This is a genomic window from Pseudomonas sp. 44 R 15 (genome assembly GCF_900004965.1).
GTDB lineage: Bacteria > Pseudomonadota > Gammaproteobacteria > Pseudomonadales > Pseudomonadaceae > Aquipseudomonas > Aquipseudomonas orientalis_A.
Genome location: NZ_CVTU01000088.1, coordinates 43,478 through 101,148, shown reverse-complemented (window position 1 = coordinate 101,148; position 57,671 = coordinate 43,478). Strand labels below are relative to the sequence as shown.

At 61.5% G+C, this 57,671-nt stretch carries 45 protein-coding genes (1 of these 45 cut by a window edge); 26 read left to right on the top strand and 19 right to left on the bottom strand.

Annotated elements, in window-relative coordinates:
* Together BFP93_RS27420 and BFP93_RS11700 are read left to right on the top strand one after the other, a co-directional pair.
* Positions 1-92, top strand: partial view of a hypothetical protein gene (locus BFP93_RS27420; RefSeq protein WP_240998974.1) — the final stretch only. The gene continues 403 nt to the left of window position 1, outside the view; only the last 92 of its 495 coding nucleotides appear in the window; its start codon lies off the left edge, out of view; the stop codon is at positions 90-92.
* A 68-nt stretch (positions 93-160) separates the two neighbouring features.
* Positions 161-976 carry a hypothetical protein gene (locus BFP93_RS11700; RefSeq protein ID WP_065893228.1) on the top strand — a complete coding sequence of 272 codons (816 nt, stop codon included), beginning with the start codon at positions 161-163 and terminating at the stop codon, positions 974-976.
* An 82-nt stretch (positions 977-1,058) separates the two neighbouring features.
* On the opposite strand, the gene BFP93_RS11695 is transcribed toward BFP93_RS11700, so the two are convergent.
* Together BFP93_RS11695 and BFP93_RS11690 are read right to left on the bottom strand one after the other, a co-directional pair.
* The gene (locus tag BFP93_RS11695) at positions 1,059-1,607 is read right to left on the bottom strand and encodes a hypothetical protein (protein ID WP_065893226.1); all 549 of its coding nucleotides are present in this window, start codon (positions 1,605-1,607) and stop codon (positions 1,059-1,061) included.
* A gap of 149 nt (positions 1,608-1,756) precedes the next feature.
* Complete coding sequence (locus BFP93_RS11690; RefSeq protein WP_065893224.1) at positions 1,757-2,650, bottom strand: LysR family transcriptional regulator; 894 nt, start codon at positions 2,648-2,650, stop codon at positions 1,757-1,759.
* A 94-nt stretch (positions 2,651-2,744) separates the two neighbouring features.
* On the opposite strand from BFP93_RS11690, the gene BFP93_RS11685 reads away from it, so the two are divergent.
* The 5 genes from BFP93_RS11685 to BFP93_RS11665 all read left to right on the top strand — a co-directional run bounded on the left by BFP93_RS11685 (position 2,745) and on the right by BFP93_RS11665 (position 7,729).
* Positions 2,745-3,950 (top strand): MFS transporter, encoded by a 1,206-nt coding sequence (locus BFP93_RS11685; protein WP_065887285.1) that lies wholly within the window; start codon positions 2,745-2,747, stop codon positions 3,948-3,950.
* Between the two features lie 16 nt (positions 3,951-3,966).
* Positions 3,967-4,353 carry an ester cyclase gene (locus BFP93_RS11680; RefSeq protein WP_065893223.1) on the top strand — a complete coding sequence of 129 codons (387 nt, stop codon included), beginning with the start codon at positions 3,967-3,969 and terminating at the stop codon, positions 4,351-4,353.
* A gap of 69 nt (positions 4,354-4,422) precedes the next feature.
* Positions 4,423-4,905, top strand: coding sequence for a VOC family protein (locus BFP93_RS11675; RefSeq protein WP_065893221.1), 483 nt, complete (start codon positions 4,423-4,425; stop codon positions 4,903-4,905).
* Between the two features lie 284 nt (positions 4,906-5,189).
* Positions 5,190-6,566: a pyridoxal-phosphate dependent enzyme gene (locus tag BFP93_RS11670; RefSeq protein ID WP_065893220.1), complete on the top strand. Its 1,377-nt coding sequence runs from the start codon at positions 5,190-5,192 to the stop codon at positions 6,564-6,566.
* A complete protein-coding gene (locus BFP93_RS11665; protein ID WP_065893218.1) occupies positions 6,563-7,729 on the top strand; it encodes a cystathionine gamma-synthase in 1,167 nt (388 codons plus the stop codon). Before BFP93_RS11670 ends, BFP93_RS11665 begins: the two co-directional genes overlap by 4 nt.
* A 238-nt stretch (positions 7,730-7,967) precedes the next feature.
* Here the strand turns inward: BFP93_RS11665 and BFP93_RS11660 are convergent, their stop codons facing one another.
* The 3 genes from BFP93_RS11660 to BFP93_RS11650 all read right to left on the bottom strand — a co-directional run bounded on the left by BFP93_RS11660 (position 7,968) and on the right by BFP93_RS11650 (position 14,636).
* On the bottom strand, positions 7,968-10,166 hold the full coding sequence (locus tag BFP93_RS11660; RefSeq protein WP_065893217.1) for an OsmC domain/YcaO domain-containing protein: 2,199 nt from the start codon (positions 10,164-10,166) through the stop codon (positions 7,968-7,970).
* A 144-nt stretch (positions 10,167-10,310) separates the two neighbouring features.
* Positions 10,311-13,793 carry an AAA domain-containing protein gene (locus BFP93_RS11655; RefSeq protein ID WP_065893215.1) on the bottom strand — a complete coding sequence of 1,161 codons (3,483 nt, stop codon included), beginning with the start codon at positions 13,791-13,793 and terminating at the stop codon, positions 10,311-10,313.
* Between the two features lie 141 nt (positions 13,794-13,934).
* Positions 13,935-14,636, bottom strand: coding sequence for a glutathione S-transferase (locus BFP93_RS11650; protein ID WP_065893214.1), 702 nt, complete (start codon positions 14,634-14,636; stop codon positions 13,935-13,937).
* Between the two features lie 141 nt (positions 14,637-14,777).
* Between BFP93_RS11650 and BFP93_RS11645 the strand changes: the two genes are divergently transcribed.
* Positions 14,778-15,341 (top strand): TetR/AcrR family transcriptional regulator, encoded by a 564-nt coding sequence (locus BFP93_RS11645; protein WP_065893213.1) that lies wholly within the window; start codon positions 14,778-14,780, stop codon positions 15,339-15,341.
* 38 nt (positions 15,342-15,379) lie between these two features.
* Here BFP93_RS11645 and BFP93_RS11640 read toward each other — a convergent pair whose 3' ends face one another.
* The 3 genes from BFP93_RS11640 to BFP93_RS11630 are packed head-to-tail and all read right to left on the bottom strand — an operon-like array spanning position 15,380 to position 17,701.
* A complete protein-coding gene (locus BFP93_RS11640; protein ID WP_065893212.1) occupies positions 15,380-16,156 on the bottom strand; it encodes a nucleotidyltransferase domain-containing protein in 777 nt (258 codons plus the stop codon).
* Positions 16,153-16,632, bottom strand: a complete 480-nt coding sequence (locus BFP93_RS11635) for an AAA family ATPase (RefSeq protein ID WP_065893209.1) — start codon at positions 16,630-16,632, stop codon at positions 16,153-16,155. The genes BFP93_RS11640 and BFP93_RS11635 overlap by 4 nt, the downstream gene beginning before the upstream one ends.
* 40 nt (positions 16,633-16,672) lie before the next feature.
* Positions 16,673-17,701, bottom strand: coding sequence for a UV damage endonuclease UvsE (locus BFP93_RS11630; protein WP_065893207.1), 1,029 nt, complete (start codon positions 17,699-17,701; stop codon positions 16,673-16,675).
* A 252-nt stretch (positions 17,702-17,953) separates the two neighbouring features.
* On the opposite strand from BFP93_RS11630, the gene BFP93_RS11625 reads away from it, so the two are divergent.
* The 3 genes from BFP93_RS11625 (at position 17,954) to BFP93_RS11615 (ending at position 20,071) form a co-directional block, all read left to right on the top strand.
* Positions 17,954-18,277, top strand: a complete 324-nt coding sequence (locus BFP93_RS11625; protein ID WP_065893205.1) for a hypothetical protein — start codon at positions 17,954-17,956, stop codon at positions 18,275-18,277.
* 82 nt (positions 18,278-18,359) lie between these two features.
* Complete coding sequence (locus BFP93_RS11620) at positions 18,360-18,782, top strand: DUF2231 domain-containing protein (RefSeq protein WP_065893202.1); 423 nt, start codon at positions 18,360-18,362, stop codon at positions 18,780-18,782.
* On the top strand, positions 18,779-20,071 hold the full coding sequence (locus BFP93_RS11615; RefSeq protein WP_065893201.1) for a PQQ-dependent sugar dehydrogenase: 1,293 nt from the start codon (positions 18,779-18,781) through the stop codon (positions 20,069-20,071). Before BFP93_RS11620 ends, BFP93_RS11615 begins: the two co-directional genes overlap by 4 nt.
* Before the next feature lie 168 nt (positions 20,072-20,239).
* Here the strand turns inward: BFP93_RS11615 and BFP93_RS11610 are convergent, their stop codons facing one another.
* Complete coding sequence (locus BFP93_RS11610) at positions 20,240-21,148, bottom strand: LysR substrate-binding domain-containing protein (RefSeq protein ID WP_065893199.1); 909 nt, start codon at positions 21,146-21,148, stop codon at positions 20,240-20,242.
* Positions 21,149-21,241: 93 nt separating this feature from the next.
* Between BFP93_RS11610 and BFP93_RS11605 the strand changes: the two genes are divergently transcribed.
* Positions 21,242-22,210: a DMT family transporter gene (locus BFP93_RS11605; protein ID WP_065893198.1), complete on the top strand. Its 969-nt coding sequence runs from the start codon at positions 21,242-21,244 to the stop codon at positions 22,208-22,210.
* On the opposite strand, the gene BFP93_RS11600 is transcribed toward BFP93_RS11605, so the two are convergent.
* The 7 genes from BFP93_RS11600 to tpx form a co-directional block, all read right to left on the bottom strand.
* Positions 22,197-23,609, bottom strand: coding sequence for an MFS transporter (locus tag BFP93_RS11600; protein ID WP_065893196.1), 1,413 nt, complete (start codon positions 23,607-23,609; stop codon positions 22,197-22,199). The genes BFP93_RS11605 and BFP93_RS11600 overlap by 14 nt on opposite strands.
* Before the next feature lie 143 nt (positions 23,610-23,752).
* On the bottom strand, positions 23,753-24,283 hold the full coding sequence (locus BFP93_RS11595) for a GNAT family N-acetyltransferase (RefSeq protein WP_065893195.1): 531 nt from the start codon (positions 24,281-24,283) through the stop codon (positions 23,753-23,755).
* A gap of 977 nt (positions 24,284-25,260) precedes the next feature.
* Positions 25,261-26,802, bottom strand: coding sequence for an efflux transporter outer membrane subunit (locus BFP93_RS11590; RefSeq protein ID WP_083205651.1), 1,542 nt, complete (start codon positions 26,800-26,802; stop codon positions 25,261-25,263).
* Positions 26,799-29,906, bottom strand: coding sequence for an efflux RND transporter permease subunit (locus BFP93_RS11585; RefSeq protein WP_065893193.1), 3,108 nt, complete (start codon positions 29,904-29,906; stop codon positions 26,799-26,801). Before BFP93_RS11585 ends, BFP93_RS11590 begins: the two co-directional genes overlap by 4 nt.
* Positions 29,903-33,004, bottom strand: coding sequence for an MdtB/MuxB family multidrug efflux RND transporter permease subunit (locus tag BFP93_RS11580; protein ID WP_065893191.1), 3,102 nt, complete (start codon positions 33,002-33,004; stop codon positions 29,903-29,905). Before BFP93_RS11580 ends, BFP93_RS11585 begins: the two co-directional genes overlap by 4 nt.
* Positions 33,001-34,299 (bottom strand): MdtA/MuxA family multidrug efflux RND transporter periplasmic adaptor subunit, encoded by a 1,299-nt coding sequence (locus tag BFP93_RS11575; protein ID WP_065893190.1) that lies wholly within the window; start codon positions 34,297-34,299, stop codon positions 33,001-33,003. Before BFP93_RS11575 ends, BFP93_RS11580 begins: the two co-directional genes overlap by 4 nt.
* Before the next feature lie 232 nt (positions 34,300-34,531).
* Positions 34,532-35,032, bottom strand: coding sequence for a thiol peroxidase (tpx, locus tag BFP93_RS11570; RefSeq protein ID WP_065893188.1), 501 nt, complete (start codon positions 35,030-35,032; stop codon positions 34,532-34,534).
* Positions 35,033-35,191: 159 nt separating this feature from the next.
* On the opposite strand from tpx, the gene BFP93_RS11565 reads away from it, so the two are divergent.
* The 3 genes from BFP93_RS11565 to BFP93_RS11555 all read left to right on the top strand — a co-directional run bounded on the left by BFP93_RS11565 (position 35,192) and on the right by BFP93_RS11555 (position 41,345).
* A complete protein-coding gene (locus BFP93_RS11565; protein WP_065893187.1) occupies positions 35,192-36,481 on the top strand; it encodes a glycosyltransferase in 1,290 nt (429 codons plus the stop codon).
* A gap of 71 nt (positions 36,482-36,552) precedes the next feature.
* On the top strand, positions 36,553-37,458 hold the full coding sequence (locus tag BFP93_RS11560; RefSeq protein ID WP_065893185.1) for an AraC family transcriptional regulator: 906 nt from the start codon (positions 36,553-36,555) through the stop codon (positions 37,456-37,458).
* Between the two features lie 110 nt (positions 37,459-37,568).
* Positions 37,569-41,345, top strand: a complete 3,777-nt coding sequence (locus BFP93_RS11555; RefSeq protein WP_065893184.1) for a hypothetical protein — start codon at positions 37,569-37,571, stop codon at positions 41,343-41,345.
* An 84-nt stretch (positions 41,346-41,429) separates the two neighbouring features.
* Here the strand turns inward: BFP93_RS11555 and BFP93_RS29670 are convergent, their stop codons facing one another.
* Positions 41,430-41,648, bottom strand: coding sequence for a chitin-binding domain-containing protein (locus BFP93_RS29670; protein WP_370737790.1), 219 nt, complete (start codon positions 41,646-41,648; stop codon positions 41,430-41,432).
* 361 nt (positions 41,649-42,009) lie between these two features.
* On the opposite strand from BFP93_RS29670, the gene BFP93_RS11550 reads away from it, so the two are divergent.
* The 8 genes from BFP93_RS11550 to BFP93_RS11515 all read left to right on the top strand — a co-directional run bounded on the left by BFP93_RS11550 (position 42,010) and on the right by BFP93_RS11515 (position 53,071).
* A complete protein-coding gene (locus tag BFP93_RS11550; RefSeq protein ID WP_370737789.1) occupies positions 42,010-43,281 on the top strand; it encodes an ABC transporter substrate-binding protein in 1,272 nt (423 codons plus the stop codon).
* A gap of 135 nt (positions 43,282-43,416) precedes the next feature.
* Complete coding sequence (locus BFP93_RS11545; RefSeq protein WP_065887342.1) at positions 43,417-44,307, top strand: carbohydrate ABC transporter permease; 891 nt, start codon at positions 43,417-43,419, stop codon at positions 44,305-44,307.
* A gap of 10 nt (positions 44,308-44,317) precedes the next feature.
* Positions 44,318-45,148 (top strand): carbohydrate ABC transporter permease, encoded by an 831-nt coding sequence (locus tag BFP93_RS11540; RefSeq protein ID WP_065887345.1) that lies wholly within the window; start codon positions 44,318-44,320, stop codon positions 45,146-45,148.
* A gap of 23 nt (positions 45,149-45,171) precedes the next feature.
* A complete protein-coding gene (locus BFP93_RS11535) occupies positions 45,172-46,275 on the top strand; it encodes an ABC transporter ATP-binding protein (RefSeq protein WP_065893181.1) in 1,104 nt (367 codons plus the stop codon).
* An 18-nt stretch (positions 46,276-46,293) separates the two neighbouring features.
* Positions 46,294-47,775 carry a mannitol dehydrogenase family protein gene (locus BFP93_RS11530; protein WP_065893180.1) on the top strand — a complete coding sequence of 494 codons (1,482 nt, stop codon included), beginning with the start codon at positions 46,294-46,296 and terminating at the stop codon, positions 47,773-47,775.
* 138 nt (positions 47,776-47,913) lie between these two features.
* On the top strand, positions 47,914-49,395 hold the full coding sequence (xylB, locus tag BFP93_RS11525) for a xylulokinase (RefSeq protein ID WP_065893179.1): 1,482 nt from the start codon (positions 47,914-47,916) through the stop codon (positions 49,393-49,395).
* Between the two features lie 12 nt (positions 49,396-49,407).
* Positions 49,408-50,346 (top strand): carbohydrate kinase family protein, encoded by a 939-nt coding sequence (locus BFP93_RS11520; RefSeq protein WP_065893178.1) that lies wholly within the window; start codon positions 49,408-49,410, stop codon positions 50,344-50,346.
* 118 nt (positions 50,347-50,464) lie between these two features.
* Positions 50,465-53,071 (top strand): autotransporter family protein, encoded by a 2,607-nt coding sequence (locus BFP93_RS11515; protein WP_065893176.1) that lies wholly within the window; start codon positions 50,465-50,467, stop codon positions 53,069-53,071.
* Between the two features lie 57 nt (positions 53,072-53,128).
* On the opposite strand, the gene BFP93_RS11510 is transcribed toward BFP93_RS11515, so the two are convergent.
* The gene (locus BFP93_RS11510) at positions 53,129-53,395 is read right to left on the bottom strand and encodes a DUF1652 domain-containing protein (RefSeq protein WP_065893174.1); all 267 of its coding nucleotides are present in this window, start codon (positions 53,393-53,395) and stop codon (positions 53,129-53,131) included.
* A gap of 370 nt (positions 53,396-53,765) precedes the next feature.
* On the opposite strand from BFP93_RS11510, the gene BFP93_RS11505 reads away from it, so the two are divergent.
* Positions 53,766-53,969, top strand: coding sequence for a ParD-like family protein (locus BFP93_RS11505; RefSeq protein WP_065887356.1), 204 nt, complete (start codon positions 53,766-53,768; stop codon positions 53,967-53,969).
* Positions 53,966-54,721, top strand: coding sequence for a type I methionyl aminopeptidase (gene map / locus BFP93_RS11500; protein WP_065893172.1), 756 nt, complete (start codon positions 53,966-53,968; stop codon positions 54,719-54,721). Before BFP93_RS11505 ends, map begins: the two co-directional genes overlap by 4 nt.
* A gap of 112 nt (positions 54,722-54,833) precedes the next feature.
* Here the strand turns inward: map and sfnG are convergent, their stop codons facing one another.
* On the bottom strand, positions 54,834-55,919 hold the full coding sequence (sfnG, locus tag BFP93_RS11495; RefSeq protein ID WP_065893171.1) for a dimethylsulfone monooxygenase SfnG: 1,086 nt from the start codon (positions 55,917-55,919) through the stop codon (positions 54,834-54,836).
* 265 nt (positions 55,920-56,184) lie between these two features.
* On the opposite strand from sfnG, the gene BFP93_RS11490 reads away from it, so the two are divergent.
* On the top strand, positions 56,185-57,423 hold the full coding sequence (locus BFP93_RS11490; protein ID WP_065893169.1) for an acyl-CoA dehydrogenase family protein: 1,239 nt from the start codon (positions 56,185-56,187) through the stop codon (positions 57,421-57,423).
* Positions 57,424-57,671 lie beyond the last annotated feature (248 nt).

The window sequence follows — 57,671 nt, the reverse complement described above, 5'->3', positions numbered from 1 at the left end:
CTGGCTCCGATAACGCTACTTGCAACGCCACTATCACAGCAATTCAATCGGCGCCTCCCTATAACTACACTGTCGAATTTGAAATCAAATAATCCGACATTTGTATAGGCACCTAGCTGAAGATAGCTTTCGAGCTATCTTCAGCGCATGGAGTATCACCATGGATATTTCGATCAAATCGTATCAAGCCAGTACACAGGCAAAGGTTTCTACACAAGAGAAGCTTCCTTCGTCCAACCCTGTAAATTTACCTTCAGGGGATGCCCCCCCCAAGACGACGGAAACCATCACAATCTCCGATTCTGCACGGGCGCTTTACGCATTAAGTAACGCTGATAACAAACAAGCCTCTATGTCCAATAGGGATTTAAAAGGACAATATGCAAAAGCTCAGAGCGATGTGTACAATTTCGGGCAGCGGATTGCTGGCGGGAATCTTAATAATGAGGATCTACTTCCCAAAACAGACGACCCTGCCCGTTTGGCGTTAGGTCAGCAGTCACTGGATTACGCAATTGGGCTTTCTAAGCGCCCCCCCGAAAAACTTCCAAACCCATTTGAAGGTATGGCCCGAAACGGGCTAAGCAATATTGTTTATGATGATTCAGGAACCTATACGGATGCAGAACGATATGCCGCTTATGGGGAGCTTAGTAAGCAAGATGAAACCTATTTTTCCAAGTTGTATGCCAATATAACAAACGGCGGTGACAACAGTGAAATCTTCAAAGGCATCATGGACTATTTCGATGATCTTCCAGCGGTCGAGAAAGCGGCATACCCTGATGGCTTTAGGGACAGTATAAAAAGTCTTTACCAAGAGCAGTTAGGACAATCGGGGCCGCTCGCCCTGCTCAGGCAATCGACTGAAAATAACTCTGATAAATTCTCCCCGAGCTTCTTTAACAAGGAACAATCACCGGACCAGATGTTACAAGCGGTCTTGGAAAAAGCGATTGCTCTTTCGACGGTCTGACCAGTTCAAAGCAACCAACGCCCCAAAGCCCCTCAGCTGGCCAGAAGCCGCCCGTTACTGTAATGAGTACGGGCGTACTGAACTAAAAAACATCCATCGCTCTACAGAGCCCTGCCTTCTCAACCGTCTCGTTTTCCGGTTTCCCCGTTGCATTCAAGCGTTGCAACGCGACCAGGCACTGGCCGCTCTCCAACAGGATCAGCTCATAGTCCTCACCCACCTGCGGGGTGAAACGAAAGCTTTGCCGGCAACTATAGGAATAGCCGCCGGAGGCGTAGCCTTCACTCTGGAAGTTCATCGCGAAAGGTTTGCCCGCCGGCACTTTCAACTCGGTACGCGCCAGCGCTTGCCCTTCCACTCGGCGGTTGCTCTCGGGCATGCCCAGGCTGCGACCATTATTTTGATCGGCAAAGCCGGATTCGGACACGGCCATCACCCCGGCGCCGGGAACGCGCCAGTCGATGCAGTCGCGGCCCGGCACGCCACGCGCCATGCCATTGGTGATGATACGCAAGCGCGCGGTATCACCTGAGGCGGGTTCAACATAGGCCGTGGAGTAAGCACGGATGTTGGAAATATTGCCGCAGCCGCTCATGGCTAAGGCCAGGCCTGCGATCAGAAACGTTCTCATGAAAATCCCTTTTTTATGGTTCAACGGCAGTGATATGGACTTTCACTGCGCAGTTCTTCGCCGGCCCTGGCGTCACGAATGATCACCGTAGCCCCCGGCCTTACCGACATATACCAACTATCCGCTAAGCGATACAGCCAGGGATATCGTCACCCCCCATGCCGCTCCACCAAAAAATCCACAAACGCCCTCACCCGCGCCGGCATCGCCGTGCCGCCCACAAACACCGCATGAATCGGCTCCACATCCCCCGGGTTATAAGCCTCCAGCAACGGTACCAGGTCGCCGCGTTCAAGATCCTGCGCCACGCTGAACGTCCCTACCCGCGCAATTCCCGCCCCCAGCTTCGCCAATTGCGCCAAGGCCTCGCCGCTGTTCCCTTCAATCGTTCCCGCCACCTTCAGCGAAAACTCCCGCCCGTCCATGCGAAACGGCCAGTCGGGAGCCGCCCGACGGAAGTTGAAGCGCAGGCAGTTGTGTTCAAGTAGATCATGCGGTGTCACCGGGGTGCCGTGCCGGGCCAGGTAGTCCGGGGAAGCGACGATGACTTCGCCGGTTGAGCCGATGTGCCGGGCGGTCAAGGGGCTGTCGGGGAGTGGGCCGAAGCGGATGGCCACGTCTGCCTGGCCGCTGAGGATGTCCACCACTTCATCGCCGAGCATCAGGTCGACCACGATGGCGGGATAGCGGGAGCTGAAGGCGGCGATCAGTGGGACGATGGTCATGCGGCCATGGGCCAGTGCTGCGCTGACTCGCAGGCGGCCGCGTGGGGTGCCCTGGTCGGTGATGGCGTCTTCGACTTCGGCCATGTCCGCGAGGATGCGCCGGGCGCCGCGCAGGTAGGCTTCGCCTTCGGCGGTGAAGGTGATGGCGCGGGTGGTGCGCAGCAGTAGCCGGGTGCCGATGCGCTGTTCGGTGCGGGTGATGATGCGGCTGATGGACGAAGGCGTCAGCCCCAGGGCGCGCGCCGCGCCGGACAGGCTGCCGTGTTCGGCGACCAGGGTGAACACTTCCATCTCGCCGGAGCGGCCGCCCATGTCCATTTTTGCCTCCTGCGCAAAGGTGTAGTTCCCCATCGAGGGCTACTGCTTTAAAAGCCTGGATTGTAGCATTCGGCACACAGATGAGGAGTCACCCATGCGTATCAATCCACCCCTTGTAGCGTTGTCCGTCGGTGCCTTTGGCATCGGGGTCACAGAGTTTGCACCCATGGGCATGTTGCCCGGTATTGCCGCCGATCTTGGCGTTTCCATTCCCGCCGCCGGGCTGTTGGTGAGTGCCTACGCCATGGGCGTGTTGATTGGCGCCCCGATCATGACGCTGGCGACGGCCAGGGTGCCGCGCCGCTATCTGCTGATCGGGCTGATGGCGATTTTCACCTTGGGTAATTTGCTGTCGGCGCTGGCGACCAATTACCAGACCTTGATGATTGCCAGGCTGGTGACGTCGCTCAATCACGGAGCGTTCTTCGGCATTGGCGCGATCGTGGCGGCGAGTGTGGTAGCGCCGGAAAAACGCGCGGGTGCGGTCGCGGCGATGTTTCTGGGGCTGACCCTGGCCACCATCGGGGGCGTGCCGCTGGCGACCTGGTTTGGTGAGAACTTTGGCTGGCGCACGGCATTCTGGGGCATCAGCGGGCTGGGTGCGGTGGTGATGGCGGCGCTATGGTGGGCATTGCCGAATGCGCCCGCGCCGAAAGGCGGCAGCCTGATGGCGGAGATTCGTGTGCTGGGTCGCGGGCCGGTGCTGGCCGCATTGGCGCTGACGGTGGTGGGCTCCAGTGCAATGTTTACGGTATTCACTTACATCGCGCCGATTTTGCGGGATGTCACCCACGCATCGACTAACTTCGTCACTGGCATGCTCGTGCTGTTCGGTATCGGGCTGACCCTGGGCAACGTGTGGGGCGGCAAGTCTGCGGACCGCTCGGTGGACCGCACGCTCATCACATCGCTGGTGGTGCTGATCGCCGTGCTGCTGGCTTTCTCGGTGCTGATGCAATGGCCGCTGCCTGCCGCACTGTCGATCCTGCTGTGGGGCGCCGCCAGTTTTGCCCTGGTGCCGCCGTTGCAGATGCGCGTGATGGAAGCGGCTAAAGCTGCACCCAACCTGGCCTCGGCAATGAATATCGGTGCGTTCAACTTCGGCAACGCGATTGGCGCGGCAGTGGGTGGCGCGGTGATCAACGCCGGGCTCGGCTATCCGGCCATTTCCCTGGCCGGTGCGTTGATGGCAGGGCTGGGTTTGCTGATGGTGCTGGGGTTGGGCTGGCGTTCGCGGCGTAAGGGTTCACGCACTTGCGCAGGCATCCATTTGCCGACGATAGTGGATGAGCGCGTTTAACCGAAGAGAGTAGCCCATGACCCGCGACCCACTCGCCCGCTTCTACAAACGCTATATCGATTGTCTGAATCGCCAGGATTGGCAGCACCTGGGTGATTTTGTCCACCCCGATGTCACCTACAACGCAAGCCCGGTCGGCCTGGACGGTTACCGGGCGATGCTGGAGCGAGACTTCCGGGAAATTCCCGACCTGGTGTTCCGCATTCAGTTGCTGGTTGCCGACCCGCCGACGGTCGCCAGTCGGCTGAACTTTCGGGTCAGCCCCAGGGGTGAATTTTTCGGGCTGCCGATCAATGGCAAGACGGTGGTGTTCGACGAGAACGTGTTCTATGAATGCGTCGACGGGAAATTCGCTCGCGTCTGGTCGGTGATTGACAAGGCCGCGATCGCTGAGCAGTTGTGAAGGGAACGCGCGCCGACAAGGCGGGACCATGGTCTAGACTTCACACGCCTATCAACCCGGGAGTCTGCAATGAACAACAAAAATACCATCTGCCTCTGGTACAACGGCGATGCGTTGGAGGCGGCAAACTTCTACGCCCAAACGTTTCCGAATAGCGAGGTGAAGGCGGTGCACCTTGCACCCGGCGACTACCCAGCCGGCAAACAGGGCGATGTTCTGACGGTGGATTTCACGGTTCTGGGGACCCCCTGCGTAGGCCTCAATGGCGGCCCGATATTCAAGCACAGTGAAGCGTTTTCCTTTCAGGTGTCGACGGATGACCAGGAGGAAACTGACCGGTTGTGGCATGCCATCATCGACAACGGTGGGCAGGCAAGCGCGTGCGGTTGGTGCAAGGACAAGTGGGGGTTGTCGTGGCAGATCTCGCCGCGGGTGCTGGTCGATGCGGTCGCCAGTAAAGACCCGGGCGTCGCCAAGCGTGCGTTCGAGGCGATGATGACCATGACCAAAATTGACATTGCCGCCATCGAAGCGGCCATTGCCAGGCGCTGATTTTTGTGGGAGCGCTCGAGCTTTAGCGAGGCCGCGATGGCGGTGGGTCAGGTAACCTAAATGCCAGCAGTGCCGCCGCCATCGCGGCCTCGCTAAAGCTCGTGCGCTCCCACAGTTGATCTGCATCGCAATCGCGATTTTGCGCTGCCCCATCGCCCATGCGCCAAAAAAAGTCATGCATCGGACCGCTCGGTTGCGGGCCTGGCGATAGCGGCCTATGTTTCAAGCCATGCTGTGATTTGCTGTGCCCCGCCCTGTGCCCATCCCGCAACCCAGGTGACGACATGCCTACCCTCTCCCGCCCCGCCGTACTTGAACTGATTGGTAACACGCCGCTGGTCAAGGTCAGCCGCTTCGACACCGGCCCCTGCACGCTGTTTCTCAAGCTTGAATCGCAAAACCCCGGTGGTTCCATCAAGGACCGTATCGGCCTGGCCATGATCGACGCCGCCGAGCGCGACGGTCGCCTGCTCCCTGGCGGCACCATTATCGAAGCCACCGCCGGCAACACCGGCCTGGGCCTGGCGCTGGTCGGTCGGGCCAAGGGCTATCGGGTGGTGCTGGTGGTGTCGGACAAGATGTCCACGGAAAAAGTGCTGCACCTCAAGGCCATGGGCGCCGAGGTGCATATCACCCGCTCCGATGTGGGCAAGGGGCATCCCGAGTATTACCAGGACGTGGCCGCGCGCCTGGCCAAGGATATTCCGGGTTCGTTCTTTGCCGACCAGTTCAACAACCCGGCCAACCCGCTGGCCCATGAAACCAGCACCGCACCGGAGATCTGGGCGCAGACCCAGCATGATGTCGATGCGATTGTGGTGGGCGTCGGCTCGGCCGGCACCCTCACCGGCCTGACCCGCTTTTTTAAGCGCGTGCAGCCCGAACTGGCCATGGTGCTCGCCGACCCGGTGGGTTCGGTGATGGCCGAGTACAGCCGCAGCGGTCGGCTTGAAACTCCTGGTTCCTGGGCCGTGGAAGGCATCGGTGAGGATTTCATTCCGTCGATTGCCGACCTGTCCAGCGTGCGCCACGCCTACTCCATCAGCGATGAAGAAAGCTTCGACCATGCCCGCCAACTGCTCAAGGCCGAAGGCATCCTTGGCGGTTCGTCCACCGGCACCCTGCTCGCCGCCGCGCTGCGCTATTGCCGCGAGCAAACCGAGCCCAAGCGCGTGGTGACGTTCGTGTGCGACACCGGCACGCGCTACCTGTCCAAGGTCTACAACGACCAATGGATGAACGACGCCGGGCTGTTGCAGTACAAGCACTACGGCGACCTGCGCGACCTGATCGCCCGCCGTTTCGAAGATGGCCGGGTGATCAGCGTCAGCCCCGACGACACCCTGCTCACCGCCTTCCAGCGCATGCGCCTGGCGGATGTCTCGCAACTGCCGGTATTGATCGACGGCAAGCAACTGGCGGGCGTTATCGATGAATCCGACCTGCTGCTGGGCCTGCATCAGGACGCCACGCACTTTTCCATGAGCGTGGCCAGCGCCATGACCCGCACCCCGCACACCCTGGCCCCCGGCGCCAGCTTGGCCGAACTGCAGGCGGAACTGGATCGCGGCCTGGTCGCAATCATTGCCGACGCCTCGGGCTTCCATGGCCTGATCACCCGCGTCGACCTGCTCAACCATTTACGGAGATCCCTTGCATGAGCCAGTCCGATAAAAGCGCGTTTGCCACCCGTGTGATCCATGCCGGACAGTCCCCCGACCCGACCACGGGCGCGCTGATGCCGCCGATCTATGCCAACTCCACCTACCTGCAAGACAGCCCTGGCGTGCACAAAGGCTTTGACTACGGGCGCTCCCACAACCCCACGCGCTTTGCGCTGGAGCGTTGCGTGGCCGACCTTGAAGGCGGCACTCAGGCCTTCGCGTTTGCCTCCGGGCTGGCGGCGATTTCCACGGTGCTGGAGTTGCTCGATGCCGGTGCGCATATCGTTTCCGGCAATGACCTGTATGGAGGCACCTTCCGCCTGTTCGACAAGGTGCGCCAGCGCAGTGCCGGGCACAGGTTCAGCTACGTAGACTTGAGTGACGTGTCGGCCTTCGAAGCGGCGCTGCAAGACGACACGCGCATGGTCTGGGTCGAAACGCCGAGCAACCCGCTGCTCAGCCTCACCGACCTCAGCGCCATTGCCCGCGTGTGCCGTGCGCGCGGCATTCTGTGTGTGGCCGACAACACCTTCGCCAGCCCGTGGATCCAGCGCCCACTGGAGCTGGGGTGCGATATCGTCGTGCACTCCACCACCAAGTACCTGAACGGCCACTCGGATGTGATCGGCGGCATCGCCGTTGTTGGCGATAACCCGGAATTGGCCGAACGCCTGGGCTTTCTGCAAAATTCGGTGGGCGCCATCGCCGGGCCCTTCGATGCATTCCTGACCCTGCGCGGCGTGAAAACTCTGGCCCTGCGCATGGAGCGCCATTGCAGCAACGCGCTGGAACTGGCGACCTGGCTGGAACAGCAGCCGCAGGTGGCGCGGGTGTACTACCCAGGCCTTGAATCCCACCCGCAGCACGAGTTGGCCAAACGGCAGATGCGCGGGTTTGGCGGGATGATTTCGGTGGACCTGAACAGCGACCTGGCGGGCGCCACACGCTTTCTGGAAAACGTAAAAATCTTCGCCCTGGCCGAGAGCCTGGGTGGCGTGGAAAGCCTGATCGAACACCCGGCGATCATGACCCACGCGAGCATCCCGGCGGCAACGCGGGCGCAGTTGGGGATTGGGGATGGGTTGGTGCGCTTGTCGGTGGGGGTTGAAGATGTAGAGGATTTGCGCGCAGATCTGGCCCAAGCCCTGACACACATCTAACCTCAAACACCAATCAAACTGTGGGAGGGGGCTTGCCCCCTCCCACACGGGTTGTGCTAATCAACTGAGGTTAGGCGGCGCAGGCAAATCTGGCCCCAGGCCCTGGCAAACATCTAACCTCAAACACCAATCAAACTGTGGGAGGGGGCTTGCCCCCGATGGCGGTATGTCAGCCAGCTTATTGGCCACTGACCCACCGTTATCGGGAGCAAGCCCCCTCCCACATTGGTTGTGCTAATCAGGCCTGGGTGATGTTGGCCCGTGCGCTGTGCAGTTTCTTGTAGCTGTCGATCAAGCGCAAATGCCGGTCCAGCCCTTCCAGCTTCGTGCTGGTCGGTGTCAGCCCGTAGAAGCGCACACTGCCCTCGACCGAGCCGATCACTGCGTCCATGCGCTCATTGCCGAACATGCGCCGGAAGTTGGCTTCGTAGTCGGCCAGCTCCAGGTCGTCGTCCAGTTCCATTTCCAGCACCGCATTCATCGCCTGGTAGAACAGCCCACGCTCGACGGTGTTGTCGTTGTACTGCAGGAACATTTCCACGCACTCCTTGGCCTCTTCGTACTGCTTCAAGGCCAGGAAGATCAGCAGTTTCAGTTCCAGAATGGTCAGTTGCCCCCACGCGGTGTTGTCGTCGAACTCGATGCCGATCAGGGTGGTGATATCGGTGTAGTCGTCCAGCTCGCTTTCGATCAGGCGCTCGACCAAGGCCTGCAACGCGTCCTCATCAAGGCGGTGCAGGTTGAGGATGTCTTCGCGGAAAAACAGCGCCTTGTTGGTGTTGTCCCAGATCAGGTCGTCCACCGGGTAGATTTCCGAATAATCCGGCACCAGGATGCGGCAGGCGGTGGCGCCCAGGTGTTGGTAAACCGCCATGTACGACTCTTTGCCCATGCCTTCCAGGATACCGAACAGCGTCGCGGCCTCCTGGGCATTGGAGTCTTCGCCGTGGCCGGAGAAGTCCCACTCGACGAATTCGTAGTCCGACCGGGCGCTGAAGAAGCGCCACGACACCACACCGCTGGAGTCGATAAAGTGCTCGACGAAGTTGTTCGGCTCGGTGACCGCCTGGCCTTCGAAGGTCGGCTGCGGCAAGTCGTTCAGGCCTTCGAAGCTGCGGCCTTGCAGCAGTTCGGTGAGGCTGCGCTCCAGCGCCACTTCAAAGCTTGGGTGCGCGCCGAACGAGGCGAATACACCGCCGGTGCGCGGGTTCATCAGGGTCACGCACATCACCGGAAATTCACCGCCCAGGGACGCATCCTTGACCAGCACCGGGAAGCCCTGGGCCTCCAGGCCTTCAATACCGGCAAGGATGCCAGGGTATTTGGCCAACACGTCGGCGGGTACGTCCGGCAGGGCAAATTCGCCTTCGATGATTTCGCGCTTCACCGCCCGCTCGAAAATCTCCGACAGGCACTGCACCTGGGCTTCGGCCAAGGTGTTGCCGGCGCTCATGCCGTTGCTCAGGTAGAGGTTTTCGATCAGGTTGGAGGGGAAATACACCACCTCGCCATCGGACTGACGCACGAACGGCAGCGAGACAATGCCCCGCGCTTCGTTACCCGAGTTGGTGTCGAACAGGTGCGAACCGCGCAGCTCGCCTTCGCGGTCGTAGACCTTGCGGCAGTAGGCGTCAAGGATCTCACTCGGCAGCTCGTCGTTCGGACCCGGCTGGAACCAGCGCTCATCCGGGTAATGCACGAACGGTGCATTGGCCAGCTCTTCGCCCCAGAACTGATCGTTGTAGAAGAAGTTACAGTTGAGCCGCTCGATAAACTCGCCCAGTGCCGACGCCAGCGCGCCCTCCTTCGTCGCGCCCTTGCCGTTGGTAAAACACATCGGCGAGTGGGCATCGCGCACATGCAGCGACCAGACGTTGGGCACGATGTTGCGCCACGAGGCGATCTCGATCTTCATGCCCAGGCCCGCCAGGATCGCCGACATATTGGCGATGGTCTGCTCCAGCGGCAGGTCCTTGCCTGCGATGTAGGTGCCCGCCTCCGACGTCGAGTTGGGCATCAACAGCGCCTGGGCGTCGGCGTCGAGGTTGTCCACTTGCTCGATCACAAACTCAGGCCCGGCCTGCACTACTTTTTTCACGGTGCAACGGTCGATGGAACGCAGGATGCCTTGACGGTCCTTGTCGGAAATGTCCGCCGGCAGCTCGATCTGGATCTTGAAGATCTGGTTGTAGCGGTTTTCCGGGTCGACGATGTTGTTCTGCGACAGGCGAATATTGTCCGTGGGGATATTGCGCGTGGCGCAGTACAGCTTCACGAAGTACGCCGCACACAACGCCGACGAAGCCAGGAAATAATCGAATGGCCCCGGCGCCGAACCGTCGCCCTTGTAGCGAATCGGCTGGTCGGCAATCACCGTGAAATCATCGAACTTGGCTTCAAGCCGAAGGTTGTCGAGAAAGTTGACCTTAATTTCCATGCGGGCACACCAGAATAACGGGCTAAACAAAATGGCCGCTATTATGAAGATTTTCGCCGGGAAGTCGCAGGGTTTTGCGCTTGGGCTGCTGATCGGTAGCGCTATGCCAACAGCCTGTGGCCGCTGGCATAGCGTTGCGCGGGACTAGGGCTGGCTTGAGCTCAGGCGTTGCGCCAGGCTCTTGCGGTTGATCGCCAGCTCGCTGCTGACGTCCGGCCCGTGGTAGACCATTGACGTTTCATGGTGCACAAAATCGCCCGAGCGTGCAGCGCTCAGCCAGTTGAATGAGCCGACACACAGCAGTTCCTCATCGGCCATTACCAGCTTGCTGTGTACCTTGTTAACCACGTGCACCTGCACGGCATGGTTTTTCAGCGCTGCGATTGCATCCTGAAAGTAAGCGGCCTTGGCCGGTTTACCTTCGGTGTTGAAGCGCAGGTCAGTGTAGACCGTCACCGGCACGCCTCGCTGCACGGTGTCGCCCATCGCGTCCAAGGCACCGCTTTCGCGCATCCCGCGCAACTTGACCCACGGCGTGACAATCTGCACCTGCTGACGCGCAGTTTCCAGGGTTCGCAACAGGAACCGATCATGCTCGGCAAACTCATGCAGGTGGCTCAAGCCGGTGCGCACCGTGAGCAAATCCGCCCGGGGTTGGAAGTCGAACGTGAGCTCATTTTCCGGGCTGTTCAGCAGGTACTGCGCCAGACGTCCACGGGGTTTGCTGGCGGGTATCTGGCTGAACAGGTCCATGTCGCCGAACACCAGGAAACTGTCTTTGGCGCGGGAAACGGCCACGTTCAACATGCTGGCGCGGCGGTCGATAAAAGGCCCGTCGGCATGCTTGGAGTACACAGCGGAAAAAATCACCACTGGCCGTTCGGCGCCCTGGAAGGAGTGCACGGTGCCCACTGTGAGTTCGCCGTCGCCTTTGCCGGTACGAATACCCAGCGCGCTGCACGCGTCAGTAATGGCCTGGGTCTGGGCACCAAATGGGGTAATCACCCCGAGGATTTCCCAGAGTTCCTTGCCGTAGCGCTCAGTGAGTGGCTGTTCATGGGCCTTGATCCAGGCGGCGATGGTCTGGGCTTCCAGCAGGTTATGGCGGCTGCCGCCCTGCTTTTGCTGACAGATCCCGTCGATATGCAGGTACCCCAGCCCCGGCAGCCCGCCGTCGGGTTTGGCGCCGCGCCGTGGTTGCAGCTTGCCCTTGTAGCAGAGCGCGTTGCAGTAATCGATGATCGAGTCATAACACCGGCGGTGTTCGTACAGGTAAAGGCCGCGCGCCAGGTCGCGGTCGTAGTGATAGCGGCTGGTGGACTGTGCAATCGCCATGACGCTGCCACTGGCGGCGCTGCGTCCACTGTCACAAAAGGCCTCGTACTCATCGTCCACGCGGCTGCGCGACAGCAGGCCGGTGGCGAGCAGATTACCGATATCCACCGCCGGCGGCACCGACCAGATGGGCTCGATCTGCTGCGTGTCGCCAATCACCAGCGCTTGCCGCGCGAGGGCGAACGACGGCGCCGCCACCTCGGGCAGCACCTGGCCGGCTTCGTCTACGATCAGCAGGTCGATGAAATTCAGCGCGTAATCGTCGACATAACCATTGCCGTCATGGCGCTTGCACGACAGCTCTGCGGGCAGCCGGTAGAACGTCGCGACGACGCAAGGCGTGAGCTTCATCCAGCGGCGCCAGTTTTTTTCCAACGTCTTGCGCCCGGTTTTGTTGCGGCTCTTGAGAATCAGCGGCAGCTCGTCGATGACTTCCAACAGCCACCGCCCTTCCCAGTAATGCGTGGTCAACAGGAAGGTCTCGAAGCGCAACGAGGTGTCCGCCCAGCGATCGCAGTCTTCCAGGGTCACCTGGGCGGCGGGCTTGCCGGCCGCCTGGGGTAACCGGCCAATCACCGTCTGCCAGTTCAACAGTTCACGCTGTTCGCCGCGCAGCAGTTGCTCCACACGCTCACGCTGGGTTTCGAGGGTTTTCAGGCTTTGTGCGTGATGCGCCACAGCGGCCGTCAACCGGCGCTCGATGTCATGCACATCGGTGGCCTCCTGCAACTGTACGTCAGCCTCGTCGATGTGCAGTTTGGCCAGACGCAGGCGCTTGGCGGCAATCGGGCCGAACCAACCGAACAGCGTATACACCAGCGACTCATGGGCCAGGTAATGCCTGAAATCTTTCAGACGTGCCTTGGCATTGGTCAGCCGCTCCGAATGTGCCCGCAGTTGAGCGTCTAGACCCGCGACCGCCGCCTGTGGATCATCGCCCAGCACGGCCTTGAGGGCGTCGCGCGCCACCCGCAATCGGGCCCATCCCTGCTCGATATCACTGAGCTGCTGCAAACGCAGGCGAACCCTGGCCTGAAGCGCGTCTACGGTGCTCTTGAGCGTGGGCTGTGACTGTCCTGGAAAAGCGATGGCGGCGCGCTCCAGATAAGCCTGCTGCGCTTTATCGACGTAGGCCTGCGTCTCCAGCGCCAGGTAAAAGCTCTTGGTCTGGTAGGTGCGGGCCATCTCCGCTTCCGCCGAGGCCGTCGGAAAGTAGGCGCCAAAGCTGCTGATATCGGGAAGCCAGCGCCCTGCAAAGGGGCCAGTGCCTTCGGAGAAGTCCTTACCGAACGCCTTGATGATGTTGGTGACCGCCTGGTTGTTCGTCGAACTGGCGACAATCACCGGCGGCTCGCCGCCCTCGGCGGCGGCCCTGGCCCAGAGCGACGCGACCACGGACAACAGCAGCGTGGTCTTGCCAGTGCCCGGCGGCCCGTTGACCGCGAGGATATCCCCGGTGTTACCCACCAGCAGGTGCGCGAGACTGTCGCGTTGGGCCGGCGCCAGCGCGTATTCGTCACCGGCATGCCCGCCTCGTCCGGTGAACAGGCCATTGGCCGGCAGGCAGGGTTCATCGGGCGTGGGTTCACGTTGTGCAAAGCGCTCGAACAACGGCGCCTCGGGTTTGGCGAGGCGCAGGTGATCGTATAGCGCAACGATATTGCGACTGAAACCGTCCGCCTTCTGCTCCTTGAACACGTAGCAAAAGCTGGCCGGATCGAAACCGTCGTCTGCGCCATTCCAGGCGTTGCACACCGTTTGGAACATCGTCTTGCAGTAGCGCAGGTAGGTGAGCCATTTGTCGCGATATTCGTCCTGCTGCACCTCTGTGCCGGGGGCCGGCACTTCGAATCGGGGTGCGTCTTGCGCGGTTAAAAACCTGTCCAGGTCAGGTTGAGCGCCAATGGTGAAATTGTCGCGGTCCAACGGTTCCAGGATGTCGCGGGGTACCAGCGTGGGACCGGTCGGATAGATCAGCCCGTCGCGGGTGACCGACACTCGACAAATGATCGGTGTGATAAAGGCCGGCAGCCCTCTGCGCGCCATGCGGTGTTCCTGGCGCGAGGCATACACAAACGGGCGCAGCGTGATATCCACGTGGAGCCGTTGCGCCGGTTCGTCGGCGAACAGGAGTTCCACCTGCTCAGCCGGCAGACAACCGGCGGCCAGGGCGGCCAAAGGTATGACCGCGTAGGTTTTGACATGGCTGGGGGACAAGGCACCGTTGCCGTTTTCCGCGTCGGCCAACGAGTTTCGCCAGTAGTTGGCAAGCTTCAGAGAGTAGTCGTTCATCGTCCTGATTCGGTGCAGACCGTGACTCACTGTTACGGTCGGTGGTTGGGGAGGTCAAACCCGAGGGTAGCGGTTCCGTGTGCGGATGGGCAATCACCTGTGTCCTACGACGCTTGCCTGGTATCAGGCGTGTCCGCCGTTTCAGTTCTGCAGATCGCCCTCCTGCACCATCGCTCGCCAGACCTTGACGCTGGCGCGCTCGTTCATCGTCGCGTGCCAGGCATGCAGCGCTTCACATTCCGCAGGCACGGCCAGCTTGACCAACGCCGCGAAGATCAGGCCGCCCAGCAGGGCAATGTCGGCCATCGAAAACGCCTCGCCCGCCACGAACGGCCGGGTCTTGAGGATGGCGTCGAAGTGGCGCATGCCCCTTACCGCCTTGTCACGCATACGCTCGCCCCATTCCGCGTTCTGGTACAGCTCAACCTCAGGCCCCAGCCCCGGTGTGGCGTGGTGAAAGTAGACGCTGACCGCATCCATCACTTCAATTTCCGCACGCCGCGTCATCATATGGATGAGGCCTTGCTCCTTGGGCGTGCTGCCGGTGAGCAGCGGGTTGCCGTCCAGTACGTCGAGGTATTGGGTGATGGCTGTGCACTCAGCGATCAAAGTCCCGTCCTGCAACGCCAGTACCGGCAAGGTTCCGGAGTAGTTCAAAGCGAGGAAAGCCGGCTGCTTGTGCTTGCCTTCCCACAGATTAATAGAGACGAATTCGGTGTGTGCGAGCAGCCCTTTTTCGGCCAGGGCGATTCGAACACGCGCCGGATAAGGCCCGTTATACCAATCGTAGATTTTAAGCACGGGGTCTTGGGCGCTCGTGGACTGTGTTTGCTGAGAAGTCATGGTTTATCTGCCTACCTGTCAAGTGGTAGGTAAAGATTGCGAGCTTTATCCGTAGCTGTCAACCTCTACCTGTCAGTTGGCAGGTAAAATAATTTGCGCGTAGAATCGACCCCCTGTCGCCAACCCACGAGGACTCAATACGTGAGCGAGAACGCCCGGGAAGCCATTCTGGAAGCCGCCAAAATCGCCGCGCAGCATTTCGGCTACAGCGGCATCAACTTTCGCAGCATCGGCGAAACGGTGGGGATCAAGAACGCCAGTATCTATTACCACTTCCCCAGCAAAGCCGAGCTTGGCGCGGCGGTAGCCAAACGCTATTGGGAAGACACCGCCGGCGTGCTCGAAGCCATCCACCGCGAAACCCCTGACCCGCGCGACAGCCTGCGGCGCTATCCGAGCATTTTTCGGACCTCACTCGAAAACGGCAACCGGCTGTGCCTGTCCAGCTTTATGGCGGCCGAGTACCAGGACTTGCCCGAGCCGGTCAAAAAAGAAATCGTCGCGTTCGCCGATATCAACGTAGCGTGGCTCGCCGCACGCCTCATTGAGCTGGAACTGGGCGACACAGAAACCTGCCAGCGCCGCGCCCGCGCGATCTACACGGCTGTCGCCGGCGCGCAATTGATTGCGCGCACACGTGCGGATATCGGTTTGTTTGATGAACTGGTCGAGAGCTATCAGGAGGCGGGGTTGCTGCCGGTGTGACGACCAATCGGCGGCCTGCCTTGCGCTCGGGTATAGGTTTATTCCGACTGCGACGCCATCCACTCAACAAAAGCGTCAAGACGCTGCAAAAATGCCGCGCACTCGGCGCTCGGGTTTCTGGCCTCAAAGAGAAAATACGCGATTTGCGCGACCCTGGTGGGATAACGCTGGGTGAACATCGCTACATGCTCCTCCAGCGTTTGCGGCCACATCAGTGCGTCGGGTGAACGCAGCGTATGCGTGGAGCGGATCAACTTGCGTGCGGCTTCGCGCTGCAAGTGCAGGCGCTGCGGTGGGTTCGCGGCCTGCAGGATAGACGCGCGATAGCGGGACAACACCTGCGCAAAATCACCGTTGAGCGCCAGGGCGATGTCTCGGCTTGGCCGGAATGGCTCGAACCGCAATCCGAGGTCATCGCCCCACACACATCGGCAATGGTGCTTGATCCAGAAGCCCCAGCGATTGTGGTTTTCCGGCGCCAATACCTGCGCGCGATGGCCGATGTCGAAATCGATTTTGCTGATACAGGAATGCCGCTGTTCCAGTGCCAGCCGCGCCCGTTCGAGTTGTTCAAGCACCGCTGCCTGGGGTGGATCACGCAGGACCAGGGTGAGATCGAGGTCGGACGCTTCGGCATTGGCATCACCCCGGGCGACACTGCCGTACAGGTAGATACCCTCCAGGCCGAATGCAGGCTGTGAAAGCGTCGCCAACACATCCTTCAATAAAGGCTCGAACTCGGGCTGCACAGGGACGGCATCGACGGTGACAATGTGGCCCTCGACGTCAACACCGATAGGACATTCAGCGCTCACGGCCGATGCACCTCAATCACCAACCCCTCCTCCTCACTCGGCACGCAAAAGTGGCGGGTAATCAGGTCGAACTCGGCGTCGGTCGCGGCAAAATCATGCTCGCCGCGGGCGTTGCGTGCGTGCAGCCGCGCACGACAGGTGGCGTCATCCAGTTCCAGGTAATGCAGGCAATGCGCTGCCTGGGCGGCCTGCGCCAGGCTGAGCAGCCATTCGCGATTGGCCAGGGTGTTGGCCGGAAAATCCAGCACCACGTTGACGCCGGACGCCAGCAGATCAATCACCAGCGGCCCCACCACACCGCGAATCTGCCGGGCACAGGTCAGGTAATCGGCAATCGTCTGGATCTGGCCGGGATACAGCGTCGCGAGCCAGTGGTCTTCGCTGAGCAGGACAGCGGCGTGATCGGTGGCAAGACGTCCGGCAAGGGTGGATTTGCCGGACGCGATCTTGCCGCAGAGCAGGTGCAGGGTAGCCATGGGACGGTTCCTTTTGTCAGGCCGTGAAGCATGCCATGGTTCACGCCGATTGGCTCTGCCAATACCCATGGAACGCCAGGGCCGCGACGTTCTTGTCCTTGGCTTCGAGCATGATGTCAAAGCGATCCAGAAACTGCAGCGCGTAGTCGTTAGTCCAGCGGTTCCACATTTGCGCGCTGTGACCGTAGAGGTCGCGCTTGGAAACCACCTTCAACAAGGCGGACATTTCCAGTTTGTGCTCGGCGTCAAACCCGAGGGCCTGCAGGCTTTCCTGGGGCTGGGAGTAATGCAGGGTCGGCCGCACGCCGCGCCAGCTGTCGATGACCCTGGCGACGCGGGGCGAGTGCGGGTCGATGTACTCGTCCTCGTTGATCCAGCAATGGTGAATATCCAGTACCACCGGCGCCAGGTCGGCGACTTGCAGACAATGGTCCAGGCCGTAAGTCTTTTCATCGTTCTCGAAAGTGATGCAGTTGCGCGCCACTTCGGACAGGCGCGACCACACCGCGCGGGTACCCGCCACCCCCAGCCGGCCGGCGATATGCACGTTGCATTTGAGGTCCTGGAAGCGGCGGCCGTAACCCATCATGCGGATCATGTCGGCGTGGTATTCGAACTCGGCCAGGCTGTTTTCCACCACGCCGGGGTTTTCCGAGCCCAGCACGCAATACTGGCCGGGATGGAACGACAGGCGGATATCCGAGGCCCGCGCCAGCTCGCCGATGGAGGCAAAGCCGTCCTGCAACTGGCGCGCGATGGCAGGGTCCTGATACACAGCCGCGACTTTCGGGTGGCTGTAGAACGGCAACAGGTCACTGCTCAGGCGCAGCATGCGCAAGGTCGGCGGCAGTTCGGCGACGTAGGCCAGCAGACGCAATTGGGCGGCGAGATTGTGCGTGACCACCTCGACCAGTTTATCGCGGGCCACCTGCGGTTCGACGCCGTCCATCCAGCGCAAGGTGGTGGTACGCGGGTTGAACGGGCCTTCGATTGCCTTCAGGGCGCTGGCGGACGGGAGTCGTTCGGGATGCCTGTATTGGCATGCAAAGCCGATGCGGGGGTGGGTCATGGGAGCGCCTGGTGATATGCCATCGGGAAGATTATAGAGGCTTAGGCGATGCAGGCCGCCAAGGGTTCATTCGGTCAATCCGGTTGAATCCTGCGTGCGCAGCGGGGTCACCTATTGCACGACAACATTGAAACGACGACGTTATGGAGGTGGTTATGAACCTTGCAATGACACTCTTCAGCCTGTTCGCCGGTTGGCTGGCGATTGTGATGTCGATGATGTGGGGCGTGCTGCGGGTGCTGCGCTGGCACCATGATTGACACCCCGGATGGCCGCTATTTCGTGCTCAAGGGCCGACTCTGGCGGCGCACCAACCCGGCGCTGGATGAACCCACACGCCAGCGCTGGGTGGATGCGTTGATGGATGCACGGCGTGCCGTCAAGGCGGCCAAGGCCTCTGGCGACACACAGCAGTTGAAGCAGGCCCGCGAGCAGGTACAGCGCGCGAAGGTCGCGCTCGGTGAGCGCGGGCCGGTGTGGTGGACGGATGGCAGCCCGGATTTCAACCGCTATAACGTGGTGAACACACCCTACGCCGACTGGTTCGATAAACATTCGGACACGAACCCTCAGTGAACTTTCTCACACGCAGCAAGCTCCTTTCCTATGCAAAGCCATCGCCACCAGGCCCGTCGAACGATAAGGAGCTGCATCGCCCATGACCACCCTCCCCACCTATCGCTGCACACCAGGCCCGCTGCATGCGACATTGCTCGCCGGCAGCGTGCCGCTGTTCCTGGGCGCCCTGCTCAGTGACATTGCCTATGGCCAGACTTACCAGATTCAATGGGCCAACTTCGCCTCATGGCTGATCGCCGGTGCGTTGGTCTTCAGTGGATTTGCCCTGTTGTTCGCCCTGGTCAATCTGCTGCGCGCCGAACGCAAGGCGGGTCGTCCTGCCGCTTACTTCGTGTTGCTGCTGGCCGCGTGGCTGTTGGGACTGATCAACGCTTTCCAGCACGCCAAGGATGCCTACGCCATGATGCCGACCGGCCTGGTGCTGTCGGCAGTCGTCACCCTGCTGGCGATGCTGGCGACATGGATCGGCCTGACTAACCTGCGCTCGGGAGCTGCCCAATGAAAACCACCCGCACATTGACCCTGTTAAGCGCAGCGTTGTTGCTGAGCGCCTGCGGCGGCGAAGGCGACAAGACCCAGGCCCACGGCCCCGATCCCAAGCTGCCGGCGCAACAAAGCAGCCTGCTGCCAAGCATGAAGATCGCCGAGCCGGTCGCCTGGGGCGATCAGAAGCCCAAGGTGCCAGAGGGTTACAGCATCACCGCCATCGCCACCGACCTGGCCATCCCGCGCCAGACCCTGGTCCTGCCCAACGGCGATATCCTCGTCGCCGAAGGCCGTGGCGGCAGCGCGGCCAAGCTCAAGCCCAAGGACGTGATCGCCAGCCTGATCAAGGCCGAGGGCAATACCAAGGTCAAGAGCGGCAACCGCATCACCCTGTTGCGCGACGCTGACGGCGACGGCACCTACGAACTCAAGACAGTGTTCGCCGATAACCTCAATGCGCCCTACGGCCTGGCGTACGCCGATGGCAAACTGTACGTGGCCAACCAGGATGCGCTGGTGCGCTTCGACTACGCCGACGGCCAGACCAAGGCCAGCGGCGCTCCGACCAAAGTCACCGACCTGCCGGCGCAAATCAATCATCACTGGACCAAATCCCTGGCCGTGAGCGCGGACGGACGCCAGCTCTACGTCGGGATCGGCTCCAACAGCAACATCACCGAGCGCGGCATGGAAGTGGAAATCGACCGGGCGATGGTCTGGCAGATCGACGCCGCCACTGGTGCGCACAGGCCCTACGCAACCGGCCTGCGCAACCCCACGGCCCTGACTATCCAGCCCGGCTCGGGGCAGTTGTGGACCGTGGTCAACGAACGCGATGAATTGGGCCCGGACCTGGTGCCGGACTACCTCAGTTCGGTACGCGAAGGCGCTTTCTACGGCTGGCCCTACAGCTACTGGGGCCAGAATGTGGACCCGCGTGCGCAACCGCAGAACCCGGCCAAGGTCGCCTCGGCGATCAAACCGGATTACAGCCTGGGTTCCCACGTCGCCGCGCTCGGCGTGGATTTCTCCATCCCGGCCATGGGCGAAAAATTCGCCGACGGCGTATTCGTTGGCGAACACGGCAGTTGGAACCGTGACAATCCGGTGGGCTACAAAGTGATTTTCGTACCCTTCAGCAACGGCAAACCGGCCGGCGAGCCTGTCGACTTCGCCACCGGCTTTCGCGGTGACGACGGCAAAACCCGTGGGCGTCCGGTGGGCGTGACAGTCGATCCGAAAGGCGCGCTGATCATTGCCGATGATTTGGCCAACACGGTGTGGCGTGTTACGCGCAATCAATAACCGGGACTTTAAGGCTCTTTGTAGGAGCGAGCTTGCTCGCGAAGAACGTCGACGATAACGCGTATTTTCTGGATGAACGCGGTGCCTGTGAGTTTTTCGCGAGCAAGCTCGCTCCTACAGAGGACGGTGTACGCTTAACTGACTGACAGGGGCCATCGCGCACCCCTGTCAGCCGTCACTCTGCAACTGCGCCTCGAGCCAGGCCAGCAATGCCACCACCTCATCCCGATTACCTGCCCCTTGCTGCCTGTACACCGAAATAGCCTCTGGCAAAAACACGCTTTCGGCACAGGGCCTGATCAATGCCCCACTTTCAATCAACCTGCTTGCGGTACGACGCCAGCCCATGGCCATACCGTGCCCTTCCACGGCGGCCTGCAACATCAGCGGGTAGCTGTCGAACGTGACGCCGCGCGCATCACGGGCCAATGACTGACCGAACGCCTTCAGCCACTCATCCCACTCCATCAGGTGCGGAGGTTCGCTGCTGTGGTGCAAAAACGTGCAGGTCGCCAATTCAGGCAGCGCCAGCGGTTGTTCCGGGCACAGGTAAGCGGGACTGCACACCGGGAAAACCTCGTCGCAGGCGGTAAACATCAGCGCATGGGCGCCACTGGCGCGCCGGGTACTTTGCAGGGCGACATCGAAAGGGTCATTGAACTGCGTGATCGGCCGCGTGCACGTCACCACCTGGATTTCAATCTGCGGATATTGCTGGTGGAATGTCGCCAGGCGCGGCATCAACCAATAAAACGCCTCGCACAACTGGCACAGCAGCACCACCCGATTGCGCTGCGGGGACGCCCTCAGGCTGGCCGCTCCCTCACTGATGCTTTGCAACGCAAGGCTGACCACCCGCCCCAACTCACGCCCCTCCCGAGTCAGGAACACCGCACGGTTGCGTCGATAAAACAGCTTCACCCCCAGATTATCTTCCAGCCCGCGTATCTGCCGGCTGACAGCGGCCTGGGTGATGTGCAACTCATCGGCCGCCCGGGAAAAACTCTCCAGGCGCGCTGCGGCTTCAAACGGCAACAGACTGGCAAGAGGCGGTAGGGTTTTTCCAAGTAGATTCATAATCTCAGGTTATGTATTCAGGACCGAGAACTCGTTTGTAGCACACCCGCGTGGCTGGGCACCATGGACCCCATCACTTCATGGACCCGCCTGATGCGCACTTCCCACACCTCTGTAGTCGCCGGCGTGATATTCGCCATCATCGCCACGCTCGGCTGGGCGCTGAATTTCATTGCGCCCTATGTCACGGGCGCGTACAGCGTCTACGACCTGATGAGCGTGCGCTTCCTGATGGCCGGCGGATTGGGCGTAGCCGGGGTAATCCTGTGCCGCGCGCAACTGCCTGCGCTGAGCCCCGGCCAATGCCTGCTCGCGGCAGTGCTGGGCGCATGGGGCTGCCTGGGTTATGGCGTATGCATCGCTGCCGGCGTGATACTCGGCGGCCCGGTGTTGACGCCGGCTTTTGTTGGAATGGTACCGGTGCTGCTGGCGCTGATCGGCAATGCCGGCCATAAGACCCTGCGCTGGCGCCTATTGGTGATGCCATTGAGCTGTATCACGCTGGGGCTGTTGCTGACCAATATCAGCAGCCTCCACCAGGCCTCGCTAAGCCCCCAATCCTGGCTGGCCGGGCTGTTTTTTTCCTTGGGCGCGGTAGCCTTATGGTTGGGCTTCAGCGTGATCAACCAGAAGCAGATGGCGCACCTGCCTGCCCACGTGACAGGCCTGTGGACCGCCCTGATGCTGACGGGCGCCGGTGCCGCAGCGCTGTTCATCCTCCCGTGGACATACGCGACAGGCCTGTTGCGGTTGCCAACCCTTGGCGCCGGCTGGAGCCAGGCATGGGCGCTGTATGCCTGGAGCCTGGTGATTGCCGTGATGTCCACCGTCGTCGGTGCCTGGGCCTGGAATGCGGCGACGCGGCGCCTGCCCATGGTACTCAGCGGCCAATTGATTGCCCTTGAGTCCTTGTTCGCCACGCTGCTCGGGCTCTGGTTTCATCAGCGTTGGCCAACCCCCATGGAAACGGCAGGGCTGGCCGCAGTGCTGGTCGGTGTCGTGATGTCAGTTCGGATCATTCTGGCCGATGCTACGTTTCAAGGCAGCGCTACAGATCAGTGATTTCCTTGTGGCGCGGCACCAGCGCCTTCATCACGCTCCACGCCACCAGGTACGCCAGGGCACAGATTGCGAACATGATCATGTAGCCGGTGTGGATGTCATTGACGGACTTGTAGTAGTCAAAGACCCAGCCGCCGATCTTGGTCATCACCACGCCGCCCAGGCCGCCGGCCATGCCGCCGATACCGACCACCGACGCGACGGTCTTCTGCGGGAACATGTCCGACACCGTGGTGAAAATATTGCACGACCACGCCTGGTGCGCCGAGGCCCCCACGCCGATCAGCAAGACCGGAACCCAGAAGCTGATGTAGCCCAGCGGTTGCGCCAGCAACACCACCAGCGGGAACAGCGCGATCACCAGCATGGCTTTCATGCGGCCGTCATACGGCGCATCGCCCCGCGCCATGAAATAGCTGGGAAACCAGCCGCCACCGATACTGCCGACCATGGTCATGCTGTACAGCACGGCCAGGGGCATCACGATATCGGCGCCCTTCATGCCGTACTGCGCCGACAGGAACGTGGGCAGCCAGAACAGGAAGAACCACCACACACCGTCGGTCATGAACTTGCCGAAGGCAAAGGCCCAAGTCTGACGATAGGTCAGCAACTTGAACCATGAGACTTTTTTTGCGGTTGCGCCCGCAGGGCCCGTAGGGGTTGGCGCCAAGGGTTGTGCGGCCTGATCACTGCGAATGTAGGCCAATTCTGCGGCCGACAGACGCTTTTGCTGCTCCGGTTTTTCGTACACGGTGGCCCAGACCGCCACCCACACAAAACCCAGCATGCCGATGACCATGAAAGCCGCTTCCCAACCCCACATGCCGGCTATCAAGGGCACACAGATCGGCGCCAGGATCGCGCCCACGTTGGCCCCCGAGTTGAAGATGCCGGTGGCAAAAGAGCGTTCTTTCTTGGGGAAGTACTCGGCCGTGGCCTTGATCGCGATGGGAAAGTTGCCCGCCTCACCAATCGCCAGCACCGCGCGTGACAGCATGAAACCGGCAATCGACACCGGAATCACCGCCAGGCCGATGGCCGTGCTGACGGCCGCAATGCCCTCGCCCATCTGCACCGAGAACGCATGCATGATCGCGCCGGTGGACCAGATAACGATCGCCACGATGTAAGCGGCCTTGGTGCCGATCCTGTCGACAAAGCGCCCGGCGAACAGCATGGAAATCGCGTAGACAAACTGGAACACCGCCGCGATGTTGGCGTAATCGGTATTGCTCCAGCCAAATTGCGTCGACAACTGCGGCGCCAGCAGGCTGAGCACCTGACGGTCGAGGTAGTTGACGGTCGTGGCAAAAAACAGCATCGCGCAGATCGTCCAGCGATAGCTGCCGACCGCCTGGCCAACACGATGGGCACTGATGGGCTCGTTCAGATTCATGGCATCACTTTTTTATTTTTGTTAGGCAGGACATATGCAACGTCATATGTCGTCGTACAACCATGACTTTTATATCGGTACGCTCTGACAGTGTCAATCTCAAAGATTGCTGTCAGCCAGGCTCTACCGGGGCTGAAAGAACTTCAGGCAGTTACAGTTGTAGGATGACAAATGCGCATTACCAGACTAGGGGCTTGGCCGGGCACGTCGTCCAGCAGACCGAATGGCTGCATGCCGATTTTTTTCAAAACCCGGATAGACGCCGCGTGATCGGGTCTTACCAGTCCGAACACTTCTGGCACACTCAGTGTATCGAACGCCAGCGCCAGGGCATCGCGTCCGACCTCGGTGGCATAGCCCTGCCCCCAGGCTTGCACGGCAAATCGATAACCGAGGTTGATGCGCCGCACGGTCAGATAGTCGAGCGGTGCAATGCCGCCGAAACCGATGATCTGCTCGGGGCTCTCGCGCCGCGCAATCGCCCACCAGCCGTAGCCCTCGCAGGACCACTGCTCGATCCATCGGCCCAGCAGGCGCCGGGCGTCCTCGATACCGGCCATAGGGCCGGCAGGATTGAACAGGTTGGTCCGGGGATCGCCGAAGATGGCGAATAACTGTTCCAGGTCTTCTGGAACAGGTGCGCGGTAGACGAGGCGTGACGAGTTGTCTGGCATCAGATGGCTCCACTGGGGTAAAAACTAATGGCTCACAAACCCACCCAGCATAGGCATAGGCATTTACACAACTCTGTAGCCCCCAACCGTAACTACGATGCGCAGCGAGCCGCTCTTGATCTTGACCTGCTTTTGATCTTGATCTCAGGCGCCCCGTTAAACCACGCTGGCCCACCGAGCCTAGGCGAGGTGCCGAGTGGTGGGGCATGAGCGTTTTGCTTACTTTTGCGCTTTTCAAAAGTGAGCCGCCGTCAGGGCGGAACCCTAAGTGGCCGTGACCGCAGAGAGGGATATGTACTCGGTCCAATCCAACATTCTGGTCGGCCCTGAGGCCGTCATCGGGGGCAAGCCCCCTCCCACATTTGCACCGGAATCGACACAAGATACCGGTCGGCTCTAAGGCCGCCGCGCTTTTGCTTTTGATCTCAGGCGCCCCGTTAAACCACGCTGGCCGAACGCAGGCTTGAATCCGTGGGTAACCCGGCAGGACGCCGGGTTAGCCGCCCCGCGCCATGGATGGCGCGTGGCGGCGGCCCACGGATTCAAGCCGGAGAGAGGGCACACCGAGCCTAAGCGAGGTGCCGAGTGGTGGGGCAAGAGCGTTTTGCTTACTTTTGCGCTTTTCAAAAGTGAGCCGCTGTAAAAGCGGAACCATTAGCAGCCGTTACCGCAGAAACGGATATGTACTCGGTCTGATCCAACATCCTGGTCGGCTCTGAGGCCGCCATCGGGGGCAAGCCCCCTCCCACATTTGGGTCAGGATCGACACAACATCCTGGTCGGCCCTGAGGCCGTCATCGGGGGCAAGTCGAATCGTCGCACCGCCCCTCCCACATTTGGACCGGGATCGATCCAAAATCCTGGTCGGCTCTGAGGCCGCCATCGGGGGCAAGTCGAATCGTCGCACCGCCCCTCCCACATTGACCGAGGCGTGTCATTTGGGTAGCAGCATAGGCCATCCCGAGATTGAATTACCCCTACTTATCTTGGTCGGCCAGACGGGTGTTCCCATCCCACCCCCCACCCAACGCCGCAATCAACTGCACACTCGCCACCAACCGCGACTGCAGCAAGTTCAGTACCGTGCGCTCATTACTCAGGGCCGTTGCCTGCACGGTAACCACGTCCAGGTAGGCAATCAGCCCCGCCTTGTACTGGTTCTCGGTCAACCGCAACGACTCGCGAGCAGACTCCAGCGCCTCGTTGCTGACCACCGCTTCGTCGGCCAGCACCTTGAGCTGCACCATGTAATTTTCGACTTCGCGGAACCCATCCAGTACGGTCTGACGGTACTTGGCCACGGTTTCGTCATAGCTGGCCACGCTGCGGTCGACTTCCGCCGAGCGCTGGCCGCCGTCGAACAGCGTCATGGCCAGCTTCGGGCCCACCGACCAGAAACGGTTCGGCAGGCTGATCCAGTCTTCATAGGTGCTGCTGGAGTAGCCCCCCGCCAGGCTCAAGGTCAAGTCAGGATAATAGGCGGCCTTGGCCACACCAATATTGGCGTTGGCTGCAATCACCGAACGTTCGGCCGACGCGATATCCGGGCGGCGCTCCAACAGCTGCGACGGCAGGCCCACGGGAATCTGCGGCAACGCCGGGATGTCCTTGCTGACGGCCAGGCTGAAATTGGCCGGCGCTTCGCCGATCAATACCGCAATGGCGTTTTCAAGCTGGGCACGCTGCCAGATCAGGTCGATCAGGCTGGCCTGGGTGGTCTTGAGCTGGGTTCGCGCCTGGGCGATAGCGTCCTTGCCGGCAACACCGGCGCGGTACTGGTTTTCGGTCATCTGCTGCGAACGCTGGTAGGTGTCCAGCGTGGCTTGCAACAAACGCGTCTGTTCATCCATGACGCGCAACTGCAGGTAGCTCTGCACCAGTTCCGACTGTTGGCTCAGGCGCATCGCCGCCAGGTCTGCCGTGCTGGCCTCGGCGCTGGCTTCGTTGGCCTCCAGGCCACGGCGCAATTTGCCCCAGACGTCGGCTTCCCAGCTCACGCCCAGTTGCGCATTGAGGGTGTCGCGAATACCGCTGCTGGAACTGCTCAGGCTGGCGCTGCTGCTGCCGGTGCCCTGGCTGGCGCGGGTTTTACCGACGCTCAGGTCGACGCTGGGGTAAAACGCCCCGCGAGCACTGCGCACCAGTGCCTGGGCCTGACGGAAACGCGCCTCGGCCTGGGCGACGGTCTGGTTGGAACTGTTGAGGCGCACCACCAGCTCGTTCAGTTGGCGGTCGCCGTACAGCTCCCACCACGCGCCCCGGGCCAGGGAGTCGCTCGGGTTGGCCTGGCGCCAGCCCTGGGCTTGCTTGAATTGTGCCGGTTCGACCACGGGCGGACGCTGGTAATCGGGGCCGATGGCGCAGGCGCTGAGCAACAACGCCAACCCCACTGTAGGCGCGAGCTTGCTCGCGAAGGTCGTCAACGATAACGCGCCGAGCTTGGAAGAACGCGGTGTCTGCACGTTTTTCGCGAGCAAGCTCGCTCCTACAGTGGGGTTCGCGTTGGTTGAATCATTCATAGCGCAGTGTCCAGGGCAGCATCGGTACGCACGCCGCGCCAGGCGTTGAAGCGGTGGCGCGCGCGGTCTAGATAGAGGTAAACCACCGGGGTGGTGTAAAGGGTCAGGATCTGGCTGAACACCAGGCCGCCAATGATGGTCAGGCCCAGGGGCTGGCGCATTTCCGCGCCATCGCCGGCGCCGAGCAGCAGCGGCAAGGCGCCAAGAATCGCCGCCAGCGTGGTCATCAGGATCGGTCGCAGGCGCAGCAGGCAGGCGCTGCGAATCGACTCCAGCGGGCTCATGCCGTCATGCCGCTCAAGCTGCAGCGCGAGGTCGATCATCAGGATCGCGTTTTTCTTCACCACCCCGATCAGCAGGAACAGCCCCAACAACGAGATCAGGCTGAACTCCCCGCCCAGCAGATAGATAGACAGCAACGCGCCGACGCCGGCCGAGGGCAAGGTCGACAGAATCGTCAGCGGGTGGATATAGCTTTCATACAGCACGCCCAGCACCAGGTACACCGCCACCAGCGCGCCGAGAATCATGAACGGCTGGCCTTTCTGGGTCGCGGCGAACGCGTCGGCGGTGCCGGCCATCTTGGCGATCACGTCTTCCGGCAGGCCGACCTTGGCAATCGCGCGCTCGATGGCGGCAGTGCCCTGCTCCACCGTCACGCCTGGCGCCATGTCGAACGCGATGTTTTCCGAGGCGAACTGGCCTTCATGGCTGACGCGGTCATCGGCCAGGCTGTTTTCATAATGGGCAATGGTCGACAGCGGCACGCGCGCACCATCGGCGGTAATCACCTGCACCTGGTTGAGGGTAATCGGGTCCTGGGCATATTTGGGATTGACCTCCATCACCACCTGATACTGGTTGAGGCTGTCGTAGATGGTGGAAATCTGCCGCTGACTGTAGGCGTTGTTGAGCACCGAGGTGACCATGTCCATGTCGATCCCCAGGCGCTTGGCCTGGTCGCGGTCGACAATCAGGGTGACCTGGGCCGCGCCGCGCCCTTCGCGGGCGTCGATGGCGGTCAGCTCCGGCAGCTCGCGCATGGCGGCCACGACTTTGGGGTACCACAGGCGCAACGCGGCCAGGTCACCGCTTTGCAGGATGTAGGAATACTGCGCGCTGGTCTGGTCGCGGCTGCCGCCGAATTGCAGGTCCTGGTCGGCCATCAGGAACAGACGCCCGCCGGGGACCAGCGGCACTTCCTTGCGCAGTCGCTCGATCACGGCCTGGGCCGAGATTTTGCGCTCGGCAATCGGTTTGAGGCGCACCAGCATCACCGCGTTGTTGGTGCCGCTGTTGCCGCCGATAAAGCCGGCCACGCTGAGCACCGCCGGGTCCTTGAGCACGGCCTGGCGGAAGATTTCCATTTTCGGCTGCATCACGTTGAATGACAGCCCGTCATCCCCGCGCACAAAACCAATCAACTGACCAGTGTCCTGCTGGGGCATGAAGGTCTTCGGCACCACCACGTACAGCGCGATGTTCACGCCCACGGTCAGCAACAGGCTGAGCAGGGTCAGGCGTCGATGGCGCAGCACCCAGTCCAGGCTGGTGGCATAGGCGGCGACCATGCGTTCGTTGATGCGGTGGCTCCAGCGCTGCAAGCCGGTCATCTGCCCTTTGACATGGGGCTTGAGCCAGCGTGCGCAGAGCATCGGGGTCAGGGTCAGCGACACGATCAGCGAAACGATGATTGCCGCCGACAAGGTGATGGAAAATTCACGGAACAGGTTGGTGACGATCCCGCCCATGAACAGGATGGAGAGAAACACCGCCACCAGCGACACGTTCATCGACAGCAAGGTAAAGCCGACTTCCTGGGCGCCCAGGTACGCGGCCTTCATCGGCGGCACGCCTTCGTCGATATGCCGGGAGATGTTCTCCAGCACCACGATGGCATCGTCCACCACCAGGCCGGTCGCCAGGATCAGCGCCATCAGCGAGAAGTTGTTCAGCGAAAACCCGTACAGGTACATCACCGCAAAGGTGCCCACCAGCGACACCGGCACCGCCAGGGTGGGGATCAACGAGGCGCGGAAGTTGCCCAGGAACAGGTACACCACCAGCACCACCAGGGCCACGGCGATCAGCAGGGTCATCTCGGCTTCGTGCAAGGTGGCGGTGATGACCGGCGAACGGTCCATGGCCAGGTTGAGCTTGACGCTGGACGGCAACACCGCCTGCAACGCCGGCAACTGCGCCTTGATCTGGCGCACGGTTTCAATGATGTTGGCGCCGGACTGGCGGTTGATCACCAGCAACACCGCCGAATCGTTGTTGAAAAACCCGCTGTTGTAGCGGTCTTCCACGCCGTCGCTGATCTTCGCCACGTCGCTCAGGCGCAGCGCCGCGCCGTTCTGGTAGCGAATCAGCAGCGGCTCATAGTCCTTGGCTTTTTCCAACTGATCGTTGGCCTGGATCTGCCAGTTGCGCTCGCTGTCTTCCAGGGAGCCCTTGGGCCGGCGCTGGTTGGCATTGGCGATGGTATTGCGCACATCATCCAGAGCCACGCCGTACTGATCGAGGGCCTTGGGCTCCAGCTCGATGCGCACGGCCGGCAGGGAGCTGCCACCAATCTGCACTTCGCCCACGCCCGGCACCTGGGACAGGCTCTGGGACAGAATGGTCGAGGCCAGGTCGTACAGCTGGCCCTTCTGCAACACGTCGGAGGTCAGCGACAGCACCATGATCGGCGCCTGGGACGGGTTGATCTTCTTGTAGGTGGGCATGCTGCGCATGCCGCTGGGCAGCAGGTTGCGCGACGCATTGATTGCCGCCTGCACTTCCCGCGCCGCGCCGTTGATATCGCGGTCGGAATCGAAGGCCAGGATCACCCGCGTGGAGCCCTGGCTCGATGAACTGCTCATGGTGGTGATGCCGGCAATCGCGCCGAACGAGCGCTCCAGCGGCGTGGCCACGGTAGACGCCATCACCTCGGGGCTGGCGCCCGGCAAGCTGGCCGACACCACGATCACCGGGAAGTCGATCTGCGGCAACGGCGACACCGGCAGCAAATTGAAGCTGACGCCACCGAGCAACATGATCGCCAGGCTCAGCAGCATGGTGGCTACCGGCCGGCGAATGAAAGGTCCGGACAGATTCATGGCTCAACCGGCTCCAGGCTTTGCGGCTCTTTACGCCAGCGCCGGCCAAGACGGTCGAAATACAGGTAAATCACCGGCGTGGTGAACAGCGTCAACACCTGGCTCACCAGCAACCCGCCGACCATCACCAGGCCCAGAGGCTGGCGCAATTCCGCACCGGAGCCACTGGCCAGCATCAACGGCACCGCACCGAACAAGGCCGCCAGGGTGGTCATCAGGATCGGCCGGAAGCGTAGCAGCGCCGCCTGGTAGATCGCGGTCTGCGGGTCCAGGCCCTGGTTGCGCTCGGCGTCGAGGGCGAAGTCGATCATCATGATCGCGTTCTTCTTGACGATACCGATCAACAGGATGATGCCGATGATCGCGATCATGCCCAGGTCATTGCCGCTGAGCAGCAAGGCCAGCAAGGCACCCACCGCCGCCGAGGGCAAGGTCGAAAGAATGGTGATCGGATGGATATAACTCTCGTAGAGCACGCCGAGCACGATGTACATGGTGACCACCGCCGCCAGGATCAGCAGCAAGGTGCTCGACAGCGAGGCCTCGAACGCCTGGGCCGCGCCCTGGAACTGGGTCTGCACGCCGACCGGCATGCCGATGTCCTTCTGGGTCTGGTTGATCAGCTCCACGCCTTTGCCCAGCGCGACCCCGGGGGCCAGGTTGAACGACATCATCACCGCCGGGAATTGGCCGATATGGGCAATCGCCAACTGCGCCTGGCGCTGCTCCACATGGGCCAGGCTCGACAGCCGCACCTGGCCGCCATCGGTGGTCTTCACGTGGATCTGGTTGAGCGCGGCCGGACCGAGGGTTTCGCCGGACTGGGCCTGCAAGACCACACGGTACTGACTGGCCTGGGTGTAGATGGTGGAAATCTGCCGCTGGCCAAAGGCGTCATAGAGCGCGTCAGTGATGGTCGAGACGCTGACGCCCAGGCGCGAGGCGGCATCGCGGTCGATTACCAGGTACACCTGCAGGCCTTTGTCCTGCAGGTCGCTGGCGACGTCAGTGAGTTCCGGCAACTGGCCGAGGGCATGCACCAGCTTGTCGCTCCACAGCGCCAGCAACTCGGCGTCCGGTGAGGACATGCTGAATTGATACTGGGTACGGCTGACGCGGTCTTCGATGGTCAGGTCCTGCACCGGCTGCATGAACAGGCGGATACCCACCAGCTTATCGATGGCCGGTTGCAGGCGCGCGATCACCTGCACCGCGCTCAAGTCGCGCACGCCATGGGCCTTGAGGTTGATCAGCAAGCGACCGCTGTTGAGGGTGGCGTTATCACCGTCCACGCCAATGTAGGAGGACAGGCTTTCCACCGCCGGATCGGCGAGGATGATCTTCGCCAGTTCCTGCTGGCGCTGGCTCATCGCGGCAAACGAAATCGACTGCGGCGCTTCGGAAATGCCCTGGATCACCCCGGTATCCTGCACCGGAAAGAAGCCCTTGGGCACCACCAGGTACAGCACCACCGTAAGGCCCAGGGTGGCGATGGCCACCAGCAGGGTCAGCGGCTGGTGCCTGAGCACCCATTGCAGCTTGCGCCCGTAGGCATCGATCAACCAATCGATCCAGGCGCCGCTGGCTTTGTAAAAGCGGCCCTGCTCTTCTTCCTTCGGTTCACGCTTGAGCAATCGTGCGCACATCATCGGCGTGAGCGTGAGGGACACCACCAGGGAAATCAGGATCGCCACCGCCAGGGTAATGGCAAACTCGCGAAACAAGCGCCCGACCACGTCGGCCATGAACAGCAGCGGGATCAATACGGCGATCAGCGACAGCGTCAGGGAAATCAGGGTGAAACCGATCTGCTTGGCGCCCTTGAGCGCGGCGGCCATAGGCGTCTCGCCTTCCTCGATATAGCGGGAGATGTTCTCCAGCATCACGATGGCGTCGTCCACCACAAAGCCGGTGGCAATGGTCAGGGCCATCAATGTCAGGTTGTTGACCGAGAACCCCGCCAGGTACATCACGCCAAAGGTGCCGACCAGCGACAGCGGTACGGCGATGGAGGGAATGATCGTGGCGCTGACCCGGCGCAGGAACAGGAACGTCACCATCACCACCAGGGCGATGGCGATCAGCAATTCGTGCTGCACATCCTTGACCGACGCGCGGATGGTCTGGGTGCGATCGGTGAGCACCGTCACGTCCAGGCCCGCCGGCAGGTTGTCGGTGATGCTCGGCAGCAGGGCCTTGATACGGTCCACCACCTCGATCACGTTGGCACCCGGCTGGCGCTGGATATTGAGCAGCACGGCCTGGTTTTCGTTGGCCCAGGCGGCAAGGCGCTCGTTTTCGGCGCCGTCGACGATCTGCGCCACGTCCTTGAGGCGCAACGGCGCGCCGTTGTTGTAGGCCAGGATCAGTTCGGCATATTGCTCGGGGGATACCAACTGGTCGTTGGCATCGAGCATCGACACCCGCGTGGGCCCGTCGAAGTTGCCCTTGGGCTGGTTGACGTTGGACGCGGCGATCAGGGTGCGCACATCCGACAGGTTCAAGCCATTGGCCGCCAGGGCCTCGGGATTGACCTTGATGCGCACCGCCTGGCGCTGGCCGCCGGCGATGCTGACCATGCCGACGCCGCTGATCTGCGCGATCTTCTGCGCCATGCGCGTGTCGACCAGGTCATTGAGCTTGGGCAGCAGCATGGTCTTGGAGGTGATCGCCAGGGTCAGCACCGGGGTGTCCGCCGGGTTGACCTTGTTGTACACCGGCGGCGCCGGCAAGTCCTTGGGCAACAGGTTGGTGGCGGCGTTGATCGCGGCCTGCACCTGCTGTTCGGCGACATCCATATTGATGTCGAGGTTGAAGCGCAGGGTCAGTACCGACGCACCGCCCGAACTGGTGGAAGCCATCTGGGTCAGGCCGGGCATCTGCCCGAACTGGCGCTCCAGCGGCGCGGTGACCGCGCTGGTCATCACGTCAGGGCTGGCACCGGGGTACAGCGTCATCACCCGAATGGTCGGGTAATCCACCTGGGGCAAGGCCGAAACCGGTAGCAAGCGGTAAGCAATCAGGCCGGCCAGCACGATGGCGAGCATGCTCAGCGTGGTGGCGACCGGCCGCAGGATAAACAGGCGCGACAGGTTCATGCGCCGACCTTTTGCGCCTTGCCGGCGTCAGTACCGGTCTCCCCTTTCGCCGCGGGCTTGCCTTGCAGGTGTTCGGTCGGCGTGGTCGGCACTTCGTTGCTGTCGTTGACCACTTCGATTTCGCTGCCGTCCTTGAGACGGTCGGTGCCTTCCATGACCACCCGATCACCCGCCGCCAGGCCTTGCTTGATCACGGTGTTGTCGCCATCGGTATCACCCACCACCAGCGGCTGGACCTTGACCTTGTTGTCGCCATCGAGCTTGTAGACAAAGGTGCCGCTGTTACCGAACTGGATCGCGGCGGACGGTGCCAGCACCACGTTGTGCAAGGTGTCGGCCAGCAAGTGCACATTGACGAACTGGTTGGGAAACAGCGCCTGATCCTTGTTATCGAAACGCGCCTTGAATTTCAGGGTGCCGGTGGTCACGTCGATCTGGTTGTCCAGGCTCTGCAGCACGCCCACCGCCTGCTTTTTCGTGTCGCCACGGTCCCAGGCTTCCACCGGCAGCTTGTTGCCGGCGTGATAACGGGTGAGGACGGTGTCCAGGGTGTTTTCCGGCAGGGTGAAGGCCACGCTGATCGGTTGGGTCTGGGTGATCACCGCGAGGGCCGTGGTGTCGTTGGCGGCGACCAGGTTGCCGACGTCGAGCTGACGCAAACCGACGCGACCGGCAATCGGCGCACGGATCTTGGTGAATTCAAGGTTGAGCTTGGCATCGTCGACCGCACCCTGGTTAGTCTTGACCGTGCCCTGGTATTGCAGGACAAGCGCTTCGGCGGTGTCCAGGGTCTGCTTGGCGATACTGTCCTGGGCGTACAGGCCGCGATAGCGTTGCACATCGACCTGGGCGTTTTTCAACTGCGCCTGGTTCTGCAGCAACGTGCCCTGGGCCTGGAGCAAGGCGTTCTGGTAGCTGCGCGGGTCGATCTCGGCGAGCAAATCGCCGGCCTTGACCATTTGCCCCTCTTCAAAGGCGATCTTCACCAGCTCGCCGCCCACCCGGCTGCGCACGTTGATCGTGTTGAGCGCGGTCACCGTGCCCAGGGCCTTGTAGTACACCGGGAACTCCCCCAAAACAGCCGGCGCCACGCGCACCGGCACCGGGCCGGTGGAGCCGCCGAACCCTGGGCGCGCCATGCCGGTCTTGCCGGTGTGCCCGGCCGGGGCGTCTTTATGGGTCGCGCCGCCGGGCCAGAATTTCCAGCACAGGCCGGCGATAACCAGCAGCACAAGCAGGCCGAACAGCCAGCGACGGGGGTTGCGGGGGGAGGATTGCATGGAGTGATCAACCATTGGGCGCGAGAGCTTCTTCTTTGGGAGGCTGAAAGATAAGCACTGGAGCGCATTTAGAAAAGCGCCTTTACCGGCTATTTACCTTGGGCTTACAACTTTTAAAATTCGGGTCCTGGTCTGCGGGCTGTTTCGCTAAGCTGCTGACACCCAAATAAAAACGGCCTGGACTAGGCCAGGCCGCAAGCTTGCATCATACGTGTGACTGCCTTACGACAGTCATGCGCAGAAACAGTTACTTCAAAACAGCCAGGGCTGCTTCGTAGTTTGGCTCCTGGCCGATTTCGGCAACCAGTTCGCTGTGCAGCACCTTGTCGTTCTCATCCAGCACCACAACGGCGCGAGCAGTGAGGCTGCGCAGCGGGCCTTCAACGATATCCACGCCATAATCCTGAGAGAATGCAGCGCTGCGGAAGTCCGACAGGCTCTTGACGTTGTCCAGGCCTTCGGAGCCGCAGAAACGCGCCTGGGCGAATGGCAGGTCCGAGGAAATGCACAACACCACGGTATTGTTCAGGTCGTTGGCCTGGGCATTGAACTTGCGAACCGAGGTGGCGCAGGTCGGGGTGTCGACGCTTGGGAAGATGTTCAACACTTTGCGCTTGCCGGCGAAGCTCGCCAGGGTCGCGTCCGACAGGTCGCCGGCGGTCAGGGTGAACTCGGGCGCCTGGGTGCCGACTTGTGGCAATTCGCCTTCAACCTGGACCGGGTTGCCTTTAAGGGTGACTTGAGCCATGAACGGAATCCTTATGCTGGGTTTTGGTTAAACGAATTCGAGAGGCCGAAGTTAACCACAAAGTGCCGACGCTACCTACCGCCAGACACAAATTGTCATGCCGCCGGGTTGTGGTTTAATTGCGCGCTTTTCGCCTGTCCCTCAAGGAAACCGCTGTTGATGAATCAGCCTGCCACCAAAGTCCTGGTCATTGGTTACGTCTGGCCGGAGCCGCGCTCCTCGGCTGCGGGCGGGCATATGATGCAAATCCTTGAGAGTTTTCTTACACAGGGTTGGGACATTACCTTCAGCAGCCCGGCGACCATCGGCGAACACAAGGCCGACTTGCCCGCACTCGGCATCGCTGAATGCGCCATTGAACTGAATAACAGCAGCTTCGATGATTTTGTCCGCGAACTGGCCCCGGATATCGTGCTGTTCGACCGTTTCATGATGGAAGAGCAATTCGGCTGGCGCGTCGAAAAGTGCTGCCCCGACGCCCTGCGCGTGCTGGAGACCTCTGACCTGCAAAGCCTGCGCGACGCCCGCCACCAGCGTTTCAAGGAGCACGTAAAGGCCAACCCCGACAGCGACGACCTCAGCGCCCTGTTCGCGCCGGCGCTGGAGAACGAGTTCCAACGCATGGCCGATACCGACCTGGCCAAACGCGAAATTGCTGCCATTTACCGCTGCGACATCAGCCTGATGATCTCCGACGTGGAAATCCGTCTGCTCACCGAACAGTTCAAGGTGCCGGCCGCCCTGCTCCACTGGTGCCCGCTGATGCTGCAACCGCCCAGCGCCGCGTTTGCGCCGTTTGAAGAGCGTGCGCACTTTCTCAGCATCGGCAACTTCCGCCATGCGCCCAACTGGGACGCGGTGCTATGGATGAAGAACAGCCTGTGGCCGCTGATCCGCCAGCAATTGCCGGGCGCGCAGTTGCATATCTACGGCGCGTACACACCGCCCAAGGCAACCGCCCTGCACAACCCGGCCCAGGGTTTTCATGTGATGAACTGGGCCGAAGACGCGCTGCAGGTGATGAGCGCCGCGCGTATTTGCCTGGCACCGCTGCGCTTTGGCGCGGGCATCAAGGGCAAGTTGATCGATGCGATGCTGTGCGGCACGCCCAATGTCACCACCCCTATCGGCGCCGAGGCCATGGGCGATGATCAGCCCTGGCCGGGCGCCATCGAACACAGCGCCTCGGCCCTGGCTGCCGCCGCCGTGAGCCTCTATCAGGACCGCGAACGCTGGACCCAGGCCCAGGAAAACGGTCGTCAACTGCTTGCCCGGCGCTACGACCAATCGGTCCACGGGCCTGCGCTGGTGGCCTGCCTGGAACACTGCCGCCGCCACCTCGCCGCCCATCGCCGGGACAACTTCACCGGCAGCATGCTGCGCCATCATGCGCATAAAAGTACCCAGTACATGTCCCAGTGGATCGAGGCAAAAAACCGCACCCTGTAAGGCTACCGCTGGCGAGGTCGCGCGCGACGGGGCATTATCCTACGCAGCAACCACAATAAAGCGACGGCAACATGACCCGAGCAACGCGCATCACCGACCCTTCCTACGAGCTGATGGACGACCACAACGGTCTGTCCATCATCTATCGCCAGCACGGCTTCCCCTGCCCGCTGGTGCGCTGGCACTTCCACAAGGAATACGAACTGCACCTGATCGTCGCCAGCTCGGGGAAGGTGTTTATCGGTGACTACATCGGCAACTTCTACCCGGAAAGCCTGTTTCTCACCGGCCCCAACCTGCCCCACAACTGGATCAGCCAGGTGGAGGAAGACGAGGTAGTGCCCAAGCGCGACATGCTGGTGAACTTCACCGATGAGCTGTTCGAACACGGCAGCCACATCTTCGCCGAACTCAAGAGCCTGGCGCCGTTGCTCGAGCGCGCCCATTACGGCATCGAATTCCGCTGCAAAAAGACTATCGCCCAGGCCATGACCCTGATGCAGCAGATCGAGGACGCCCACGGCATGGCGCGCCTGGGGCACTTTTTTATCCTGCTGGAAGTGTTGAGCGCCTGTGAGGACTACCAACTGCTGTCTGGCGTGACCACCCCACAGCAAGCCGACGAACACAGCATCGACCGCACCAACCGCGCGGTGGACTACATCTTTGCCCACTACGCCCGGGAGTTGCCGCTGGAAGAAGTGGCGGAGTACCTGGGGATGAAGCCGACGTATTTTTCCCGGGTGTTCAAGCAGGCCACCGGAAGGACGTTCATTGAATTCGTCAACCGGCTGCGCATCAGCAAGTCCTGCGAGTTGCTGGCCGATGGCGACAAGGCCGTGACGGATGTGTGCTTTGAGTCGGGCTTCAATAACATTTCCAACTTCAATCGGCGCTTTCAGCAGCTCAAGGGCATGACCCCGTCGCACTATCGGCGGCTGGCCGTGCAACGGTTGACCGAGCGGAACCAGGCCTGAGTCTTCACTAACCACTCGTCGCTTCTGTCAACTTTGACAGCTATCCGCTCTGCTGCCAGGGGTGTGTGATTTCCTTGCCCGGTTTCATCACTGTACAAGGAGCGCTCACTATGAAAGAAATAACGTCCTCCAACCTGCCCATTCCCCTGTATCAATCCCCGCCCCACGAGCCCGCATCGCCCTCCGCCGTCGACCTTGACCCGCCTTATGTCAACGGCGCGCTGCAGCCGAATCTGGATGCTGACGTGGGGTTGGGCATTCGACAAATCGATCCGTGGCTGATCGTGACGTTTGAAAGATGGTTTAACTTCAATGTCGGTGACACCTATAAATTTTTCGCCGGCAGCACCAGCTACGCCTTGGCTGCAGGCGAGGTCTACCCGGAAGATGTGTACAAGGACCGTGTGCAGTTGGTCATTCCCGCATCGCTGGTGCCCGAAGGCACGATTTATCCCTGCTTCGGTGAAGTGACCAGAGTGGCCAGCGCCACGCCCAGCACATCCCTACCTCAGACGTGGTTCACCAAAACCACGCGGCCAGGGGGACGCAGCATCTACCCATGGTTCCACTCGAACCTGGTGATACACCTGCCTGATGATCTCAAGGACACGACGTTGGACCCCGTGCGTGCCCAGGCGGGTGTGGACCTGACCTGTGACTTTTATCCGTTCTGCACGGTAGGCGACACCATTGAAGTGTGGTGGAACGGTATCGCTGTTTTTCAAAAAATCGATCAGCAACACGTTGATGGTCTTAAGCCCATCATCGTGCATGTCCCTGAAGAAACCATTATTTCAGGGGGCAGCGGCGCAGTTTCCATTCTCTTCCGGGTGTTTGACCGCGTACTCAACTATTCCGGGGAAGACCCACAGTGGTCGAAGGTGATCAAGCTGGAGGCCGACCTTGAACCCGGCATGCTTGATCCGCCGCACTTCGTGGTGGGCGGTAAGTCAGTCGACGAGCTGAATTTCGACACCCAGGGAGACGAGGTGTTTAGCGCGGAAATGGTCGTTCCGCGTACGCTACCCGCGCTCTACCCTGGTGGTCCGTCCACACCTACACCAACAGGCGCGCTGATCCACGTCAAACTGACCCAGTTCTACCCCGATGGCTCATCCAACGTCGTGACGCTGCCGGCATTTGCTGCGCGTATCGGCCTTTCGTCCTCCATCGTGTTGGACAACAAGTACCTCGAAGACGTGATCGATGGACAATTGCGCATCGAATATACCCTGACGACGGCCAGTGGCGCCTTCCTGCGCGCTTCTCGACGCTTGGGTATTCGCGTGTTCGGCACGAAAAAAATGATGCCCCCAATGCGAATCGAGCAAGACGAGGGCGGCCTGATTGACCCGGAACACCCTTTCATCAAAGCCATTTTCCCGGTCTACAGCCCTTACGCAGTCAACAACAGTGTGACCTTTCGCATGGAAGCACCGCGACCTGGTGGTGGACTGATTGAATACGAAGAAACCATAAACGCAGGTGCACCGCCGCCACCTGACCGCTTTCGCATCGTAACGCAGGAGGAGTTTGCGCCCTTCATCGGCGTGGGACCGGTCAAGGTCTACTACCTCGTCAATGACCATCAAATGCGCACACTTGGCCCAGGCGTACAGACGGTGCGCAAGTCCGAAGTATTGGAAGTCATATTCGGATCGGTCGTCGCTGAGTTGCCTGCGCCGCTATTGCAGTATGTCGACGTGTTCGACAACCTGGACCCTGCCAGCGTGATCGGAGGTCAGCTCAAGCTGACGCTGCCCTACATACGCACGGTCCCTGGGGACAAGTTCCTCTGGACATGGCTGGGCGCCAACGCCAGCGGAACCACTGGAGGGGAAGTCGAGCTCTTTTCCGATACGGCCGGCAAACCGGTGGTGGTCCTGGTGGACGAAGCGTTCGTCATTGCCAATGACAATAACGAGATCCGCCTGAGCTACACCTTGGTACCCAAGGACGGCAGCCGACGCCGTTATTCGGAGCGCCGGACCATTACTGTGGGCCAGGCGCTGACCCTCCTGCGTCCCGAGGTCTCGCAGGCCACGCGCTATCCCGACCAGTTGGCGGCAGTGGCCGCGTTAAACGGCGCGACTGTTGTCGTCGAGTACCCGCAGATGCTGCCTTCCCACCAGGTTCGCTGTTGCTGGACCGGCATTGCGGGCATCGGTACTTATTGCGAGACCCAATACGGCAGCTCTTCGAAAGTCCTGCACTTTCATATCGACCCGGAGGTGGTGGGCGCCAATATCCAGGCCCAGGGACACTTCATTGAGGTGCAGTACTTCGTCATGCGAGGCGAGCATGAGACCCCTTCGCCAGTACTGGCCCTGGAATTGTTGCCACCGCCACTGACAGAACCCTACATAGAAGGCCATTCTCGTGATGGCGTGCTGAATCTCGCCACATTGAACGGCACTGAACGCGCGATTGAAGACCACTGGCACTTCAGTCATCGGTTCCAGCGCATGTGGTTCGAGATGTCCGGCACCTACGCTGACGGCTATCCCTTCTACCACAGCTTTTACACCGCTGACCTGGTGACACAGGACGGCGAATTGAACGGTATTCGTCCACCGGCGCCGGTCGCTGAATTGCGCAAGCTCAAGGACGGCTCCCCACTGAGCATGCGCTTCGGGGTAACGTTCGACCGCAGCGCCGAACTGTCTAATGCGGTGTGGTTCAAGGAGCGGCGCTATACCATTCAGGCCTTGCCCACGCAGTTCCCGGTGCCGAGCCTGATCGAGGCAACCGGCTCCGGCACACGGGTCACCCTGGCCCCCTTGAATGCCCAGTATGGGGCGCATGTGCAGGTGTCCTACGGCCCGATGTATAGCAGCGACATCCTCTTCGTGGAAGTCCTGGGCAGTACCGCTGCCGGCTCAACCGTGATCGGGCCGAAGTACGGCGAAACCGATGGCACCGTCATCGTCGACGTGCCCGCATCAGTGATCGCCGCGAATATCGGCAACACGTCCACGCAGTTCACGATCAGGTATACGGTGACACGAGGCGGGGAAACCCGGCCTTCGGTACCGCTCACGGTCAGTCTTGAAAGCCTGCCGCTGGCCGAACTGAAAAAAACCGTGATTCGTATCGACCAAGCCTCCGCCAACGGCGTGATCGATGTGGATGCCCTGCCCGGCAACGCCACTGCCAGGGTGACGACCTTTGCATTTATGCGCCCGGGTCTGCCCGTATGGCTGTATTTGTACGGTGTCAGAGCCGACGGTACGCCGCATAACCTGACCCTGATGAATGGTTCCGACAGGGCCGAGGTCGACGCGGCCTGGATCAGCCAGGGTTATCACCTGGAAACCGTATTGAGCAATTACCTGCGAGACCTTGGCAATCGCAGCCAACTGACCCTGCAATTCAAAGCGGCGCTCAATGGTGTAAGGGATGAATTGCAGGCGATTGAATTTCCACCCACCCGTTACACGCTGCAAAGCGTGATGATCAAGGAGTGCACGACGTTCAATGACAATTACATGAACTACTGGCTCAGTGAATGGCCGGATGCGGGCATTCGCCGCGAATCGAATGGCAACTATTTCTGGCAGTCAACACCGGGTACCGGCAGTGGCGTCAGTCTGTACAAAGTGCTTACGCCTGCCGCCGCGGGCTACTACCGCGTCAGCTTCCGCTACAGGATCAACAAGTTTGCCGCGATTGGGGCGCCGACCTTTGTCGAGATTCACCTGGGCACCTTGAAGTGGACGCAAAACGTGCCGCAGATCAATACTTGGCTCAGCGTCAATGTGGCACTCGGTTATTTGCCCGGTAAACCGTTCGAGGCCTCGGTTTCGGTCAGAAACCCAACCACCGGTGGGGTGTATGACATCGATGATATCTGTATCACACAGATGCCGTATCCGACCGTGATGTAGATGTAAAAAAGGGATCGGTACCTGGGTACCGATCCCTTTTCAATGCCTTGGTGTGGCGTGAAAGTGTCAGGACAGGCAGTCCCGTCAGGGTCTCACACAGGCTTGCTTGGACTCATCGAACTCCAACCCGGTCGGGCAGTTATAGGGATATTGAATCCACCGTTGAATGCTGGTGTTATAGACACACCGATGGAATCCACCTACCACATTGGTGCTTTTAAAATAGCCCGCTTTGGTACATGGCGGGTCTCGTGAATCCAACGCCGATCCGGTGCTGCACGCACTGAGAAAACCCGCAATCATCAGGCCTAATAGCGCTTTATTGGTTTTGAGGTTTACACGGAAAAGGTTCATGAACATCTCCAGGTGGGTGTATGCCTGGCCATTAACTCCCCGTTGTTTTTCTGCGTCTACTGTCAGAATTAACAGGTGACCGCGTCATGACGCTGCGCTAACGCTGTACCCGAGCAGTGCAAAAAAGTATCAGTCCCAGTGCTCCCAAGGATTTGTCATCGCGGCGTTTGCGGGCTGTAATCAACGCACACTCTTCCTGACTCCCTGTGGGAAGACACAACAACAATAACCGTCCTTCTGTAGCCCTCTGGGCGCGGAAATGGAGTGCGCGATGAAGTTCACAGCAAAAGCTCTCATAGCCTTTTCTTGCATGACCCTCAGCGCCGTCAGCCTTGGCGCGCAAACCCTGACCATTGCCACCGTCAACAACAGCGACATGATCCGCATGCAGAAGCTCTCGAAAACCTTCGAGGCCGAGCATCCGGAGATCAAGCTGAACTGGGTGGTGCTTGAAGAAAACGTGCTACGCCAACGCCTGACCACCGACATCGCCACCCAGGGCGGGCAGTTCGATGTGTTGACCATCGGCATGTACGAAGCCGCACTGTGGGGCGCCAAGGGTTGGTTGGAACCCATGAAGGACCTGCCGGCGTCCTACGACCTTGACGACGTATTCCCTTCAGTACGTGACGGCCTGTCCGTCAAGGGCTCGCTGTACGCCCTGCCGTTCTACGCTGAAAGCTCCATCACCTATTACCGCACCGACCTGTTCAAGGACGCCGGGCTGAGCATGCCCGAGCACCCGACCTGGACCCAGATCGGCGAATTCGCGGCCAAACTCACCGACAAATCCAAAGAGCAATACGGCCTGTGCCTGCGCGGCAAAGCCGGTTGGGGCGAGAACATGGCGCTGATCACCACCCTGGCCAACGGCTTCGGCGCGCGCTGGTTCGATGAGAAATGGCAGCCCGAATTCAACGGCCCCGAGTGGAAGGACGCGCTGAACTTCTATGTCGACAACATGAAAAAATCCGGCCCGCCGGGTGCCTCCAGTAACGGCTTCAACGAGAACCTGGCGCTGTTCAACAGCGGCAAGTGCGCGATCTGGGTGGACGCCAGCGTGGCCGGCTCGTTTGTCACCGACAAAACCCAGAGCAAGGTGGCCGAGCACGTCGGCTTTACCTTCGCCCCGCACGAGAAGACCGACAAGGGCACTTCGTGGCTGTACTCCTGGAGCCTGGCGATCCCCACCAGTTCCAAGGCCAAGGACGCCGCCAAGGTGTTCACCAGTTGGGCCACCTCTAAAGAATATGGCGCATTGGTCGCCAAGACCGACGGCGTCGCCAACGTCCCGCCAGGCACGCGCAAGTCTACCTACAGCGACGAGTACATGAAGGCCGCGCCGTTCGCCAAGGTGACCCTGGAATCGCTGAAAGTGGCGGACCCGACCAAGCCCACCGAGAAGCCGGTGCCGTATATCGGTATCCAGTTGGTGACCATTCCCGAGTTCCAGGCGATTGGTACCCAGGTCGGCAAGTTCTTCTCCGGTGCATTGACCGGTCAGCAGACCGTGGATGCCGCGTTGACCGCCGCGCAGACCACCACCGAGCGGGAAATGAAGCGGGCTGGTTACCCCAAATAACCCCCATAACCTGTAGGAGCGAGCTTGCTCGCGAAGGTATTCCAAGCGCATCGCGGTGTCGGATGTACCTTTTTCGCGAGCAAGCTCGCCCCTACAGGGCTTTTGCGCACCTGTCTCTATCTGGTTCTGATCACCATGAATACAACGCCCAAAAACCGCCTGGCCAACCCCGGCTGGTTCCTCGTCAGCCCCTCGGTGGCCCTGTTGCTGCTGTGGATGATCGTGCCGCTGGGCATGACCCTGTACTTTTCGCTGATCCGCTACAACCTGCTCTACCCCGGCGAAAACCAGTTCGTGGGGCTGGAAAACTTCACCTACTTCGTCACCGACTCGGGCTTTCTGCCCGGCGCCACCAATACCCTGTTGCTGGTGGGCAGTGTGTTGCTGATCAGCGTGGTGTTCGGCGTATTGATCAGTGCGCTGCTGGAGGCCAGTGAATTCCTCGGGCGTGGCATCGTGCGGGTGATGCTGATTTCGCCGTTCTTCATCATGCCCACCGTCGGTGCGTTGATCTGGAAGAACCTGATTTTCCACCCGGTGTCGGGGATTCTCGCCGCCGTGTGGAAGTTCTTCGGCGCCGAGCCCGTGGACTGGCTGGCGCACTACCCGTTGCTGTCGATCATCATCATTGTGTCGTGGCAGTGGCTGCCCTTCGCGATCCTGCTGCTGATGACCGCCATGCAGTCTCTGGACCAGGAACAGAAGGAAGCCGCACGCCTGGACGGGGCCGGCGCCATTGCGATCTTCTGGCACCTGACCCTGCCCCACCTGGCCCGTCCGATTGCCGTGGTGGTGATGATCGAAACCATTTTCCTGCTCTCGGTGTTCGCCGAAATCTTCACCACCACCAACGGCGGCCCCGGCTACGCCTCGACCAACCTCGCCTACCTGATCTACAACCAGGCGCTGGTGCAGTTCGACGTGGGCATGGCCTCGGCCGGCGGCTTGATTGCCGTGGTCATCGCCAATATCGCGGCGATCATCCTGGTGCGGATGATCGGCAAAAACCTGACTGACAAGCCTTGAGGGCCGCGCCATGACGCTTCAACAATCCCGCCGCCTGCAAAGCCTGCTGCTCGGTACGTTGGCCTGGGCCATCGCGATCCTGATTTTCTTCCCGATCTTCTGGATGGTGCTGACCAGCTTCAAGACCGAAATCGACGCGTTCGCCACCCCGCCGCAGTTCATCTTCACGCCGACGCTGGAGAACTACCTGCACATCAACGAGCGCAGCAACTATTTTGCCTACGCGTGGAATTCGGTGCTGATTTCCTTCAGCGCCACCGCCTTGTGCCTGCTGATCTCGGTGCCGGCCGCCTACTCCATGGCGTTCTATGAAACCCAGCGCACCAAGGGCACGCTGCTGTGGATGCTGTCCACCAAGATGCTGCCACCGGTGGGCGTGCTGATGCCGATCTACCTGCTGGCCAAGAGCTTTGGCCTGCTCGACACGCGCATTGCGCTGATCATCATCTACACCCTGATCAACCTGCCGATCGTGGTGTGGATGGTGTACACCTACTTCAAGGACATCCCCAAGGACATCCTCGAAGCCGCCCGCCTGGACGGCGCCACCCTGTGGCAGGAAATGGTCCGCGTGCTGCTGCCGATCGCCAAGGGCGGTCTGGCGTCGACCGTGTTGCTGTCGCTGATCCTGTGCTGGAACGAGGCCTTCTGGTCGCTGAACCTGACGTCCTCCAGCGCCGCGCCGCTGACTGCGCTGATCGCCTCCTACTCCAGCCCCGAAGGCTTGTTCTGGGCCAAATTGTCCGCCGTGTCGACCCTGGCCTGCGCGCCCATCCTGATCTTTGGCTGGATCAGCCAGAAGCAGCTGGTACGCGGCTTGTCCTTTGGCGCCGTCAAATAATAATTCCAAGCGGAGGGCCCATCATGGCCAACCTGAAAATCAAGAATATGCAAAAAGGCTTCGAAGGTTTTTCCATCATCAAGGGCATCGACCTGGAAGTGAACGACAAGGAATTCGTGGTGTTCGTCGGCCCGTCGGGCTGCGGCAAATCCACGTTGCTGCGGCTGATCGCCGGCCTGGAAGAAGTGACCGAGGGCAGCATCGAACTGGATGGCCGCGACATCACCGAAGTGACCCCGGCCAAGCGCGACCTGGCGATGGTGTTCCAGACCTACGCGCTGTACCCGCACATGAGTGTGCGCAAGAACATGTCGTTCGCCCTGGACCTTGCCGGCGTCGACAAGAAAATCGTCGAGAGCAAAGTCAATGAAGCGGCGCGCATCCTGGAGCTGGGCCCGCTGCTGGAGCGCAAGCCCAAGCAGCTCTCCGGCGGCCAGCGCCAGCGCGTGGCGATTGGCCGGGCGATTGTGCGCAACCCGAAGATTTTCCTGTTCGACGAACCGCTGTCCAACCTCGACGCCGCCCTGCGCGTGCAGATGCGCCTGGAACTGGCGCGCCTGCATAAAGAGCTGCAGGCGACCATGATCTACGTGACCCACGATCAGGTCGAAGCCATGACCCTGGCCGACAAAGTCGTAGTGCTCAACAGCGGCCGCATCGAACAGGTCGGCTCGCCGCTGGAGCTGTACCACCAGCCGGCCAATCTGTTCGTGGCGGGTTTTCTCGGCACGCCGAAGATGGGTTTCCTCAAAGGCAAGGTCACCCGTGTCGAAGGCCAGGGCTGTGACGTGCAGCTCGACGCCGGCACCCTGATCAGTCTGCCGCTCAGCGGCGCCAGCTTGAGCGTGGGCAGCGCGGTGACCCTGGGCATTCGCCCCGAGCACCTGGAAATCGCCGCGCCGGGCCAGACCACCCTGACCGTCACCGCCGACGTCGGCGAGCGCCTGGGCAGCGACACCTTCTGCCACGTCATCACCGCCAACGGCGAGCCGCTGACCATGCGCATCCGTGGCGACATGGCCAGCCAGTACGGCGAGACGCTGCACCTGCACCTGGACCCGGCGCACTGCCATCTGTTCGACACCGATGGCGTGGCCGTCACCCGCCCCCTGCGCGCCGCCGCCTGATTTCGCGAGTATTACGCCATGAAGCTGAACAAACACACCCTCACCCAGTTGGCACCCGAAGTACAACGGCCCACCTATGCCATCGCCAGCACATCGCAAGGCATCGCGCATATAGGCGTCGGCGGTTTCCATCGGGCGCACCAGGCGTTTTACACCGATGCCCTGATGAACACCGGTGAAGGCCTGGACTGGAGCATCTGCGGCGTGGGCCTGCGGGCCGAAGACCGCAAGGCCCGCGACGACCTCGCCGGCCAGGACTATCTGTTCACCCTGTATGAGCTGGGCGATACCGACGACACCGAAGTGCGCGTGATCGGCGCGATCAGCGACATGCTGCTGGCCGAAGACGGCGCCCAGGCGCTGATCGATAAACTGGCCGAGCCGGCCATCCGTATCGTGTCGCTGACCATCACCGAAGGCGGCTACTGCATCGACGACAGCAACGGCGAGTTCATGGCCCACCTGCCGCAGATCCAGCATGACCTGGCGCACCCGAACGCACCGAAGACCGTGTTCGGTTTTCTCTGCGCCGCCCTGACCCAGCGCCGCGCCGCCGGCACTCCGGCGTTCACGGTGATGTCCTGCGATAACCTGCCGCACAACGGCGCTGTGACGCGCAAGGCGCTGCTGGCGTTCGCCGCGCTGCACAATGCCGAGCTGCATGACTGGATCCAGGCCAATGTGAGCTTCCCGAATGCCATGGTCGACCGCATCACGCCGATGACCAGCACCGCCCACCGCCTGCAATTGCATGATGAGCACGGCGTTGACGATGCGTGGCCGGTGGTGTGCGAACCCTTTGTGCAATGGGTGCTGGAAGATAAATTCGTCAACGGGCGCCCGGCCTGGGAAAAGGTCGGCGTGCAGTTCACCGATGACGTAACGCCTTACGAGGAAATGAAGATCGGCCTGCTCAACGGCAGCCACCTGGCCCTGACGTACCTGGGGTTTATCAAGGGCTACCGGTTCGTTCACGAAACCATGAACGACCCGCTGTTTGTCGCCTACATGCGCGCCTACATGGACCTGGACGTCACGCCGAACCTGGCGCCGGTGCCGGGCATCAACCTGACCGAGTACAAACAGACCCTGGTCGAGCGGTTTTCCAACCAGGCGATTGCCGACCAGTTGGAGCGCGTGTGTTCGGATGGCTCCTCGAAGTTTCCAAAGTTCACGGTGCCAACGATCAATCGCCTGATTGCGGGCGACCGTGAGACAGAACGGGCTGCGCTGGTGGTCGCTGCGTGGGCGTTGTATCTCAAGGGTGTCGATGAGAATGGCGTGAGCTACACCATCCCTGACCCGCGCGCGCAGTTCTGCCAGCAACTGGTCAGCGATGACAGCTTGATCAGCAAGCGCTTGCTGGGGGTTGAAGAGATTTTCGGCAAGGCTATTCCCAACTCGCCCGCGTTTGTGGCAGCGTTCGAGCGGTGTTATGCAAGTTTGCGCGATCACGGCGTCACTGAAACCCTGAAGCGGTTACTGAAGAAACCGGCTTAAAACTGTGGGAGGGGGCTTGCCCCCGATGAGGGTGTGTCAGTTAATAAATCTTTCACTGACCCACTGCTATCGGGGGCAAGCCCCCTCCCAGATTGACCGCATTGACAACTCAACAATAAAACTGCTGAGCACTCCATCATGACCCAGCAAAACCTGTTCCTCGGCATCGACTGCGGCACCCAGGGCACCAAGGCCATCGTCCTCGATGCATCCAGCGGCAAGGTACTGGGCCTGGGCGCCGCCGCGCACACCCTGCTCAGCGGCGCCAACGGCCGGCGTGAGCAACACACCCAGGAATGGCTGGACGCCTTCACCGAAGCCACTCACCGCGCCTTGCAACAGGCCGGGGTGGACGGCCAGGACATCCTCGGCATCGGCGTGTCCGGCCAGCAACATGGCCTGGTTCTGCTCGACGCCCAGGGCCGGGTGCTGCGCCCGGCCAAGCTGTGGTGCGACACCGAGACCGCCGCCGAAAACGAGCGCCTGTTGCAGCACCTGGGCGGCGAAAGCGGCTCGCTGGAGCGCCTGGGCGTGGTCATTGCGCCGGGCTACACCGTGTCCAAACTGCTGTGGACCCGCGAACAGCACCCGGATATCTTTGCGCGCATCGCCCATGTCCTGTTGCCCCATGACTACCTCAACTACTGGCTCACCGGCCGCGCCGTCGCCGAATACGGCGATGCTTCAGGCACCGGCTATTTCGACGTGCGCCGCCGTGAATGGGACGTGGCGCTGCTGCAGCACATCGACCCCAGCGGGCGCCTGCAAGCGGCGCTGCCCGAGCTGATCGCCGCCGACCAGGCGGTGGGCACGATCCTGCCGGGCATTGCCGAGCGCCTGGGCATCAACCCCCAGGCCATCGTCGCCAGCGGCGGCGGTGACAACATGATGGGCGCCATCGGCACCGGCAATATCGCACCGGGCGTCATCACCATGAGCCTGGGCTCATCGGGCACCGTCTACGCGTTCGCCGACCAGCCCAACGTCAGCCCCCAGGCGTCGGTCGCCACTTTCTGCTCCTCCAGCGGCGGCTGGTTGCCGTTGATCTGCACCATGAACCTGACCAACGCCACCGGCGTGGTGCGCGAGCTGTTCGAGCTGGACTTGAACACCTTCAACGCCCTGGTCGAACAGGCCCCCATCGGCGCGGACGGGGTGAGCATGCTGCCGTTCCTCAACGGCGAACGGGTGCCCGCCCTGCCCCAGGCCACCGGCAGCCTGCACGGCCTGACCATGACCAACCTGACCCGCGCCAACCTGTGCCGTGCGGTGGTCGAAGGCACCACCTTCGGCTTGCGTTACGGCCTCGACCTGCTGCGCCAGACCGGCCTGCAGAGCCTGGGCATCCGCTTGATCGGCGGCGGTTCGAAAAGCCCGCTGTGGCGGCAGATGGTTGCCGATATCATGAATACCGAAGTGGTGTGTACCGAACAAAGCGAGGCCGCAGCCCTGGGCGCGGCGATCCAGGCGGCGTGGTGCCAGTCCGGCGAATCCCTGGCCAGCCTGTGCGACAAATGCGTGAGCCTTGACCCGGCCAGCCGCACCCTGCCGGTGCCGGCCAATGTCAGGGCCTATCAACAGGCCTACGAGCGCTATCAACAGCTTGTGGCAACCCTTTAAGAGCGAACGACTATGTATCTGGTGTGCGGTGAAGCGCTGTTTGATTTTTTCAGCGAGGAGGATGCCAGCGGGCTTGCGTCCAAGGTCAACTACAAGTCGATTGCCGGCGGGTCGCCGTTCAACGTGGCCGTGGGCTTGCGCCGCCTGGGCATCGAGGCCGGACTGTTCGGCGGGGTGTCCACCGACTTCCTCGGCCGGCGCCTGGTGCAAGTGCTCGAGGATGAAGGCGTGAGCCGGCAATTTCTCGTGGAGTTCGCTGCACCGACCACGCTGGCGATGGTTGCCGTGGGTGCCAATGGCTCGCCGCAATACAGCTTTCGCGGCGAAGGTTGCGCCGACCGGCAACTGCAGGTCGCGCATCTGCCGGTGCTGGGCGATGAGATTCGCGGGTTGCATATCGGCTCGTTCTCGCTGGTGGTGCAACCCATCGGCGACACGCTGCTGGCCCTGGTCCAGCGCGAAAGCGGCAAGCGCCTGATCAGCCTCGACCCCAATGTGCGCCTTAACCCGCAACCGGACATCCAGCTGTGGCGCGACCGTATCGCCGAGCTGGTCAAGCATGCCGACCTGATCAAGGTCAGCGATGAAGACCTGCACCTGCTCTACCCCGAGCAATCGCCCGAAAGCGTGCTGCAAGACTGGCTGCAACACCGCTGCCAGCTGATATTTCTCACCCGTGGCGGCGACGGCGCCAGTGTGTTCAGCCGCCGGCACGGCACCTGGTCACAACCGGCTATCGACATCGTGATGGCCGACACGGTGGGCGCCGGCGATACCTTCCAGGCAGCGTTGATCGCCTGGTTGACCGAGCAGCAATTGGACTCGGTTGAAGGGCTGCTCCAGCTCAGCCGCGAACAGATCGACGCCATGCTCGGCTTTGCCATCCGCGCGGCGGCGCTGACCTGCACCCGCACCGGGCCGGACTTGCCCTACCGTCGCCAATTAGGCTGATAGCCCCACCGGCCGTGCCCTGCGCGGCCTTTACCTTTTATCCAAAAAGCTTGCCATGCAGCGAAGCTGTGCTACACCGAAGAACAGCAGTAACTAAAAACAATACGTAGGACGCGTCATGACCAAGGCATCTGGTTTCCCAACCCGAGCCGTTATTGCTGTCGGCATCCTTTCACTGCAGTACTTCACGCCCCAGCCCGCGCATGCCGCGTGCGCTTTCAGCCCCGGTCCCGGTGACGATACGTTCGTCTGCGACAGCGGCACCAGCACCGCCGGCCTCACCGATCTTCAGGGCAACAACCGCCTGACGCTGCCCGCCGGTGGTACGGGAATCATCAACGGCCCCGTCACGTTCGGCGCGGGCGCCGATCGCATCCTAATCGATGCCGGCAGTATCCTGGGTGCCGTGCAACAAGGCGCCGGCATCGATGACTTCGTCATGAACGGCGGGCGGATCGTTTCGCTGGCCCAGGGCGATGGCCTCGATACCTTCCTGATGACCGGCGGCGTCATCGAACGGGAATTCGTCGACGGTGACGTGGCGCGACAAACCGGCGGCACGATTGGCCGGGTCGACATGAAACTGGACGATAACGTCTACGAGATGACCGGCGGCGAGATCCTCGGCAACCTGGTCACCGGGTTCGGCAAGGACAGGGTCGACATCTCGGGAACAGGCAGCGTCGGCGGCAATATCAGCACCAGCGGCGGCGACGACATCATTACGGTGAGCGGCGGCGTGATCAAAGGTGAAATCCGCGCCAGTTTCGGCAACGACACGTTCACCTGGCGCAATGGCGGCGCAATCCAGTCTTCAGTCTTGATGGGCGATGGTGACGACACCGCCTTGCTCAGCGCTCTTGATGAAAGCCGGTTGGCCGCCACGCCGTCGATTGACGGCGGCCTGGGCAATGATCAATTGACGTTCGATAACAGCACGTCCAGTACGCCCACCCGCTATGTCGGCTGGGAGACGGTCAACCTCAACAACGCCTCGCGCTTTGCGCTGGCCGGGGACTTTTTCCTCGGTGACAGTGCAAGCAACGCCGGTACGTTCAACATCGATGGCAGCAGTACCCTGGCGGTGAGCCAGGGCGCAATCCGCCCCTACACGGCGGGTCAGCTGGCGACGCTGAACAATGCCGGCACGATTGACATGACCACCGACAACAGCGCGAACAGTTCATTGACGGTGCATGGCAACTATGTGGGCAGTAACGGCCAGCTGTGGCTGCAAAGCGTCCTCGGTGATGACAACTCCGCGACCGACAAGCTGGTGGTGTCCGATGGAATTATCGGCGGTCACACGCGACTGGGCGTCACCAATCTGGGCGGTGCAGGCGGGCTGACTCAGAACAGTGGCATCGAGGTGGTCCAGGCCCTCAACGGCACGACCAGCAGCGCAGATGCCTTTGCGTTAAAGGGCTCAGTGTCTGCCGGCGCCTATGAATATCGGCTGTTCAAAGGCGGCGTGACCGCCGGCACGGAAAACAACTGGTACCTGCGCTCGTCGGTGGTGGCCGTGCAGCCACCCGTCGTCCCGCCAGTACCGCCCACCCCGCCGGTGGTGGTGCCTGTTGCGCAGATTACACCGACGCCTCCCGTCGTCGACCCCGATGAACCAGCGGTGGAGCCGCCGACCGCGCAACCGGTCGCGCCAATCGAGCCTGCGGTGCCACCGCCGAGCCAGGTCGCGGCAGCCGATTCACCGCAACCTGCCGCCGGCAGCCCGGCGCTGCCGACGGCCGTGGTCGGTGCAAAGCCCATCCCGCTGTATCGCCTGGAGGTGCCGGTGTACTCGGTGGTGGTCCCGGCCGCGCAAGTCATGACCCGGATGGCCCTGGGCACCTTTCATGAGCGCCAGGGCGAGCAAAGCCTGCTCACTGAAACGGGGGCGGTTGCGGCCGGCTGGGCGCGTGCCTATGGCGGGGATCTGAACAAGAGCTGGTCGGGCACCGTGTTGCCAAGCTTCGACGGCAGCGTCAAGGGCTATCAGGTAGGGCATGACCTCTACGCTGGGCAAACCGGCGGCGGGCAACTGCAACGTGTCGGCCTGTTCATCGGGCAGAGTCGCTTGCGCGGCGACGTGAAAGGGTTCGCCGAAGGTTTTCAGGACCGGCGCTCCGGGCGGATCAAACTCGACGGTGATAACTTCGGCGCCTACTGGACGCTGACCGATCCCAAGGGGTGGTACATCGACCTGGTGGCCATGGGCACACGCCTCGACGGCGACAACACGTCCGACCGCGGCGTGAAGGTGAACACCAAGGGCGATGCCCTGGCACTCTCCGCTGAAGCGGGTTATCCCATCAGCGTTTCCGAACATTGGGTGATGGAGCCCCAGCTCCAGATGATCCGCCAGAGCATCGACCTGGACAGCCAGCATGACGGTATTTCCAAGGTGTCGTTCGACTCCCAGGCCTACTGGACCGGACGTCTGGGTGCCCGCGTCAAGGGTCGCTATCGGGTGGGCAATATGCCCGTCGAACCTTATGTGCGCATCAACGCCTGGCGCACGTTCGGCGGCAGCGACACGGTGACTTACGATGATGTGGACCGCATCAAGAGCGATCACAAGTCGTCCACCGCCGATGTCGGCGTAGGGGTCGTCGCCCACTTGTCGCCGGCGGTGAGTGTTTACCTGGCGGCGGACTACACCACTGATATGGACGGTAATGCCCAGAAGGGTGTGGGCGGCAACGCCGGGGTGCGCCTGAGCTGGTAAACGGCAGGAGGCCTGGTCAATACAGGCCTCCACGTCAACGCAGGGTCGGCCACACGTTTAAAAACCACGCCCTCCTGCTCGCTGCAGGACCGGCGTGTGCGCCTGCTTGAGGTCTTCACGCAGCCCGGCGATGAGGTTGCAAATGGCGCGACTGCTGTCGAGTTTGTCGGCGCTGATGCCTTTGACCTCCAACTCCACGCGATCACGGACGCGGTCGTCGTACACCTTGATCGTCAGCGACGCATCTTCGGCTTTGGTGCACTCACACCGCTTGGGCAGGAAACTTCCTTCAATAATGCTGCGAAGCTCGAGTTCAGAAAGCATGGCCAACCTCTCCTTGTTTGAGACTGCCAACAGTTTTTATAGGGTCCGGCAGGCACTTGCCCGCCACGTCTTGCCGGCCTTGGAAGACGCCTTCAACTGATGAGCCTACTCGGCAAAATCCACTGCGGTTGTAACCTTTCTTCATAAGCTCAGCGCTTGCTTATACGCCGTACATCCGACAGTTCACATCATCGTCGAACCGCGCCGATTAAACGTTTAACCGTCAGTCTCAGATCGGGCGCAACAGGCGTGGTCGATTTTTCAGCAACATGTGGCAAACAATCAGCCACTCAACCAGCCGTCGAGCGGAGCTTTCGAAAAGCATACGAAATATATACGCTTCGTATATAAATCCTCCACAGTGAAGCTTATGGGCATCGTCAAGATCACCGACCAACTGCACGAACAACTGCGCCTGGCCAGCGCCGCGATGGATCGTTCCATCAACGCCCAGGCCGAGTTCTGGATCAAGATCGGCCTGCTTGCCGAGCTCAATCCTCAGTTGCCCTACAACGACCTGATCAACAAACTGTTGCTGGACAAACCTGACCTGATCAGGGGGCGCAGCCAATGATCAAGACGCCGCAACAGCTTGCGCTGATGCGCGAGTCCGGGCGCCTGCTGGCCCAGGTGTTCAGCATGCTCGACGGTTTCGTCGCCGCCGGCCGCTCCACCCTGGAACTGGACAGCGCCGTCGAAACCTTCATCCGCCAGGCGTTGCAGGCCCGCCCGGCCAGCCTCGGGCAATATGACTACCCCTTCAGCATCAATACATCGATCAATGAAGTGGTGTGTCACGGCATGCCCAGCGCGAAGCAAATCCTTAAGGATGGCGACATCATCAACATCGACATCACCCTGGAAAAAGGCGGCTTTATCGCCGACTCCAGCAAGATGTACATGATCGGCACGGTGACGCCCAAGGCGCGACGCCTGGTAGAAATGACCTTCGAAGCCATGTGGGCCGGCATCCGCCAGGTCAAGCCCGGCGCGCGCCTGGGTGACATCGGCCATGCGATCCAATGCCATGCGCAGGCCAACGGCTACAGCGTGGTGCGTGAATACTGCGGCCACGGCATTGGCCGGGAAATGCACGAAGAGCCGCAGATCCTGCACTTCGGCCGTCCCGGCACCGGGCTGGAACTGCGCGAAGGCATGGTGTTCACCATCGAGCCGATGCTCAACCAGGGCAGCGCCAAAGTGCGCAGCCTCAAGGATGGCTGGACGGTGGTGACCAAAGACAACAGCCTGTCGGCGCAATGGGAACATACCGTCGCGGTGACGGCGGATGGGTTTGAGGTGTTGACCCTGCAACCGACCGCCTGACCCGATCGTTCCCACGCTCCGCGTGGGAATGCCGCCCTGGACGCTCTTGAAGTCGTGACGCAGAGCGTCACAGGATGCATTCCCACGCAGAGCGTGGGAACGATCAACCGGGTCAGGCCACCTGCTTGACGGACGCCTCGGCTTCCAGCTCACGCACCAGCGGCAACACGCGTTTGCCGAAATATTCCACTTCTTCCTGGAAGTGCAGGAAGCCGGCCAGCACCAGGTCCACGCCTACCGCCTTGAGCGCGACGATGCGCTCGGCAATCTGCTGCGGGGTGCCGATCAGGTTGGTCTTGAAGCCGTCGTTGTACTGCACCAGGTCTTCAAAACTGGACTTGGCCCAGTTGCCCTCGCCTTCCGGTGACGCCTTGCCGGCCTGCCTGGCGGCATCGCCAAAGGCATTGACCGCTTCCGGGTCGGCCTTGTCGATGATGTCCGCCAGCACGGCCCGCGCTTCTTCTTCAGTGTCGCGAGCGATCACAAAGGCGTTGACGCCGATCTTTACCGAATGATTGTTGGCGGCGGCCTTGGCACGGATATCGTCGACCTGGGCCTTGATGCCTTCGGGGGTGTTGCCGTTGGTGAAGTACCAGTCCGACACCCGCGCCGCCATGTCGCGCGCGGCCCTTGAACTGCCGCCCTGGAACACTTCGGGCTGGCCCAGTGGCTTGGGCCTGAGGGTGTAATTGTTGAAACGGTAAAAGTCACCCTTGAAGGTGAAATCGTCCTGGGTCCACACACCTTTCAAGGCGCGAATGAATTCTTCGGAGCGACGATAGCGCTCATCGTGCTCCAGCCACGGTTCGCCGATTGCCTGGAACTCGCCCTTGAACCAGCCACTGACGATATTCACCGCGATGCGGCCGTTGGTGAGCTGGTCGATGGTCGCCAACTGCTTGGCCGCCAGCGCCGGTTGCCAGGGACCCGGCAGGATCGCCGCAATCACCTTGAGGGTGGTGGTCGCCGCGAGCAACGCGTGGCTGAACGCCACTGACTCGTGCTGGTTCTCCGCGCCGTAGCCGGCGGTGAAACGAATCTGGGTCAGGCCATATTCAAAGCCGGCGGCTTCGGCCAGTTGCGCCAGTTTACGGTTGTAGTCGATGCCCCAGTGGGTGCGCTGCTCGATCTTGCTGACCACCAGCCCACCGCTGACGTTGGGCACCCAATAGGCAAATTTCACGGCGTGTTGACTCATTGGAGGTACCTCGCACAAAGGAATGTAGGAGGACTTGAGCAGCAAGCGTGCCAGCTATGGGTACATGCCCTGCCCTTGCGGGTTGTGGCGCGAAACCTCGGGGTTACGCAAGGCGCCGCGACTGTCATGCAACACTGCATTTTGTGCAAACGCTGTTGCTGGAGCAACAGCGGCTGGCCTCCTCGCGCCGTAAACACGGGCCGCCGCGCCCGGCACGGACTGTGCAAACACCCAGGGACTTGATCACAGCCCAGGAGCCGCACCCATGACCGAGCAACACGTCATCAACCCGCTGTCCATCGGCGTCGACTACCCCGCCCTGGCCGAACGTTTCCGTCCCATCTTCCAGCGCATCGCCGACGGCGCGGTGGAACGCGAACACAGCCGCACCCTGCCCCATGAGCCGATCCGCTGGTTGAAGGAAGCCGGTTTTGGCGCGGTACGCGTGCCGGTGGAATATGGCGGCGGCGGCGCGTCGCTGCCGCAGCTGTTCGAACTGTTGATCGAACTCGCCGCCGCCGACTCCAATGTGCCCCAGGCCCTGCGCGGGCATTTTGCGTTCGCCGAAGACCGCCTGAATGCGCCGCCGGGCGCGGCGCGCGAGGTATGGTTCAAGCGCTTTGTGGACGGCGACATCGTCGGCTGCGCCTGGACCGAAATCGGCAATGTCGCTATCGGCGACGTGGTCACCCAGGTCAGCCCCAACGGCGACGACTGGACACTCAACGGTGAAAAGTTCTACAGCACCGGCAGCCTGTTTTCCGACTGGATCGATGTATACGCCCAGCGCAGCGACACCGGCGCCGACGTCATCGCCGCCACCCGCACGCGCCAGCCCGGGGTGGTGCAAAGCGATGACTGGGACGGCTTCGGTCAACGCACCACCGGCAGCGGCACCACGCGCTTTACCAATGCCGTGGTCGAAGGGCAAAACGTGATCGACTTTGCCACCCGCTTCAAATACCAGACCGCGTTCTATCAACTGGTACTGCTCGCCACCCTGGCCGGCATCGGCCACGCGGCGCTCAACGACGTGGCCCATCAGGTACGCACGCGCAAACGCATCTACAGCCACGGCAACGCCCCGCATGTCAGCCAGGACGCGCAGGTACAACAAGTGGTAGGCGAAGTCGCCGCGCTCGTCTACGCAGCCCGCGCCAGCGCATTGCACGCCGCACTGCCGGCGCAACGGGCCTACCTGGCCCGCTTCGGTGGCGATAACGCAGCAGAGCGCGAAGCCAACGTCGCCGCCGAAATCGAATCCGCGACAGCCCAGGTGGTGGTGTCGGAATTGATCCAGCGAGCCACCAGCCAACTGTTCAACGCCCTGGGAGCCTCCGATGTGCGCCAGGGCAAAGCCCTGGACCGGCACTGGCGCAATGCGCGAACCGTGTCATCGCACAACCCGCTGATCTACAAGGCACGGATCGTCGGCGACTGGGTGATCAATGGCACCGAGCCACCGTTCGTCTGGCAGATCGGCAACGGCCCGGCGAAAGCCTAATGCCCGTAGGAGCGAGCTTGCTCGCGAAAAACTCACAGGCACCGCGTTTATTCAGGAAGCCCGCGTTATCGTTGACGTTTTTCGCGAGCAAGCTCGCTCCTACAGAGGGCGATGCGCAGCCATGGGTATCGACACAACGCTAACCACGATGCGCAGCGAGCCGCCCTTGATCTTGATCTGCTTTTGATCTCAGGCGCCCCGTTAAACCACGCTGGCCGAACGCAGGCTTGAATCCGTGGGTAACCCGG

Excerpts from the sequence above, each read along its gene's own strand:
- BFP93_RS11630 (WP_065893207.1), bottom strand. The coding sequence starts at position 17,701 with ATGACCCACCCCCGCATCGGCTTTGCATGCCAATACAGGCATCCCGAA.
- BFP93_RS11660 (WP_065893217.1), bottom strand. The coding sequence starts at position 10,166 with ATGGAAATTAAGGTCAACTTTCTCGACAACCTTCGGCTTGAAGCCAAG.
- BFP93_RS11685 (WP_065887285.1), top strand. The coding sequence starts at position 2,745 with ATGCGTATCAATCCACCCCTTGTAGCGTTGTCCGTCGGTGCCTTTGGC.
- BFP93_RS11675 (WP_065893221.1), top strand. The coding sequence starts at position 4,423 with ATGAACAACAAAAATACCATCTGCCTCTGGTACAACGGCGATGCGTTG.
- BFP93_RS11535 (WP_065893181.1), top strand. The coding sequence starts at position 45,172 with ATGGCCAACCTGAAAATCAAGAATATGCAAAAAGGCTTCGAAGGTTTT.
- BFP93_RS11585 (WP_065893193.1), bottom strand. The coding sequence starts at position 29,906 with ATGAATCTGTCCGGACCTTTCATTCGCCGGCCGGTAGCCACCATGCTG.
- BFP93_RS11620 (WP_065893202.1), top strand. The coding sequence starts at position 18,360 with ATGACCACCCTCCCCACCTATCGCTGCACACCAGGCCCGCTGCATGCG.
- BFP93_RS11625 (WP_065893205.1), top strand. The coding sequence starts at position 17,954 with ATGATTGACACCCCGGATGGCCGCTATTTCGTGCTCAAGGGCCGACTC.
- BFP93_RS11595 (WP_065893195.1), bottom strand. The coding sequence starts at position 24,283 with ATGCCAGACAACTCGTCACGCCTCGTCTACCGCGCACCTGTTCCAGAA.
- BFP93_RS11680 (WP_065893223.1), top strand. The coding sequence starts at position 3,967 with ATGACCCGCGACCCACTCGCCCGCTTCTACAAACGCTATATCGATTGT.
- tpx (WP_065893188.1), bottom strand. The coding sequence starts at position 35,032 with ATGGCTCAAGTCACCCTTAAAGGCAACCCGGTCCAGGTTGAAGGCGAA.
- BFP93_RS11490 (WP_065893169.1), top strand. The coding sequence starts at position 56,185 with ATGACCGAGCAACACGTCATCAACCCGCTGTCCATCGGCGTCGACTAC.
- BFP93_RS11505 (WP_065887356.1), top strand. The coding sequence starts at position 53,766 with ATGGGCATCGTCAAGATCACCGACCAACTGCACGAACAACTGCGCCTG.
- BFP93_RS11655 (WP_065893215.1), bottom strand. The coding sequence starts at position 13,793 with ATGAACGACTACTCTCTGAAGCTTGCCAACTACTGGCGAAACTCGTTG.
- BFP93_RS11605 (WP_065893198.1), top strand. The coding sequence starts at position 21,242 with ATGCGCACTTCCCACACCTCTGTAGTCGCCGGCGTGATATTCGCCATC.
- BFP93_RS11610 (WP_065893199.1), bottom strand. The coding sequence starts at position 21,148 with ATGAATCTACTTGGAAAAACCCTACCGCCTCTTGCCAGTCTGTTGCCG.
- BFP93_RS11615 (WP_065893201.1), top strand. The coding sequence starts at position 18,779 with ATGAAAACCACCCGCACATTGACCCTGTTAAGCGCAGCGTTGTTGCTG.
- BFP93_RS11700 (WP_065893228.1), top strand. The coding sequence starts at position 161 with ATGGATATTTCGATCAAATCGTATCAAGCCAGTACACAGGCAAAGGTT.
- BFP93_RS11670 (WP_065893220.1), top strand. The coding sequence starts at position 5,190 with ATGCCTACCCTCTCCCGCCCCGCCGTACTTGAACTGATTGGTAACACG.
- BFP93_RS11515 (WP_065893176.1), top strand. The coding sequence starts at position 50,465 with ATGACCAAGGCATCTGGTTTCCCAACCCGAGCCGTTATTGCTGTCGGC.
- xylB (WP_065893179.1), top strand. The coding sequence starts at position 47,914 with ATGACCCAGCAAAACCTGTTCCTCGGCATCGACTGCGGCACCCAGGGC.
- BFP93_RS29670 (WP_370737790.1), bottom strand. The coding sequence starts at position 41,648 with ATGATTGCGGGTTTTCTCAGTGCGTGCAGCACCGGATCGGCGTTGGAT.
- BFP93_RS11550 (WP_370737789.1), top strand. The coding sequence starts at position 42,010 with ATGACCCTCAGCGCCGTCAGCCTTGGCGCGCAAACCCTGACCATTGCC.
- BFP93_RS11520 (WP_065893178.1), top strand. The coding sequence starts at position 49,408 with ATGTATCTGGTGTGCGGTGAAGCGCTGTTTGATTTTTTCAGCGAGGAG.
- BFP93_RS11565 (WP_065893187.1), top strand. The coding sequence starts at position 35,192 with ATGAATCAGCCTGCCACCAAAGTCCTGGTCATTGGTTACGTCTGGCCG.
- BFP93_RS11530 (WP_065893180.1), top strand. The coding sequence starts at position 46,294 with ATGAAGCTGAACAAACACACCCTCACCCAGTTGGCACCCGAAGTACAA.
- BFP93_RS11555 (WP_065893184.1), top strand. The coding sequence starts at position 37,569 with ATGAAAGAAATAACGTCCTCCAACCTGCCCATTCCCCTGTATCAATCC.
- BFP93_RS11695 (WP_065893226.1), bottom strand. The coding sequence starts at position 1,607 with ATGAGAACGTTTCTGATCGCAGGCCTGGCCTTAGCCATGAGCGGCTGC.
- BFP93_RS11590 (WP_083205651.1), bottom strand. The coding sequence starts at position 26,802 with ATGAATGATTCAACCAACGCGAACCCCACTGTAGGAGCGAGCTTGCTC.
- BFP93_RS11600 (WP_065893196.1), bottom strand. The coding sequence starts at position 23,609 with ATGAATCTGAACGAGCCCATCAGTGCCCATCGTGTTGGCCAGGCGGTC.
- BFP93_RS11635 (WP_065893209.1), bottom strand. The coding sequence starts at position 16,632 with ATGGCTACCCTGCACCTGCTCTGCGGCAAGATCGCGTCCGGCAAATCC.
- BFP93_RS11510 (WP_065893174.1), bottom strand. The coding sequence starts at position 53,395 with ATGCTTTCTGAACTCGAGCTTCGCAGCATTATTGAAGGAAGTTTCCTG.
- BFP93_RS11665 (WP_065893218.1), top strand. The coding sequence starts at position 6,563 with ATGAGCCAGTCCGATAAAAGCGCGTTTGCCACCCGTGTGATCCATGCC.
- BFP93_RS11575 (WP_065893190.1), bottom strand. The coding sequence starts at position 34,299 with ATGGTTGATCACTCCATGCAATCCTCCCCCCGCAACCCCCGTCGCTGG.
- BFP93_RS11545 (WP_065887342.1), top strand. The coding sequence starts at position 43,417 with ATGAATACAACGCCCAAAAACCGCCTGGCCAACCCCGGCTGGTTCCTC.
- BFP93_RS11580 (WP_065893191.1), bottom strand. The coding sequence starts at position 33,004 with ATGAACCTGTCGCGCCTGTTTATCCTGCGGCCGGTCGCCACCACGCTG.
- sfnG (WP_065893171.1), bottom strand. The coding sequence starts at position 55,919 with ATGAGTCAACACGCCGTGAAATTTGCCTATTGGGTGCCCAACGTCAGC.
- BFP93_RS11690 (WP_065893224.1), bottom strand. The coding sequence starts at position 2,650 with ATGGACATGGGCGGCCGCTCCGGCGAGATGGAAGTGTTCACCCTGGTC.
- BFP93_RS11540 (WP_065887345.1), top strand. The coding sequence starts at position 44,318 with ATGACGCTTCAACAATCCCGCCGCCTGCAAAGCCTGCTGCTCGGTACG.
- BFP93_RS11650 (WP_065893214.1), bottom strand. The coding sequence starts at position 14,636 with ATGACTTCTCAGCAAACACAGTCCACGAGCGCCCAAGACCCCGTGCTT.
- BFP93_RS11560 (WP_065893185.1), top strand. The coding sequence starts at position 36,553 with ATGACCCGAGCAACGCGCATCACCGACCCTTCCTACGAGCTGATGGAC.
- map (WP_065893172.1), top strand. The coding sequence starts at position 53,966 with ATGATCAAGACGCCGCAACAGCTTGCGCTGATGCGCGAGTCCGGGCGC.